Below are 56,969 nucleotides of genomic sequence, written 5' to 3'. Positions count from 1 at the left end.
GCAAGGCCTGGCTGGCAGTGACGCCGCTGACAATGCGCATCACCTGCGGCCGGCCTTCGACCTGCAAGCCGTTGGGGCAATAATCGGCGATTTTCGCACTGCCAAGGTAACGGTCGGCTTCTTCGACGAGGGTGCTGAGGGCAACGGCCATGAAAGACTCCTAAATATCCCGTTCAGAGGCACGCGCGGCCTCGTATAATGCGCGACATTATGGGCGGTCTGACCCCGCCTGCAACTTTTCCAGGACGTGCTTAATGTTCAAGGCGCTGCGTTTTATGGGCTGGCCGTTGTTGGCCGGTGTGCTTATCGCTCTGTTGATTATTCAGCGTTACCCGCAATGGGTCGGGCTGCCGAGCCTCGACGTCAACCTGCAACAGGCCCCGCAAACCACCAGCGTGCAGCAGGGCCCGGTGTCCTATGCCGACGCGGTGACCATCGCGGCGCCGTCGGTGGTCAACTTGTACACCACCAAAGTCATCAACAAGCCGAACCATCCGCTGTTTGAGGATCCGCAGTTCCGCCGCTTCTTCGGTGACAACTCGCCGAAGCAGAAGCGTATGGAATCGAGCCTCGGTTCCGGCGTGATCATGAGCCCGGAAGGCTACATCCTCACCAACAACCACGTCACCAGCGGCGCCGATCAGATCGTCGTGGCGTTGAAGGACGGTCGTGAAACCCTCGCCCGCGTCATCGGCAGCGACCCGGAAACCGACCTCGCCGTCCTCAAGATCGATTTGAAAAACCTGCCGGCGATCACCGTCGGCCGCTCTGACAACATCCGCATCGGCGATGTCGCGCTGGCCATCGGCAACCCGTTCGGCGTCGGCCAGACCGTGACCATGGGCATCATCAGCGCCACTGGCCGCAACCAGTTGGGCCTGAACAACTACGAAGACTTCATCCAGACCGACGCGGCGATCAACCCGGGCAACTCCGGCGGCGCACTGGTCGACGCCAACGGCAACCTCACCGGCATCAACACCGCGATCTTCTCCAAGTCCGGCGGCTCGCAGGGCATCGGTTTTGCAATTCCGGTGAAACTGGCGATGGAAGTGATGAAGTCGATCATCGAGCACGGCCAAGTGATCCGTGGCTGGCTGGGCATTGAAGTGCAGCCGCTGACCCAGGAACTGGCCGAGTCGTTTGGCTTGTCCGGGCGTCCGGGGATTGTCGTGGCGGGGATCTTCCGCGATGGCCCGGCACAGAAGGCCGGCCTGCAATTGGGTGACGTGATCCTGAGCATTGATGGCGAGCCGGCCGGGGATGGTCGTCGCTCGATGAACCAGGTTGCGCGGATCAAGCCGACTGACAAAGTGACGATTCAGGTGATGCGTAACGGTAAAGAGTTGAAGCTCACCGCTGAAATTGGTCTGCGTCCACCACCAGCGCCAGTGCAGGAAAAAGAAGAGTAAAACTTTTTTCGCGCCAGGCGCGCGAATAAAAGACATTCTCAAAAGGCATGTTATATTGTTTCAATTCTAGGAATTGGAACAACATAACATGTCGTCTCGAACAAAGGCCTCCCTGCTCGGCCTGAGCCTCGGTTTGCTGGTTGATCCAGCCTTCGCCGAAGAACCGCAACCCCTCGAACTCGACGCCATCAGCGTCATCTCCGATTACGAATCGCCGACCGAGCCGGTCAAGGGTTATCGCGCAACGCGTTCGTCCAGTGCGACCAAAACCGACACGGCGATTCGTGATATCCCGCAAGCAATCAGCGTAGTACCCGCCAGCGTGCTCAAGGATCTGGGCAGCAGCAGTGTTGAGCGCGCATTGGATTTTGCTGGCGGCGTGTCGAAGCAGAACAACTTCGGTGGGCTGACGCTTTACGAGTACAGCGTGCGCGGCTTCACCAGCTCTGAGTTCTACAAGGATGGTTTCAGCGCCAATCGCGGTTACCCGAGCACGCCGGATGCGGCCAACATCGAGCGCATTGAGGTGCTCAAAGGCCCGGCGGCCAGCCTGTACGGTCGAGGCGATCCGGGCGGCACGGTGAACATCGTCACCAAGAAACCGCAGCCCGAAGCCTTTACCACGCTGCAAACCAGCGCCGGCAGTTGGGATCGCTATCGCACTGCGCTGGACGTCAACACGCCGCTGGATGATCAGGGCGATGTGCTCTCGCGGATCAACCTCGCGGTCGAGGACAACAACAGTTTTCGCGACCACGTCGACAGCAAGCGCGTGTTCGTCGCGCCTTCGATCAGTTGGCAATTGAACCCGGACACGTCGCTGTTGGTGGAAAGCGAAATCGTCCGCCACAGCTCCACGTTTGATCGCGGCATCGTTGCGCCGAACAACAGATGGAGCGGCGTGTCGCGCTCGACCTTCCTCGGTGAACCCAACGACGGCAACATCGACAACCACAACAACCTGCTGCAAGCGACCCTCGAACATCACCTCAACGACAGCTGGAAGTTGCGCCTGGCCAGCCATTACAAGGACGGCAAACTCTGGGGCTTCGCTTCGGAAGCGCGTCCGCTGAACGCCGACGGCCACACCGTCAACCGCCGCTATCGCGAGCGCGACACCAACTGGCACGACAGCATCACCCAACTGGAGCTGCGTGGTCTGTTCGACCTCGGCCCTTGGCAACACGAACTGCTGATCGGCACCGAATACGAAAACTTCCGCAAGAACGAGCGCGTCACCACGATTGCTGGCGGCCCCTACGCGATCGACATCTACAACCCGATCTACGGCCAGCCGAAACCCAACGGTGCACGCTCGGGCACGGATACTTTCGAACACGTCGAAAGCCATGCGCTGAACCTGCAGGATCAAATCATCTTCACCGACAAACTGCGCGGGATGATCGGTGCGCGTTTCGAACATTTCGATCAACACATCGACGATCACAGTCGCAACGCCACAAGCAACCAACGGCATGACGCCCTCACCCAACGCGCTGGTCTGCTCTATCAACTGACGCCGCAAACCGGTCTGTTCGCCAACGCCTCGACCTCGTTCAAACCGAACAATGGCCTCGACGCGTCCGGCAAATCCTTCGACCCGGAAGAGGGCGTCGGCTACGAAGTCGGCATCAAGAACGAGCTGTTCGACGAGCACCTGAGCAGCACCCTCGCCTTCTTCCACATCGACAAGGAAAACGTCCTCGCCCTCGACCCGGCCACCGACACTAGCCGCGCGATGGGCAAGGCGCGCAGTCGCGGCTTCGATTGGCAAGTCACCGGGCAAGTCACCGATGCCGTGCGGGTGATCGGTGCCTTCGCTTTTATCGACGCCGAGGTCACTCAGGGTGACGCGGTGATTCCTACCGGCAGCCGCATCCTCGGCGTGGCCAAACGCAGCGGCAGTCTGCTCGGGGTGTATGAGTTTCAGGATGGCCGTTTGCGCGGCTCGGACGTCGGCGCGGCGTTCACTTATGTCGGCGACCGCTCCGGTGAATCCGGCAGCGATTTTGAATTGCCGGCCTATCACACCGTCGACCTGCTGGCCCACTACAAGGCCAGCGACAACGTCACCGTCGGCCTGAACCTGAACAACCTCTTCGACGAAAAATACTACGAGCGCTCGTACAGCAATTACTGGGTCAACCCAGGCGAGCCGCGCAATTTCACCGTCAGCCTGACACTCAATCTGTAAAAGGACGTCACCATGCAATACGGCAAAACCCTCATGCTCATCGCCGCCCTGTTCGCCGGCCAAGTCTCGGCTCATGGCCTGTGGACCGAACAACGGCGCGGCAATATCGAAGTGATCTACGGCCATGGCGCCGAAGACAACGCGTTCAAGGCGCAGAAAATCAGCGGCGCCTGGGCTTATGACGCGGGCGGCAAAATGATTCCGGTCAGCGTTGAACGGCTCGCTGATCACGCACGTTTGAAACCGCTGAAGTCGCCTGCGGTGATGGCCGTGGCGCTGAATAACGGCATGTGGTCGCAGACCGCTGACAAGAAGTGGGTCAATGAAGGCCGCAGCAAAGTACCGGGCGCTGTCGAGGCGACGGAGACGTTTAAATACAGTCTGGCGATTTATCAGCCGGGGGCGAAGTTGCCGAAGCTGGATCAGATCAAGCTGCTGATTGTGCCGGAGGTTGACCCGTTGACTGTAGGGCCGGGGAAATCATTGCCGGTGCGGGTATTGCTCGATGGCAAACCGGCGGCGGGGGTGAAGTTGATTGGCGACTATCGCAATGCGCCGAACACGTTGAGCGCCGAGACGGATAAGGATGGCCGGGCGCAGGTATTGGTGAGAAATGAAGGGCTGAATGTGATTGCGGCGCAGGTTGAGGTGCCGGTGAAGGACAGTGCTGATGTGAATAGTCGTGGGTTGTTTAGTTCGCTGACATTCCTTGGCGAACCGCATCACGAATAAGAGCAGACCCTCACCCCAGCCCTCTCCCGGAGGGAGAGGGAGCCGACCGAGGTGTCTTGCGGTGTACATCGACCTGAAAGACCAGGTCGATTATGGATTCAATACAAATCGTGCACGTCGGTGAAACTCTGCAATATCCCCCAATCAGTCCCCTCTCCCTTTGGGAGAGGGTTAGGGTGAGGGGCTCTTGCCTTTAAAGCTCGCCCAGACCGTCGATCAGCGCCTGATTCTGCTCCGGCGTGCCAATCGAAATCCGCAGGAACTGCGCAATCCGCTCCTGCTTGAAGTGCCGCACAATCACGCCTTGCTCGCGCAATTTAGCCGCCAGCCCCGCCGCATCATGCTGCGGATGCCGCGCAAAGATGAAGTTCGCCGCCGACGGCAACACCTCAAAACCCTTGGCCTGCAACTGAGCGATCACCCACTCGCGGCTCTCGATCACCAACCGGCAGGTCTTGTCGAAATACTCGCGATCTTCGAACGCGGCAGCAGCACCGACAATCGCCAGACGATCCAGCGGATAGGAGTTGAAGCTGTTCTTGATCCGCTCCAGCGCCTCGATCAAGTCCGGATGCCCCACCGCCAGACCCACGCGCAAACCGGCCAGCGAGCGCGATTTGGACAGGGTCTGCGTCACCAGCAGGTTCGGATAACGATCGACCAGACTGATCGCCGTCGCGCCGCCGAAGTCGATATACGCCTCATCAACAACCACCACCGAATCCGGGCTGGCCTTGAGGATTTGCTCGACCGCTTCCAGCGCCAGCAGGCAACCGGTCGGGGCGTTCGGGTTAGGGAAAATGATCCCGCCGTTCGGCTTGGCATAGTCAGCCGGGTCGATCTGGAACTGCGCGTCCAGCGGCACCGCATCAAACTTGATGCCGTATAAACCGCAGTAAACCGGATAGAAGCTGTAGCTGATGTCCGGGAACAGCAGCGGCTGATCGTGTTGCAGCAGACCGTGGAAAATGTGCGCGAGCACTTCATCCGAACCGTTGCCGAGGAACACCTGATTGCTCTGTACGCCGTAGTAGTTGGCGACAGCGGTTTTCAGCAGATCGCTGTTCGGATCCGGGTACAAGCGCAGGTTGTCATTCAGCTCGACCTGCATGGCCGCCAAGGCTTTTGGCGATGGGCCGTACGGGTTTTCGTTGGTGTTGAGCTTGACCAGTTTGGTCAGCTTCGGTTGTTCGCCCGGCACGTACGGCACCAGATCTTTAACGAACGGGCTCCAGAATTTGCTCATTTTTCAGTTTCCCTTCTGTTCGTCTTTGATGCGGTATTCGGCACTGCGCGCGTGGGCGCTCAGCGATTCGCCACGGGCCAGAATCGACGCAGTCTTGCCCAGTTCAGAGGCGCCGGCCTCGGAGCAGAAGATGATCGACGAACGTTTCTGGAAGTCATACACACCCAGTGGCGACGAAAACCGCGCAGTGCCGGAAGTCGGCAATACGTGGTTCGGGCCCGCGCAGTAATCGCCCAGCGCTTCGGAGGTGTGACGGCCCATAAAGATCGCGCCGGCGTGGCGGATCTGCGGCAACCAGGCCTGTGGGTCAGCGACCGACAACTCCAAGTGTTCCGGGGCGATGCGGTTGGCGACTTCGATGGCTTGGGCCATGTCCTTCACGTGAATCAACGCACCACGGCCATTGATCGAGGTTTCGATGATGGTCGCGCGATCCATGGTCGGCAGCAGTTTGTCGATGCTGGCGGCGACCTTGTCGAGGAACTCGGCGTCCGGGCTGACCAGAATCGCCTGCGCGTCTTCGTCGTGCTCGGCTTGCGAGAACAGGTCCATGGCGATCCAGTCCGGATCGGTCTGGCCGTCGCACACCACGAGGATTTCCGAAGGGCCGGCAATCATGTCGATACCAACCTGACCGAACACGTGGCGCTTGGCCGTGGCGACATAGATATTGCCCGGGCCAACCACCTTGTCGACTTTCGGCACGCTTTCGGTGCCGTACGCCAACGCGGCAACGGCTTGTGCGCCACCGATGGTGAACACGCGGTCGACGCCGGCGATGCAGGCGGCGGCCAACACCAACTCGTTGATCTCACCGCGCGGGGTCGGCACGACCATGACCACTTCGGTCACGCCAGCAACCTTGGCCGGAATCGCGTTCATCAATACAGAGGATGGGTACGACGCCTTGCCACCGGGAACGTACAGACCGGCGCGATCCAGCGGCGTGACCTTCTGGCCCAGCACGGTGCCGTCAGCCTCGGTGTAGCTCCAGGAATCCTGCTTCTGTTTTTCGTGGTAGCTGCGCACGCGGGCGGCGGCTTTTTCCAGTGCTTCGCGCTGCGGCACGGTGATGCGCGTCAGCGCCAGTTCCAGACGCTCGCGCGGCAGGATCAGGTCGGCCATCGACGCGACTTCGAGGCCGTCGAACTTCTGGGTGAACTCGACCAGCGCCGCGTCACCGCGCTCGCGCACAGCCTTAATGATGTCCAGCACGCGCTGATTGACCGAGTCGTCAGACACACTTTCCCAGCTCAGCAGATGATCCAGATGATGCGCGAAATCCGGGTCAGCAGCGTTGAGTCGGCGAATTGCAGTCGTTGCGGTCATAGCGAGAGCCTCATAGGAATGGCAAAAACTCAGGCGCCCTAACTTAGCAGTCGTTTCCGCTTGGGCACCTGAGATTCTGGCTATGAGGCGGATAGACGGGCGCGACTTAACGTCGCGCAGGTGAATCAGCCGCGGTGTCGAGACTCCACTGCATTGCGCAGGGTGTCGATCAACGCCTGGATTCGGGCGTGTTGCATTTTCATCGAAGCCTTGTTGACCACCAGGCGCGAGCTGATCGTGGCGATCAGTTCCTGAGGTTCCAGACCGTTGGCGCGCAGGGTGTTGCCGGTGTCGACCACGTCGATGATCTTGTCGGCGAGACCAATCAGCGGTGCCAGCTCCATCGAGCCGTAAAGCTTGATGATGTCGACCTGACGGCCCTGCTCGGCGTAGTAACGCTTGGCGACGTTGACGAACTTGGTCGCCACGCGCAGACGGCCCTTGGGTTCTGGCGCACCGATCTTGCCGGCGGTCATCAGTTTGCACTGCGCGATTTGCAGATCCAGTGGCTCGTACAGGCCCTGGCCGGTGTATTCCATCAACACGTCTTTACCGGCGACGCCGAGGTCGGCCGCGCCATGCTCGACATAGGTCGGCACGTCAGTGGCGCGCACGATCAGCAGACGTACGTCTGGCTGAGTCGTAGGAATAATCAGCTTGCGGCTCTTGTCCGGATTCTCGGTCGGCACGATGCCCGCTTCGGCGAGAAGCGGCAGGGTGTCGTCAAGGATGCGGCCCTTGGACAGTGCGATGGTCAACATGGGAAACGTCAGTCCTTATCAAGGTACTCATGCCTGGTCGCAATCGGCGCCGGACACACATCGAGCCGGAAACCGGCTCGACTCAAAACGAATTCAACGGACACGTCCCTGTGTCCACGTGCAGCAATCAGCCCGGAACGCGACGGATCTTGGCGCCCAGCATCTGCAGTTTTTCTTCGATGCACTCGTAACCACGGTCTATGTGGTAGATGCGGTCGATCAAGGTGTCGCCTTCAGCAACCAGAGCCGAGATCACCAGGCTGGCCGAAGCACGCAGGTCGGTGGCCATGACTGGCGCGCCCTTGAGGACTTCAGTACCGGTAACGATGGCAGTGTTGCCCTCGACCTGGATCTTGGCGCCCATGCGGTGCAGTTCGTATACGTGCATGAAACGGTTTTCGAAGATCGTCTCGATCACCGCACCGGTGCCTTCGGCAATGGCGTTGAGCGAGATGAACTGTGCCTGCATGTCAGTCGGGAAAGCCGGGTACGGCGCGGTGCGCACGTTCACGGCTTTCGGACGTTTGCCGTGCATGTTCAGCTCGATCCAGTCTTCACCGCAGGTGATTTCTGCGCCGGCTTCACGGAGTTTATCCAGAACGGCTTCGAGGATGGTCGGATCGGTGTCCTTGACCTTGACGCGGCCACCGGTCACGGCAGCAGCGACCAGGTAGGTGCCGGTTTCGATACGGTCAGGCATGACCTTGTAGAAGCACGAACCCAGACGCTCGACGCCATCAATGGTGATGGTGTCGGTGCCGGCGCCGGAAACCTTGGCGCCCATGGCGTTGAGGAAGTTCGCCAGGTCAACCACTTCAGGTTCGCGAGCGGCGTTCTGCAACACGCTGCGGCCCTTGGCCAGAGCAGCGGCCATCATGATGTTCTCGGTACCGGTCACACTGACGGTATCGAAGAAGAAGCTTGCACCGCGCAGGCCACCTTCAGGCGCCTTGGCCTTGATGTAGCCGCCTTCAACGTCGATGACCGCGCCCATGGCTTCAAGACCACGGATGTGCAGGTCGACCGGACGCGAACCGATGGCGCAACCGCCAGGCAGTGCGACTTCGGCTTCACCGAAACGGGCAACCATCGGGCCCAGTACCAGGATCGACGCACGCATGGTTTTCACGAGTTCGTACGGGGCGATCAGGGTCTTGATGGTGCGCGGGTCGATTTCGACGCTGAGTTTCTCGTCGATCACCGGCTCAATGCCCATGCGACCGAACAGCTCGATCATGGTGGTGATGTCGTGCAGATGCGGCAGGTTGCCAACGGTCACCGGGCCATCGCACAGCAGCGTGGCAGCCAGGATCGGCAGGGCAGAGTTCTTTGCCCCGGAAATGCGGATCTCGCCATCAAGACGAGCGCCACCGGTAATAATCAATTTATCCATAAGAATCTCGACGCCCTTAGGCTCAGGTGCGCTCGGCCCAGGCCGCGCTGCTGAAAAATTTCATAGTGACCGCATGGATGCTGCCATCGGTGATCCATGGGTTCAAATGGGCATAGATCTGCTGCTGACGCTTCACCGGGCTCAACGCCGCCAGTTCATCGCTAATCACGTTCAGCTGGAAATTGCAGCCTTCGCCCTCAACTTCTACCAACGTTCCGGGCAGCTTTCCTTCAAGGAAGCTCTTCACTTCTACGGCCTGCATGCTCAACCTCAATCGGCGCCCTGTGCGCACGGGTCGGACATCATACAAAAAAGCCCCGCGCCTGCGAACCCCGCATGGCAGGACTCTGACGGGGGGCTTCTTTATAGATGCGGGTTCAGGGATGCGCCAACAGCTCGGTCAGTTCGCTGACCTGAGCGATTTCGCGCATGTCTTCGGGCATTGCGCGGATGCTCACAGCCTTGCCGGCCGCTTGCGCATCGCGCATGAAGCACAGCAGCAACGACAGGCCGACGCTGCTGGACTTCTTCACTGCCGAACAATCGATGACCAGCGATGACGCCTTGCTGGACTTGATCAACGCCTGCCCTTCCTTTCGCAAGTCAGGGCCGGTGCGGTAATCCAGCACTCCGCTGAGCAATAGCTCGTCGACATCACTCATACGAACTGCTGCCTCATTCATTGCGCTGGGTTCTTTTCGGTGGATTCCTTGGCCTTGGCCACTTCACCCGCCCAACCGTTGATGGTCTTGTCGAGGTCGTTGCCATTGCGCTGCATCGCGTCAGCGAACTGGTCACGGAACAGTTTGCCAATGTTGATGCCGTTGATGATCACGTTGCGCAGTTTCCACTCGCCGTTGATCTTCTCCAGCGTGTATTGCACTGGATAGATCGCGCCGCTGCTGCCTTTTACAACCATGCCAACACTGGTGCGATCGCCCGACTCATCCTTGGCAGGATCGACGGTAATGCCCTGGTTGTTGTATTCAAGCAAGGCGTTGCCGTAGAACTGGAACAGACCTTTCTTGAAGTTTTCTTCGAAGGTCTTCATCTGCGCAGGGGTGGCTTTGCGCGAATACTTGACCGTCATGATGCTTTTGGAGATGCCCTCGGCGTCCACTACCGGCCCGACGATGGTGTTGAGCGCGGTGTAGAAATCGCTCGGATCCTGCTTGTACTTTTCTTTGTTGGCAGCCAGGTCGGCCAGCAACCGGGTGGTTGTGTCCTGAACCAGATCATGTGCCGAAGTCGCAGCAGCAACGGCATTACCCATCAACGGCAGGGCCGCGAGTAATACCAACAGACTGCGTCGCAAGATAGAGATCATTCAAAGCTCCTCATTTGGCATCTTTGCTAACGGTATTGAGCAGGAATTTACCGATCAGGTCTTCCAGTACCAGAGACGACTGCGTGTCGTGGATGGTTCCACCATCCGTCAGCGGCTTGTCTTCGCCACCGACGCTGATACCGATGTACTTCTCGCCCAGCAGACCCGCGGTCAGGATAGACGCTGTGGAGTCAGTCGGCAGGTTGTCGACCTTTTTATCCACTTGCAGGGTCACCCGACCGGTGAAGCTGTCGCGATCCAGATCGATCGCCGTGACCTTGCCGATGGTTACACCGGCCATGGTCACTTTGGCTCTGACCGTCAAACCGGCGATATTGTCAAAGTAGGCATAAAGTTTATACGTGTCGGTGGTCGATGTCGGAGACAGACCACTGACGCGCAGTGCAAGCAGCAGCAAAGCCAGGATCCCTGCCAGCAGGAACAGGCCGACACCGATTTCCAGGGTGCGGTTTTGCATCAGAAATCTCCAAACATCAAAGCGGTCAGAATAAAGTCCAGGCCGAGCACTGCCAGCGAGGCAAATACCACGGTCTTGGTGGTGGCACGACTGATCCCCTCGGAAGTGGGCTCGCAGTCATAGCCTTGGAATACGGCGATCCAGGTGACGACAAAGGCAAAAACTACACTCTTGATGACGCCATTGAGCACATCGCTGGTGAAGTTGACGCTGTTTTGCATGTTCGCCCAGTAGGAACCTTCATACACGCCCAACCAGTCGACAGCCACCCACGAACCACCCCAGATACCCACCACGCTGAAAATCATCGCCAGCACCGGCAGGGAAATGAAGCCGGCCCACAGGCGCGGGGCAATGATGTACTTGAGCGGGTCGACGCCGATCATTTCCAGGCTGGACAGCTGTTCGGTGGACTTCATGTTGCCGATTTCTGCAGTCAGCGCAGAACCGGCACGCCCGGCGAACAGTAGAGCAGTGACGACCGGGCCGAGTTCACGCAGCAACGTCAGCGCAACCATCTGCCCGACCGCCTGCTCCGAACCGTAGCTCGACAGAATGCTGAAGCCCTGCAGCGCCAGCACCATGCCGATGAAAATCCCGGAAACAACAATGATCACCAGCGACATCACGCCGACTGAATGCAGCTGCTTGACCAGCAGGCCGAAGCCGCCGCTGATACCGCCACGCCCCAGTAAGGCATGAAACAGGAACAACGTTGCCCGACCGAACACCGCAATGGCGTCGATCGCGGCTGCGCCGAAACGGCGTACGCGTTCTATTAATGAAAGTCTGCGCATCAACGCTTCCCCAGAAGATCTGCGCGGTAATCCGTCGCTGGAAAGTGGTACGCCACCGGGCCATCCGGGTTGCCGGTCATGAATTGACGGATACGCGGCTCGTCCGAGTTCATCAACTCGTCCGGCGTGCCCTGCCCCAACACCTGACCATCACCGACGACATAAATGTAGTCGGCGATGCTCGCGGTCTCGGCCAGATCGTGGGAAACCACGATACTGGTGATCCCCAGCGCATCGTTGAGCAGACGGATCAGGCGCACCAACACGCCCATGGCGATCGGATCCTGACCGACGAACGGTTCGTCATACATGAGAATCTGTGGGTCGAGAGCAATGGCGCGGGCCAATGCAACACGACGCTTCATGCCACCGGACAGCTCATCGGGCATCAACTCGATGGCGCCGCGCAAACCCACCGCCTGCAATTTGAGCAGGACGATGTCGCGGATCATTTCTTCCGGCAATTCGGTATGAACGCGCAGGGGGAAAGCGACGTTCTCGAAAACATCGAGATCGGTGAACAGCGCGCCGCTCTGAAACAGCACACCCATGTGCTTGCGCGCGTCGAACAGATCGCTGCGCGAAAGCTTCGGCAGGTTCTGACCGTTGACCCAGACCTCACCGCTGGTTGGACGCAATTGTGCGCCCATCAACCGCAGCAGCGTGGTCTTGCCACACCCGGAAGGCCCCATGATGCCGGTGACCTTGCCGCGCGGGATACGGATATCGACGTTATTGAAAATGCTGCGCGCACCGCGCTTGAAGGAGACTCCCTTCAGCTCGACCGCGTAGGCGTTATCGGCACTCATCTAAACTCCTTGCGATGCAGCCTCTCACTCGGACGCCAGGCTTTCCTGGAAAAGCACATACATCCCGGGCAGGCCGAACTGGCGGCGAACTATATCACTGCAAAGGGCGCGCGCCCAAGGCTTGTGCCGGGCCGTGTTCAACGATATGACAGGGTTACAGACGCTTTTTCGGGCTTTTAGTTACGGCGAATGACAAAGCACGACGAACTTGCGTGAGGCTTTGCCACATAACCGCTATAATCGCCGCCTTTTCATCGGGCTATACGATTTCTGACATGAGCCAAACCAGCGACCTGATTCAATCGGCACAACGCACCATCCGCCTCGAAGTGGAAGCCGTTCAAGGCTTGCTGCCCCATATCGACGCCGATTTCGTACGCGCTTGCGAGATGATTCTGGCCAGTAAGGGCCGTGTAGTCGTGGTCGGCATGGGCAAATCCGGGCACATCGGCAACAAGATTGCCGCGACCCTGGCCAGCACCGGCACCCCTGCATTCTTCGTACATCCGGCCGAAGCCAGCCATGGCGACATGGGCATGATCACTCGTGATGACGTGATTCTGGCCCTGTCGAACTCCGGCTCGACCAACGAAATCGTCACCCTGCTGCCGCTGATCAAACGTCTGGGCATCCAGTTGATCAGCGTCACCGGCAATCCACAATCGCCGCTGGCCAAGGCTGCCGAGGTCAATCTCAACGTCCACGTCGAGCACGAAGCCTGCCCGTTGAACCTGGCACCGACGTCGTCGACCACCGCCGCATTGGTTATGGGCGATGCCCTGGCCGTGGCGCTGCTCGAAGCACGCGGTTTTACCGCTGAAGATTTCGCGTTTTCCCATCCCGGTGGTGCATTGGGCCGTCGTCTGTTGCTGAAAGTCGAAAACGTCATGCACGCCGGCCAGGAGTTGCCGCAAGTACAACGCGGCACCCTGCTCAAAGATGCCTTGATGGAAATGACCCGCAAGGGTCTGGGCATGACCGCCATTGTTGAAGCCGACGGTAAACTCGCAGGGATCTTCACCGACGGTGATTTGCGCCGCACGCTGGATCGCAGCATCGATATCCGCAGCGCGACCATCGATCAGGTGATGACCGCTCACGGCAAAACCGCCCGGCCCGACATGCTCGCCGCCGAAGCGCTGAAAATCATGGAAGACCACCGAATCAACGCATTGGTAGTCGTCGATGAGGATGATCGCCCGATTGGCGCCTTCAACCTCTCCGATCTGCTGCGCGCAGGAGTCATGTAATGAGCAACGATCTGCTGCAACGCGGCAAAGCGATCAAACTGGCGGTGTTCGACGTCGATGGCGTCCTCACCGATGGCCGCCTGTACTTCCTTGAAGACGGCAGCGAATTCAAGACTTTCAATACACTCGACGGCCAAGGCATCAAAATGTTGATGAACGCTGGCGTGCAAACCGCCATCATCAGCGGTCGAAAGACACCAGTGGTTGAACGTCGGGCGAAAAATCTGGGCATCCCGCACCTTTTTCAGGGGCGTGAAGACAAATTGGTGGTTCTCGACGGTTTACTTGAACAACTGGGCCTAAGCTATGAACAGGTCGCCTACCTCGGTGACGACCTTCCTGACCTGCCGGTGATCCGCCGCGTAGGCCTGGGCATGGCGGTTGCCAACGCTGCTGATTTCGTCCGCGAACACGCCCATGGCGTGACCCGGGCCCGAGGCGGCGAAGGTGCTGCCCGCGAATTCTGCGAATTGATCCTGCGCGCCCAGGGCCGCCTCGATGCGGCCAACGCCGCGTACCTGTGAGCCAAACCATGTTCAGCAAAAAATTTCGCACCTTCCTGCTGTTTGGCTGCATCGCTGCGCTGTTTGCTGCGGTCGGCTACTGGAACATCAGCCCGGAACGCTTTCTCGACAAGCCGCCAGTGACGACCGAGGAAAACCCGATCGACTGGTACGCGACCAACACGCACACTCTGCAATATCTGCCGGATGGCGGCGTGCAGTATGAAATGACGTCGGACAAAGCCGAGCACGTCAAGGCAACCGACATTGTTCTGGTCACCAAACCCGACCTGAACATGTACCGCGGTACTGACTTTCCGTGGCACGTGACCAGCGAGCGCGGCGAAGTGAATCCGGGCGGTACACAAGTAGAATTGATTGACTCGGTGCGTATCAAACGCACTGACGAACAAAACCGCGACCTGCTGGTCACTTCCACGCGCATGACCGTGTTCCCTCAGGAGCAATATGCGCAGACCGAGCAACCCGTTAGAATCGACGGCGCTGGCGGTGTATCAACCGGCGTTGGCATGAAAGCGTACCTGAAGGAAAGCAGGATACACCTGCTATCGAACGTAAGAGGACAGTATGAGGCTCGTTAAAACCCTCCCTATTTTGCTCAGTCTGGGCGCAGCACTGGGAAGCGTGAGCGCCTGGGCTCTGCCGAACGATCAGCAGCAACCTATCCGTATTCAGGCCGACGACGCCCAACTGGACGACAAGAACGGCATCGCCACCTATAAAGGTGATGTGATCATCACCCAGGGTTCGATGATCGTTAAAGGCAATACGGTGACTATCACCCGCACGCCAGCCGGCGATATCGACGTTGTAACGTCGGTGGGCAACCTTGCCTACTTCGAGCAACTGCAAACCCAGGGTGACGCCAAGCCTGTACAGGGCTGGGGCGTGACGATTCAGTACCACGCCGCGCAAAACCGCGTCGTGCTGATCGACAAGGCCAAGGTCGTCGACAAGGACAACAACACGACTCAGGGCGAGAAAATCGTCTATGACACCGTGAAGAAACTGGCCAGCGCCGGTCGCGCTACCGGCAGCAAAGTCACCGAATCGCGTCCGCGTATCGACATGGTGATCCAGCCGAAGAAGAAAACCGACGAGAAGACCCAGTAATGGCAACTCTGAAAGCTCAGCACCTGGCCAAGGCCTATAAAAGCCGCCAGGTCGTGCGTGACGTCAGCCTGTCGATCGACAGCGGCCAGATTGTTGGTTTGCTCGGCCCGAACGGTGCCGGTAAAACCACCTGCTTCTACATGATCGTAGGTTTGGTACAGGCCGATCAGGGCCGCGTGCTGATCGACGATCTGGACGTCAGCCACCAGCCAATGCACGGTCGTGCCAAGGCCGGTATCGGCTATCTGCCGCAAGAAGCGTCGATCTTCCGCAAACTGTCGGTGGCCGACAACATCATGGCCATCCTCGAGACCCGTCAGGAACTCGACAAGGCCGGTCGCCGCAAAGAGCTGGAAAGCCTGTTGCAGGAATTCCACATCACGCACATCCGCGACAACCTCGGCATGAGCCTGTCCGGTGGTGAACGCCGCCGGGTGGAAATCGCTCGCGCGCTGGCCACCGCACCAAAATTCATCCTGCTCGACGAACCGTTCGCCGGTGTCGACCCGATCTCGGTCGGCGACATCAAGCAGATCATCCACCACCTCAAGGCCAAGGGCATCGGTGTTCTGATCACCGACCACAACGTCCGCGAGACGCTGGATATCTGCGAAACCGCTTACATCGTCAACGACGGTCAACTGATCGCCGAAGGTGACGCCGAAACCATCCTGGCCAACGAACTGGTCAAGGAAGTGTATCTGGGTCACGAGTTCCGCCTGTAAGCGTCACAGTGCCCGGTGCGCAGCCGGAGTGCTGTATCGATTCAAGCAGGATTTAATACGCTTAATTGTTACAGCGCTCTAGGCAAACACTTCAGTTTCAGGCATATAATTTGCTTAAGTTTGGCGCTTCGGCGCCCTGTAGTGGATGGCGCATAGCGCCGGCGAATAAGGTGTTAAGCCCCTGCCATGAAACCATCGCTAGTCTTGAGAATGGGCCAGCAGCTGACGATGACACCGCAGCTGCAACAGGCCATCCGCCTGCTCCAATTGTCGACCCTGGATCTGCAACAAGAAATCCAGGAGGCTCTGGAATCCAATCCGATGCTCGAACGCCAGGAAGAAGGCGACGACTTCGACAACTCGGATCCCATGGCCGACAACGCCGAACAGAAGCCCACCGAGATCCAGGAACCTTCCTATCAGGAAGCCGCACCGACCGTCGATAACCTCGAAGACGGCGAATGGAACGAACGCATCCCCAACGAACTTCCGGTCGACACTGCCTGGGAAGACGTTTACCAGACCAGCGCCAGCAGCCTGCCCAGCAGCGATGATGACGAGTGGGATTTCACCACCCGCACCTCCGCCGGCGAAAGCCTGCAAAGCCACTTGCTGTGGCAACTCAACCTCGCACCGATGTCCGACACCGATCGCCTGATCGCCGTGACCCTGATCGATTGCATCAACAATCAGGGCTACCTGGACGAAACCCTCGAAGAAATTCTCGAGGCGTTCGATCCGGAACTGGACATCGAACTGGACGAGATCGAAGCCGTCCTGCACCGCATTCAACAATTTGAACCGGCCGGTATCGGCGCGCGCAACCTCAGCGAATGCCTGCTGCTGCAATTGCGTCAGCTGTCGGCCAAGACGCCTTGGCTGGCGGAAGCCAAACGTCTGGTCAGCGATTACATCGATCTGCTCGGCAGCCGTGATTACAGCCAGTTGATGCGCCGTATGAAGCTCAAGGAAGACGAGCTGCGCCAGGTCATCGAACTGGTACAAAGCCTCAACCCGCGTCCGGGCTCGCAGATCGAATCGACCGAAGCCGAATACGTCGTCCCTGATGTCATCGTGCGCAAGGACAACGAACGCTGGCTGGTCGAGCTGAATCAGGAATCAATGCCACGCCTGCGCGTCAACGCGCAGTACGCCGGTTTCGTCCGTCGCGCCGACACCAGCGCCGACAACACTTTCATGCGCAATCAGTTGCAGGAAGCCCGCTGGTTCATCAAGAGCCTGCAGAGCCGCAACGAAACCCTGATGAAAGTTGCCACCCAGATCGTCGAGCATCAGCGCGGTTTTCTGGAGTACGGCGACGAAGCAATGAAGCCGTTGGTGCTGCACGACATCGCCGAAGCGGTGGGCATGCACGAATCAACGATTTCCCGAGTGACCACGCAGAAATTCATGCATACCCCGCGCGGTATTTATGAACTGAAATACTTTTTCTCCAGCCACGTCAGCACCTCCGAAGGCGGTGAATGCTCGTCCACGGCGATCCGCGCGATCATCAAAAAACTGGTTGCCGCGGAAAATCAGAAAAAGCCGTTGAGTGACAGCAAGATCGCTGGTTTACTGGAGGCACAAGGCATTCAGGTGGCTCGCCGCACCGTCGCCAAGTACCGCGAATCCCTCGGGATCGCGCCTTCGAGCGAACGCAAGCGGTTGATGTAAGCCACGTTACAGCGTTCCAGTGGCAGGCTATCCGGCCTGCCGCTTTATGCACTGGCAACGAAGGAGAAGCTGTATGCAAGTCAACATCAGTGGACACCAACTGGAAGTGACCCAACCTCTGCGTTCCTACATCGAGGAAAAACTCCAACGACTGGAGCGACATTTCGACAAGATCACCAACGTGCAAGTCACGATGTGTGTCGAAAAGCTGAAGCAGAAAATCGAAGCCACCTTGCATATTCCCGGCAGCGAAGTGGTCGCCAACGCAGAAGATACTGATATGTATGCTGCGATCGACTCACTCACCGACAAGCTGGATCGCCAACTCAAAAAGCATAAGGAAAAGACCCAGAGCCTCCTCCAGGGCGCGACCGGTCGATAACCCCCCATTCCATGATCCGACTTGAAAGTATCCTGACCCCCGGCCGTTCCCTCGTGAACGTGCCGGGCGGCAGTAAAAAGAAAGCCCTCGAACAAATTGCCAACCTGATCGCCCGCGAAGTGCCGGATCTGGAGATGCAAGATGTCTTCGAGGCTCTGATTGCCCGTGAAAAACTCGGTTCGACCGGTTTTGGCAACGGCATCGCCATTCCCCATTGCCGCCTGAAAGGTTGTGTAACGCCAATCAGCGCGTTGATGCACCTTCAAGCCCCTATCGATTTCGACGCTATCGACGGCGCGCCGGTTGACCTGCTGTTTGTACTGCTGGTGCCGGAAGCCGCCACCGATGCGCACTTGGAATTGCTGCGCCAGATCGCCAGCATGCTGGATCGCAAGGATGTGCGCGATAAGTTGCGCAGCGCTCCGAGCAACGAAGCCTTGTACCAGGTCGTACTGGACGAGCAAAACGGGCAGTAATCATGCGTTTGATCATCGTCAGCGGCCGTTCCGGCTCGGGTAAAAGCACCGCACTGGATGTCCTTGAGGACAACGGTTATTACTGCATCGACAACCTGCCGGCGGGTTTACTGCCGGAACTGGCCGAACGCGCGCTGATTCACACCGAACTGGCGCAACCGCTGGTCGCCGTATCGATTGACGCGCGCAACCTGCCAAGCCATTTGTCACGCTTTCCCGAATTGCTCGAAGTCGTCCGTAGCCGGCACATTCAATGCGATGTGTTGTACCTGGATGCCGACGAGGAAACCCTGCTCAAGCGTTTCTCGGAAACCCGCCGCCGCCACCCGCTGAGCAATGCCAATCGCTCGCTGGCCGAGGCGATTCAGGATGAAACCGCCCTGCTCGGCCCGATCGCCGACCTGGCTGATCTGAAGATCAACACCACCAGTCTGAACCTGTACCAGTTGCGCGACACCATCAAGCTGCGCCTGCTGAATCAGCCGGAGCCGGGTACGGCGTATCTGGTTGAGTCATTCGGCTTCAAGCGCGGCATGCCGGTGGATGCCGATCTGGTGTTTGATGTGCGCTGCTTGCCCAATCCTTACTGGAAGCCGGAACTGCGTGCGCAATCAGGGCTCGATGCGCCGGTGGCCGAATATCTGGCGGCACAACCTGACGTCGAAGAAATGTTTCAGGACATCTTCACCTACCTGCACAAATGGCTGCCGCGTTTCGCAGCGAGCAACCGCGCCTACGTCACGATTGCCATTGGCTGCACCGGCGGGCATCACCGCTCCGTCTACCTGACCGAACGTCTGGGTCAGGCCCTGCAGAAAACCCTGAAGAACGTCCAGGTTCGCCACCGCGACCTCACTTAAAGGATTCACACCGCGATGCCTGCTCTGGAAATCGAAATCATCAACAAACTGGGCCTGCATGCCCGCGCATCGGCCAAGTTCGTTGGCGTGGCCGGGCAGTATCCGGATTGCACGATCAGAGTGGGTCGCACGCCGGAGACCACGGTTGATGGCAAAAGCATCATGGCAATGATGATGTTGGCGGCTGGCAAGGGCACCAAGATCTATTTGAGTACTGAAGGGCATCAGGAACAGGAAGCGCTGGATGCGCTGGTGGCGTTGATCAACAACTACTTCGATGAAGGTGGCTGACCGCCAAAGTCAAAAGATCGCAGCCTTCGGCAGCTCCTACATTGGAAGGGGGCAATTACGGTTACCTGCGGCGCACATAATCCCTGTAGGAGCTGCCGCAGGCTGCGATCTTTTGATCTGCTTCAACCTAATGCGGTATCCATCACCATCATCAAACAAAACCCGCTCAACAAGCCAAGACTGGCCAGTTTGTCATGACCATTGCGTCGCGACTCGGGGATCACTTCGTGGGTCACCACCAGCAGCATCGCCCCCGCAGCCAGCGCCAAGCCTAATGGCAACAACACCTGCGCGAGACTGACCAGCCACGCGCACAACAGCGCAAACACCGGTTCAACCAGTCCAGACGCCGCGCCGATCAAAAACGCTTTGACCCGCGACATCCCCGCCCCGGCCAATACCAACGCAATCACCAGACCTTCCGGCACGTCCTGCAAAGCGATGCCCATGGCCAGGCTGTCCGCGTCCAGCATGCCGCCACCGGCAGACACACCGACGGCCATGCCTTCAGGGATGTTATGGGCAATGATGGCGAACACGAACAACCAGATCCGTGGCGGAATCACTGGGCGATCGACAGTGCCGACGAGCATTTCCGGGGACGCGCCCGAGACTTTGAGATCAACCAGATACAACCCGAACGCACCGAGCATGATGCCAAAGCAGATCAGGCCACTGGCGCCCCACGGCGTCAGGCCAAGACTCTCAGCAGCGGCGATGCCCGGCACGATCAGCGAAAACGCCGTCGCCGCCAGCATCACCCCGGCACCAAACCCCAGCAACGTATCGCTGAGTGCCTGCGGCATGCGCCGAATCACCAGCACCGGAACAGCGCCAAGCGCGGTGCCGAGCGCGCAGATCGCACCGCCCTGCAACGCCCGTAACAGTCGCGGTTCGAGATTCAGCCATGCCAGCCCGTGAGCAACCAGCAAGGTCATGCCCGCCAACAGCAATAGCGATCCCACTGCGTAACGAAACATACGCCCACTTCCGATCGCCAGTGTTTCAGTGCCCATAGTCAGCCTTGGATTGTTTTTATAGATGACTTAAACCAGTGCGGCCTGATAGCGCGCAGCAACTTCCGGCCAATTGATCACGTTGTAGAACGCGTTGATGTATTCCGGGCGACGGTTCTGATAGCGCAGGTAGTAGGCGTGCTCCCAGACGTCGAGACCGAGAATCGGCGTGTTGCCGTTCATCAACGGGCTGTCCTGGTTGCCGCTGCTTTCCACGATCAGTTTTTTCTCCGGGGTCACGCTGAGCCAGGCCCAGCCGCTGCCGAAACGGGTCAGTGCGGCTTTAGTGAAGGCTTCCTTGAAACTGTCGAGGCCTCCCAGTTGCTCATCAATCGCCTTGGCCAGCGCGCCATCCGGTTTACCGCCACCGCTTGGCACCATCACTTCCCAGAACAGTGAGTGGTTGGCGTGACCGCCGCCCTGATTGATCACCGCCGCACGGAGTTTTTCCGGCAGATCCTTAACACTGGCGACCAGTTTTTCCACCGGCCACTCGGCGTATTCAGTGCCTTCCACCGCCGCGTTGAGGTTGTTGATATAGGTCTGGTGATGCTTGGTGTAGTGAATCTCCATGGTCTGCGCATCGATGTGCGGTTCGAGGGCGTCGTAGGCGTAAGGCAAGGCAGGCAAGGTAAAAGCCATTTCAATGGACTCCATGGTGATGAGGGGCAGGCGCGCGGCGCGCATTGCCGGTATCCGGGTGCAGCAGGCGTTGGGTGCGCGGGTATTCGCCGTGTTCGCTGATGAAATTCAGCAGCTCGACGTAGGTCTTGCTGCTCTGGCGCAGCGCCGCTTCACGCAATGCCAGGCGCTGGCGTTCGTCCTGCATGGTTTGCAACAGCCGTTGATGGATGGCGCAGAGGTATTCGGCGCTCTCCTCCGGCTGATTCAGGCGCAGGTGTAAATCCGCGAGGTTGTGGTGCGAGATGACGCAAGCCGCCACCGCTTCGTCGGCGTCCGCCCAGCGTTCGAACAACACTTGCGCCAAGGCCAGGGCTTGCAGGTAAGCCTCACGGGCGTCGATCAGTTCGCCCAGCATGAAGCAGCGATTGGCCCGTTCGATCGTGCGTTTCCAGTGCTCCATGGTGAGCCTCCAAAGCGGTTGCGGGGTTTACACGCCGCCGGCGGTGAGTTTCTCGGGATTGAGTAACTCTTCCAGTTGGCTGCGTGACAGATCGGTATGTTCCAGGGCGACGTCGATCACCGGGCGGCCTTCTTTGTAGGCCTGCTTGGCGATTTCGGCGGCTTTCTGGTAACCGATGATCGGGTTGAGTGCAGTGACCAGAATCGGGTTGCGCGACAACGCTTCTTTCAAGCGCGATTCGTTGACCTTGAAGCTGGCGATGGCTTTGTCGCCGAGCAGGCGGCTGGAATTGGCCAGCAATTCGATACTGCTCAACAGGTTCTGCGCGATGATCGGCAGCATCACGTTCAGCTCGAAATTGCCCGACTGGCCGGCGATGGTGATCACCGAATCGTTGCCGATCACTTGTGCGGCGACCATGGCGGTGGCTTCCGGAATCACTGGATTGACCTTGCCCGGCATGATCGACGAGCCCGGTTGCAGGGCTTCCAGCTCGATTTCACCAAGGCCGGCGAGCGGGCCGGAGTTCATCCAGCGCAGGTCGTTGGCGACTTTCATCAAAGTGACGGCGATGGCTTTGAGTTGGCCGGAGACGGCGACAGCGGTGTCTTGCGAGCCGATCAGCGCGAACAAGTCTTTGCCCGGGGTGAATTGCACGTCGGTCAATTGGCTCAACTGACGGCTGAAACGCGCGGCGAACTCAGGATGTGCGTTGATCCCGGTGCCGACCGCTGTGCCGCCCTGCGCGAGGGATTGCAGGCTCGGCAACAGATCCTGCAGATGAGCGATGTTGGCCTTGAGCTGCTGCGCCCAGCCGTTGAGCACCTGGCTCATGCGTACCGGCATCGCGTCCATCAAATGCGTGCGACCGGTTTTAACGTGGTGATGCACTTGCCCGGCCTTGTGCTCGATCACTTGCACCAGGTGCAGCAGCGCCGGCAGCAATTGCTCGTGCAGGGCCAGGGCGGCACTGACGTGGATGGTGGTCGGAATGATGTCGTTGCTGCTCTGGCCGCAGTTGACGTGATCGTTGGCGTTGACCGGCTCGCCGAGCAGGCGACTGGCGAGGGTGGCAATCACTTCATTGGCGTTCATGTTGGAGCTGGTGCCGGAACCGGTCTGGAAAATATCCACCGGAAAATGCTGCATGAAATCGCCTTCAAGCAAACCTTGGGCGGCGTCGCTGATGGCTTTGCCTTGAGCGGCGCTGATCTGGTTCAATTCAACGTTGGCGCGGGCGGCGGCGGCTTTGGCGAGGATCAGCGCGCGGATGAATTGCGTCGGCATCGGTTTGCCGCTGATCGGGAAGTTATCCACTGCGCGCTGGGTTTGCGCGCCGTAGAGAGCGTCCACCGGCACCTGCAGTTCGCCCATGCTGTCGCGCTCAATACGTGTCTTGGTCATCTGAAAATCCTTGCACCAGTTCAATAAGAGGAATCGAGGGAAGCAACTCGCAAGTGGCGAGCTGCCAGGTGTAGCGCTGCCAGCGTTTGAGCCGGCATTTGCACAGGGACAGGCGCTCCATTTCACGCAGCGGGCGCCAGGCTTGGTCGAGACAGAGGCTGCGCCAGTGCCACGGCAGCGCGATGTCGGTGGCCGTGTCGAGCAGCAAACGGAAGGAGGTTTCGGCGACCGTCCAGGGTGAGGTCGCGGTGCAACAAGACAGGTACCGGCCCTCGGCCAGGTAATGTTCGATCAGGCGCGGTTCGTCAGGATCCATCGCGCAACGGATCTGGCGACTCATCCAGCGCCAGCTTTCGAGGTACGGCTGCTCGTGCAAGGCAGAACTCATGATCCGGGGCTCATCCGATAATGAGATTTATTATTAGATGATAATGAGAACCAAAACAAGAGCGCACGCTTTTGTAGGAGCCGAGCTTGCTCGCGAAGGCGTCGTGTCAGCCAATATTGATGTCGACTGACATGCCGCCTTCGCGAGCAAGCCCGCTCCCACAGGGGATTTGTGTCAGGCATGAAAAAGGCGCGCCACCCGGGTGGATGGCGCGCCTTTTTTGTGACGGTTGCGGTTTAGCTGCCCGCGACGGTCATCCGTTCGATCAACACCGAACCCGTGCGAATGTTGCTACGCAGTTCCAGGTCATTACCGACCGCAACGATCTGTTTGAACATGTCGCGCATGTTGCCGGCGATGGTCACTTCCTGCACCGCGAACTGGATTTCGCCGTTCTCGACCCAGAAACCCGCCGCGCCGCGTGAATAGTCGCCGGTGACCATGTTCAAACCATGGCCCATCAATTCGGTGACCAACAGCCCACGGCCCATACGCTTCAACAGCGCCGCCTGATCTTCGTCGCCATGGGTGACGAACAGGTTGTGCACGCCGCCCGCGTTAGCGGTGCTCGGCATGCCGAGTTTACGCCCGGAATACGTGCCGAGGATGTACGAGACCAATTCGCCCTTTTCGACGAACGGTTTGGCGTACGTCGCCAGACCATCGCCGTCATAGGCCGAACTGCCCATGGCGCGCATCAGGTGTGGACGCTCATCGATGGTCAGCCATTCCGGGAACAGCTTCTGCCCCAGCGTGCCTTCGAGGAACGACGATTTGCGATACAGGCTGCCGCCGGAAATCGCCGAGAGGAAACTGCCGAACAAGCCACCAGCCAGTTCTGCGGAGAACAGCACCGGCACTTCACAGGTCGGCACCGGACGCGCGCCCAGACGGCTCGCCGCCCGTTGCGCCGCACGCTGACCAATGCTCACCGGATCCGCCAGCAGACTGCCCTGACGGCTGACGTCATACCAATAATCGCGCTGCATCTGGCCGTCGGCCTCAGCAATCATTACGCAGCTCAGGCTGTGTCGGGTCGACGCGTAACCACCAATAAAACCGTGGCTGTTGCCATAAACGCGGCAGCCTTGGTGAGTGCTGAGGGTGGTGCCATCGGCATTCTTGATCCGCGCATCGGCATCGAACGCCGCCGCTTCGCAGATCAGCGCCTTCTCGATCGCCTGCTCCGGGGTGATGTCCCATTCGTGGAACAGATCAAAATCCTTCAAATCCTTGGCCATCAGCGCGGCATCGGCCAGGCCAGAGGCTTCGTCTTCAGAGGTATGCTTGGCAATCGCCAACGCCGCCGCGACAGTTTCGCGAATCGCTTCTGGCCCGGTGGCTGACGTGCTGGCCGAGCCTTTGCGCTGACCGACGTACAGCGTGATGCCAAACCCCTGATCGCGGTTGAATTCGACTGTTTCGACTTCGCGCTGACGCACGGAAGTGGACAAGCCCTGCTCCAGCGATACCGCGACTTCACAGGCGCTGGCGCCCTGACGTTTGGCTTCGGCGATGATCTGCTCGACCTGTTCCTGCAGTGCCGGCAATGCCTGCGGGCCGACGCTTTCAACTGCACTCATGCTCATCTCCACTCAAATTCTGCTTTCGGCTGGGGCCATCGAGCGACCGGGCCGGACAAGCGGCCCCCGACTGGTTATCATGGCGGCGTTTCTTTGCGGACTGCCACCATGGTTGATTCTTACGACGACTCCCTCGATACGGGAGAAAAAAGCAAATCTCAGGTCAAACGCGAGCTGCATGCTCTGGTTGACCTTGGCGAGCGCCTTACAACACTCAAGCCTGACTTGATCGCAAAACTGCCACTGACCGACGCCATGCGCCGGGCCTTGGCCGATGCGCCCAAGCACACCGCGAATATCGCGCGGAAACGGCATTTGCAGTTCATCGGCAAACTGATGCGCGACCAGGACACTGACGCGATTCTGACCTTGCTCGATCAACTCGATGCCTCCACTCGCCAATACAACGAGCGTTTCCATAACCTGGAACGCTGGCGCGATCGCCTGATCGCGGGCGACGATGCCGTGCTGGAAAAATTCGTCGTCGAGTACCCGGACGCCGATCGCCAGCAATTGCGTTCCCTGATCCGTCAGGCTCAGCACGAGGTTGCGCAAAACAAACCTCCTGCTTCCAGCCGCAAGATCTTCAAGTACATCCGTGAGCTGGACGAGACTCAACGCGGCCTGCGTTGATCTCATCCTTGTAGGAGCTGCCGAAGGCTGCGATCTTTGTTTTTAAAATCAAAAGATCGCAGCCTGCGGCAGCTCCTGCACACGTTTCTTATGCGCCCGTACCACCCACGGTGATCGCATCGATTTTCAGCGTCGGCTGACCCACGCCCACCGGCACCGACTGCCCATCCTTGCCGCACGTCCCCACACCGCTGTCCAGCGCCAGATCGTTACCGACCATCGACACCCGGCTCATCGCCTCAGGGCCGTTGCCGATCAACGTCGCGCCTTTGACCGGCGCAGTGATCTTGCCGTCTTCGATCAGGTACGCCTCGCTGGTGGAGAACACAAACTTGCCGCTGGTGATGTCGACCTGACCGCCGCCGAGGTTGGCGCAGTAGATACCCTTCTTCACCGACGCGATGATTTCCGCCGGATCGCTTTCGCCACCGAGCATGTAGGTGTTGGTCATCCGCGGCATCGGCAGGTGTGCGTAGGATTCACGACGACCATTACCGGTACGGGCCACGCCCATCAGACGCGCGTTGAGCTTGTCCTGCATGTAACCCTTGAGCACGCCGTTTTCGATCAGCGTGGTGCACTCGGTCGGCGTACCTTCATCGTCGACACTCAGCGAACCGCGACGGCCGCTCAAGGTGCCGTCATCGACGATGGTGCAAAGCTTCGAGGCAACCATTTCGCCCATGCGCCCGCTGTAGGCCGAACTGCCCTTGCGGTTGAAATCGCCTTCCAGACCGTGGCCGACGGCTTCGTGCAACAGCACGCCAGACCAACCCGAACCCAACACCACCGGAAACGTACCGGCCGGGGCAGGGATCGCTTCCAGATTCACCAGCGCCTGACGCAACGCTTCACGGGCATAGCCCATGGCGCGGTCTTCGGCGAGGAAATAACGGTAGTCGGTACGCCCGCCCCCGCCATGCCCGCCGCGCTCGCGACGACCATTCTGCTCAACGATCACGCTGACGTTGAAACGCACCAGCGGGCGCACATCCGCCGCCAGACCGCCGTCGGTGGACGCGACCAGAATCCGTTCCCAGACACCGGCCATGCTCACGCTGACTTGCTGGATACGCGGATCTAGCGCGCGAGTCGCGACATCGATGCTCTTGAGCAACTCGACTTTCTCGGCGCGGCTCAGCACTTCCAGCGGGTTATCCGGCGCGTACAACTGAGCGACGTCTTGAGTGGTGAACGCCTGCACCGTGCCGTTCTGCCCGGCACGGGAGATCGAACGTGCCGCGCGAGCCGCCGCGCCGAGGGCTTCGAGGGTGATCGCGTTGCTGTAGGCGAAACCGGTTTTCTCACCGGATTGCGCGCGCACGCCAACGCCCTGATCGAGGTTGAAGCTGCCTTCCTTGACGATGCCATCTTCCAGCGCCCAGGATTCGGAGATCTGTCCCTGGAAATACAGGTCGGCGGCATCGATGCCCGGGCCGGCCAGATCGCCGAGTACGCCTTGCAGGCTCTCGATGGTCACGCCGCCCGGTGCCAACAGGTGATCACTGACTGAGGACAACAACTCGCTCATAGGTTTACGCCTTAAATTCATGTTCTGAAGCAGGTCGCTGTGCGCCCTGCGAGAAAAACCGCCGATGACGGGTCACCGGCATCCGCGCCCTGATGGACGCTTGTTCACTGCTATCGCGTTCGGCCAACAACACCGCTTCGCCTTGATCCTGTTGCGCCAGCACGCGGCCCCACGGGTCGACAATCGCCGCATGACCAAAAGTTTCGCGCGGCCCCGGATGGGTTCCACCCTGCGCTGCCGCCAACACATAACACTGGGTTTCGATGGCCCGCGCGCGAATCAGTACGTCCCAATGCGCTGCGCCGGTCACCGCGGTAAAAGCCGACGGTGCGGTAATCAATTCAGCACCGGCCGCACGCAATTCGCTGTACAACTCCGGGAAGCGCAGGTCGTAACACACGGTCAGGCCCAATTTGCCCACCGGCGTGTCCGCCACCACCACGCCACTGCCATAAGCATAGTCATCGGATTCGCGGTAACGGCCGCGATTGTCGGCGACATCGACATCGAACAGGTGCAGCTTGTCATAGCGTGCAACGATTTCGCCGTGTTCGTTGACCAGCAGCGAGCAGGCATTGGCCTTCGCCGTCGGTTGATCCACCGGCGGCAACGGCAATGTGCCGGCCACTATCCATAACTTGAGGTCGCGGGCGGTCTGTTTCAACCATGGCAGGATCGGGCCGTCGCCCAATGCCTCGGCGCGGCCGATATCAGCGACGTCGCGACGGCCCATGGCGGCGAAGTTTTCCGGCAGCACCGCAAGCTTCGCGCCCCCGGCGGCAGCCCGTTCGAGCAGGCGCCGGGCCTGAGCCAGATTGGCCAGCACGTCACTCTGGCTGACCATTTGAATCACCGCAAAAGACATGGCCGCTCCTCGAAATCTGCACATATCGGTATAGGCGCTGCCGCAGGCTGCGATCTTTTGATCTTAAAAGATCGCAGCCTTCGGCAGCTCCTGCAGGGGGTAGTTTCTGCTAGTTAAAAAGGCTTGTCGAAAGTGATTTTCGGCTCTTTCCACGGGCCTTTGACGGTGTATTTGACGCTGGCGAAACGCGCCACCTGGTCGCCGATCAGCTTGTCGATCAGGAACAAAGCGCCGCCAATCGCCGGGGCACCGACGATCAGCGCGGCAATCGGCAGGTTGTTGGTCACCGGCAAGGTCACCATCAACTTGGCGTCGACTTGCTCCGCAACCATGTCCAGTTTGCCGTTGAGTTCGATGTTGCTCGACGGCCCGGTCAGGCGAATCGGCTCTTTGGTGTCGTAAATACCGTTGGTCGCCACCAGCAGGCCTTTGACCCGGTCGTAGCTCAGGCCTTTGCCAAACAGGTCGGAGAAGTCCAGGCGCAAGCGACGACCAATCGAGTTGAAGTTGAGCAGACCGAACACGCGCAACGCCTGCGCGCCGCCCTCCACTTCAACGAACTGACCTTTGTTCAGCGAGGCATCGAGGGTGCCGGAGAAGCGCTTGGTCGCCAGCCATGCCGGCGAGCCCGGCCAGCGGCCATCGACGTCCATGTGGAAATCTTCGCTGGTCACGCTCGGCGCATAACCCCAGCCCTTGAGCACATCGGCGAGGTTCTTGCCGCTGATCCGCCCTTTGAACCAGCTGTTGCTCGAGCCCGCCGCGCCTTCCCAGCCGCCGCTGCCCTGCAAGAGGATGCCTTTGAGGCCCATGTCGAGGCTGTTCAGGGCGATGCCTTTGGCAGTCGGGCGAATTTTCAGCGACCAGCCACCGACCAGATCCTGGCCCTGGAACAATTGATTGATGGTGATATCCAGCGCGGGAATCTTCGTCGGATCGACCGAAGCCAAAGGATCAGGGGCGTTCTCGTCGGTCTGCACATTCGGATCCGCCGCCGGCAGCTTCACGTATTGCATGTTGACCGCAATCGGCACGCCCTTGGCGTCCGGCAGGCTGGCGGTGCCTTTAGCCTGCTGACTGTCGAGGGCCAACGCCCACGCGCCAGGTTTGCGATTGAGCTGCACCGACGCCTGATCCAGCGTGGTGCCGAACGCCGTCAGCTTGCCGACTTTGATATCCGCGCTGTTGAGCAATTTGTTGGCGCTGCCGCCCGGATCCTGCCCGGCGTACTTGTTGACCAGATCCTGCCACGGCGCGACGTCCAGCTCCGACAGCACACCGCGGATGCGCAAGCCCTTGGCACCCGGCAACACCGCCTCGCCCGCCCCGAGGAACAACTCACCGCGACCGTCAGCAAAACCGCTCGATGGCGCGGCATAGGTGAAGTTGGCCAGTTGATCGTAATTGACCCAATAACGCCGCTCCGGCCCTTGCAAGGTCATGCGGAACACCGTGTCGCGTCCGACATCCGCCGCCATGCCGAACGGTGCCGGCAGATCCACCGCCACGCCCTTGAGGTTGGAGCTGACCATTAATTGGCTGTCGGCGCCGTCCAGATTCAATTGCAGTTGATACGGAATCGTCCCGGACACCGGCAACGGTTGCGTCACCGCCAGCCAGTCGGTGAGCTTCTTGACTTCGACCTGCCCGGTCGCCGCAACACGCGTTTTCAGCTTGCCCGGACTGCCGTCGGCAAAAATCTGCGCGGTCACCGGTTTGTCGAAGGCCCGTGCGCTGATGTTCTGCCCGCTGAGCCCTTTGGCGCTGTCGAAGCGGAAATCACCCTTGAGTTGGCTCAGTTCCAACTTCGGCTCGGCCAGTTTCAACTTCGCATTGGCGGTTTTGAAATCAACGAGGACTTTCGGCTCCTCGCCTTTGCCCAGCGGCACGTCGAGTTTGAGCTTGCCACGAAGATCCCCTGAGCCTTCCCAACCGGCGAAGGTTTCGCCCGTGCCGATCGGCGCATCCTGCAGAATCTTCAAGCCATCGCCAAGACCACCGGCGAATGCACCATCCAGCAGCAAGTGCGAGTTCTGCCCGGACGGCACATGCGGAATATTGACCGAGACATCGCTGACCTGGGTGTCGAGCAACTGACCCTTTTTCGCCAGAATGCGTACGCCGCTGTCCTCGATAAACACATCACCGCTGACCTTGCTGACATGCGGCCAGCCCGGCTGGAATGCGAGTTCAGCGTCATGCACCTTGAAGAACAGACTGATGCTGCGATCGGCTTCTTTGGCGTCCTTGCTCAGCGAGCCCTGATACTGGAAGAAACCTTCATCCACCGCGCCTTTGAGGATCGCCGTGCGCAGCCATTCGTCGAGCGCCGGGCTCAAGACTTCTGGCAGGTATTTGGCGGTGTAACGACCGTCGCCGTCGACCAGACCGACACGCAAGTCCATGTAGTCTTCCTGGCTGTGATCGAAATGCAGACGAATCAGGAAGTCGCCGGCAATCTTGCCCTCTTCGCCGAGCACCTTGAGGTACGGCGCGATCAGGGTGAAACCGTCTTTATCGAGTTTCCAGGTCAGGCGCGCATTGGCCTGAATGTATTGCCACGGCTTGGCAAAAATCGGATCGAGGTGCAGGACAAAATCCTTGCTGTCCATGCGCAGTTCGCCGCCGTCGAGGTTGCCGCTGAGGCTGCCGCTGACATTTCGTGCAGCCGGGGCGCCGTGATAGGCATCGAAGCCGACCTTGTCGAGGTTGGCGGCGAAGCTGAATTTTGTGCCGTCAGTGGCCGCCGGACGGAAATCCAGCAGCACGTTGCGCAGGCCACCGGTCACTTTCAGGTGATCGACCACTTCGGCGAAACCTTTCGGTAACGGCCCGAGCGCGTTGAGCAGTGGCGTGATCGGCGTCAGATCCAGACGATCAGCCTGCAGATGCCAGAGCTCTTCCACTTTGTCGGTGGCGCGGGTCTGTTGCAGTTGAACGCGGGATTCCCAGCGGGTTTCGCCGAAATTCATCGCCAGCGAATCAAACGTCACCGCCGCGCCGTCGCCACCGTCGCGGTAGTACGCGTTGATGGCGAGGTTGTTGATCTGGATAGGCTTGCGCTCGCCATAGGCGCCGGTGACTTGCGGCGCGTTCAAGCGAACAGAGGCGCTTTGCAGCGTGCCCTTGGCCCAATCGATCCAGACCTCACCACCAGCCTTGATCTCGGAGAAATTCCACTGCTGGGTCAGGCGCTCGGGCAACCATTTCGCCCAATCGCTTTGCGGCAGACTGGCGTAGCCCTCGACCGTGCTGTCCTGCCATTGCTCCGGACGCAGGCGCGTGCGCAGGTTGATCGCCACGGGCTGGCCGTCCGGCAGAGTCAAACGGGCATCGAGACGTTGGCGACTGGCGCCGGTTTTCAGGTTGAGGCCGACATAGGTGAGGGTCATCGGCGCGTGATCCAGCGGCTGCAGGGTCACTTGGCTGTCGAGCACCGAGAGTTGCTGAATCATTTGCGAACGATTGAACAACTGCTGCGCATCCAACGGTTGATCGTTCTGCACAGGCAGACCTTCCAGCGCCCAACTGCCGTCCTCGGCTTCCTTGAGGCTGATCTTCAGGCCATTGAGTTCCAGATGGGCAATGCGCACTTCGCGGGCCAACAGGCTGGCCCAGAGATCAGGCACGGCGCGCACTTGATCCAGACGCAACGCATTGGCGCCGCTGCCGACCATCACATCGCGTGCCAGCAGGATCGGGGCGAAGCCGCTCCAGTTACCTTCCAGCTCGCCGATCTGCAACGGCATGCCAAGGGCGGCGCTGGCCTTGTCTTCGATGTCGGTGCGGTATTCGGCGACCAGCGGGGTCAGCTCGCGGCCGAGGCTGACGTACAACGCCATCAACACCAGAACCAACGCGCACAGGCCCAGCCCCCAACGGGTGAGTGCGGCCAGAATGCGTGTCAGACGCTCCATGTCAGATGGCTCCCATGGCAATAAAACTGCGAAAAGCTGAGGCCAGCCGCGGTAGAAAAAATGTGACGCAGGGGATCAGAGCAGCACCACGTCGTATTGTTCCTGGGAATACATGGTTTCCACCTGGAAGCGAATGGTGCGACCGATAAACCCTTCAAGTTCGGCGACGTTACCCGATTCTTCATCGAGCAGTCGATCAACCACTTTCTGGTTCGCCAGTACGCGATAACCCTCGGCCTGATAGGCACGGGCCTCACGCAGAATCTCGCGGAAAATCTCGTAACAGATGGTTTCCGGAGTCTTCAATTTGCCACGGCCCTGACAACTGCTGCACGGCTCGCACAGCACTTGCTCAAGACTTTCGCGGGTGCGCTTGCGGGTCATCTGCACCAGGCCCAACTCGGTGATGCCGATAATGTTGGTCTTGGCGTGATCGCGCTCCAGCTGTTTCTCCAGCGTGCGCAGCACCTGACGCTGATGCTCTTCATCTTCCATGTCGATGAAGTCGATGATGATGATCCCGCCCAGATTACGCAGGCGCATCTGCCGGGCAATCGCGGTGGCGGCTTCGAGGTTGGTCTTGAAAATGGTTTCTTCAAGGTTGCGATGACCGACGAACGCGCCAGTGTTGACGTCGATGGTGGTCATGGCTTCCGCCGGATCGATCACCAGATAGCCGCCGGATTTCAACGGGACTTTGCGCTCAAGGGCGCGCTGGATCTCATCTTCGACGCCATACAGATCGAAAATCGGCCGCTCGCCCGGGTAATGTTCCAGACGATCGGCGATCTCCGGCATCAGCTCGGCGACGAACTGCGTGGTTTTCTGGAAGGTTTCCCGTGAGTCGATGCGGATCTTCTCGATCTTCGGGCTGACCAGATCGCGCAGGGTGCGCAAGGCCAGACCGAGGTCTTCGTAAATCACGCTCGGCGCGCCGATGGTTTTGATTTGTTCGTTGATCTGATCCCACAAACGGCGCAGATAACGAATGTCCATGAGGATTTCTTCAGCGCCGGCACCTTCGGCCGCGGTGCGCAGAATGAAGCCGCCCGCTTCCTGAATGCCTTCTTTGGCCACGCAATCACTGACCACCTTTTTCAGGCGTTCGCGCTCGGCTTCGTCTTCGATTTTCAGGGAAATGCCGACGTGAGCGGTGCGCGGCATGTACACCAGATAGCGCGACGGGATCGACAGTTGTGTGGTCAGGCGGGCGCCTTTCGAGCCGATCGGGTCTTTGGTGACTTGCACCACCAGGCTCTGGCCTTCGTGCACCAGCGCGCTGATGCTTTCAACGGAGGAGCCTTCGCGCAGGGAGATTTCCGAGGCATGAATGAACGCGGCGCGATCCAGACCGATGTCGACGAATGCCGCCTGCATGCCCGGCAGTACCCGGACGATCTTGCCTTTATAGATGTTGCCGACGATCCCGCGTTTTTGCGTGCGCTCGACATGGACTTCTTGCAGCACACCGTTTTCGACCACCGCCACGCGCGATTCCATCGGCGTGATGTTGATCAGAATCTCTTCACTCATGGCAGGATCTCGTTCAGACATTTTCACGATAATGGCCGCATCTGGTTTCGTACGACGCTCATTGCGCGCTTAGGTTTTGCCAACAGGGTATGCCGAAATGGCCCAGCAGTTCTGCGGTTTCGCAAATGGGCAACCCGACCACCGCCGAGTAACTGCCATTGAGCCCGGCGACAAACACTGCGCCGAGGCCCTGAATGCCATAGCCACCGGCCTTGTCCCGGGGTTCACCGCTGGCCCAGTAGGCCGCGGCTTCTTCACGACTGATCGGGCGGAACCGCACCAGACTGCGCACCACGCGCGACTCGCAACGCTCGTCGTCGAGCACGGCGATTGCCGTCAGCACTTCATGCTCCTTGCCGGACAACATCATCAGCATGGCGCATGCGTCGGCTTCGTCCACCGGTTTGCCGAGAATTTTACCGTCGAGCACCACAGCGGTATCCGCGCCCAGCACACAATGCTGTTCGGCGGACACAAGCGTGCGTCGCCCGGCCTCGGCTTTGCCGCGCGCCAGACGCTCGACGTAGGCCGAAGGGGATTCGTTGGTTAAAGGGGTTTCATCGATGTCCGCGCTGATGGCGGTGAACGGCACGCCGATCTGCGTGAGCAATTCACGCCGACGCGGCGAACCTGAGGCAAGGTAAAGCGACTTCATCACGACATCTCCCTGTTTAGTGCCCTGCCTCACAAATACTCTTCCCTGTTGGCGGCGTCACCGGTGCGGGCACATGCCTGATCGACTCAATTGATCTTGTAGCGGCGGCGCAATCCACGCAGAGCGAAGCTGATCCACGGCCAGAGCAAGGCGCTGACCAGTGCCGGCAATACCAGCGCCAGCGTCGGTTGACGGTTGCCGGTCAACGCGCTGAGCCACAGCTGCACGAGCTGGGCGAGGCCGAAGATCACCAGAATCACCAGGCACTGCTGCCACATCGGGAACATGCGCAAGCGCTGCTGCAACGAGAGGACGAGGAAAGTAATCAGCGTCAGGATCAAAGCGTTCTGCCCCAGCAGCGTGCCGTAGAGCACGTCTTCAGCCAGACCCAGACAAAACGCGGTGACCATCCCGACCGTTTGCGGCATGTACAGCGCCCAGAATGTCAGGAGCAGCGCCAGCCACAGCGGGCGGAGGATTTCCATGAATTGCGGCAACGGCGAAACACTGAGCAGCAGGCCGATGGCAAAGGTCAGCCAGACGATCCAGCCGTTACGCGAGGCAGTCGCTCCGACCATTATTCTTGTCTCCCGGTGGTGGCGGGCGCAGTCACCGGCGGTTTCGCCGCTGGCCGTGCAGCCGGCTGAGCGGCCGGAGGTTTACTGGCGGCGGGCGGTTTTGACGCCGCTGGCGGTTTGCTCGCAGCCGGCTTGGCCGGGGTCGCAGCGGCAGCGGCCGGTGCGGCGGGCGTTGCTGCTGGAGTCGCCGCAGCGGCGGCAGGTGGCGTGACGGTTTTCGGCACAGTGGCCGGGATCACCGGGCCACCGCCCTGCGCGTCGAGATTTTCCTGGGCTTGCGCGGCGTCATTGGCGCGCTCTTCCGGCGTGCGGGTGTCGCTGAACACCAGCAGCATGTAGCGGCTGCGATTCAGGGCTGCCGTCGGCACAGCGCGGACGATGGCGAAGGGCTGACCGGAATCGTGGATCACTTCCTTGACCGTCGCCACCGGGTAACCGGCCGGGAAACGCTGGCCGAGACCGGAGCTGACCAGCAGATCGCCTTCTTTGATGTCGGCGGTGTCGGCAACGTGGCGCAATTCCAGACGTTCCGGGTTACCGGTGCCGCTGGCAATCGCACGCAGACCGTTACGGTTCACCTGCACAGGAATGCTGTGAGTGGTGTCGGTCAACAGCAATACACGTGAGGTGTAAGGCATCAACTCGACCACCTGGCCCATCAAGCCGCGCGCATCGAGCACCGGTTGACCGAGCACCACGCCGTCGCGCTCACCTTTATTGATGATGATGCGATGGGTGAAAGGATTGGGATCCATGCCGATCAACTCGGCCACTTCGACCTTTTCGTTGACCAGTGCGGAAGAATTCAGCAACTCGCGCAGCCGAACGTTCTGCTCGGTGAGGGCGGCAAGCTTTTGCATGCGACCCTGCAGCAGCAGGTTTTCGGTCTTGAGTTTTTCATTTTCGGCGACAAGCTCGGTACGGCTGCCGAATTGACTGGCCACGCCTTCCCATAAACGTCCGGGCAGGTCAGTGATCCAGTAGGCATCCATCAGCACCAGCGACATCTGGCTGCGTGCAGGCTTGAGCAGACTGAAGCGGGCATCGACGACCATCAGCGCGACCGACAGCACGGCCAGCACCAACAGGCGCACACCCAACGAAGGGCCTTTGGCGAAAAGCGGTTTAATAAGCCGCTCCTCCCAGGCAAATGTTCTGTTTATTCATACGGCATCAAACCGGCCTGGATGAAGACTGACAGAAGATAAACGCCAACAGGCAGCACTGCAAAGTGCTGCCTGCGCGCGCTCACCCACGTATTGCAACCCAGCACTTATTCGCTGGAGAGCAGATCCATGGTGTGCTTATCCATCATTTCCAATGCACGGCCACCGCCGCGAGCAACACAGGTCAGCGGATCTTCGGCAACGATCACCGGCAGACCGGTTTCCTGCGCCAGCAACTTGTCGAGGTCACGCAGCAACGCGCCACCACCGGTCAGCACCAGGCCACGCTCGGCGATGTCGGACGCCAGTTCCGGCGGCGATTGCTCCAGCGCGCTTTTCACGGCCTGAACGATGGTGGCCAGGGACTCTTGCAGAGCTTCCAGCACTTCGTTGGAGTTCAGGGTGAATGCGCGTGGAACGCCTTCGGCCAGGTTGCGACCGCGAACATCGACTTCGCGAACTTCGCCGCCCGGGTAGGCAGTACCGATTTCCTGTTTGATGCGCTCAGCGGTGGATTCACCGATCAGGCTGCCGTAGTTACGGCGCACGTAGGTGATGATCGCTTCGTCGAAGCGGTCGCCGCCAACGCGTACGGATTCGGCATAGACCACACCGTTCAGCGAGATCAGTGCGATTTCAGTGGTACCACCACCGATATCCACGACCATCGAACCGCGCGCTTCTTCGACCGGCAGGCCGGCACCGATCGCAGCGGCCATTGGCTCTTCGATCAGGAATACTTCACGGGCACCGGCACCAAGAGCCGATTCACGGATGGCGCGACGCTCAACCTGGGTGGATTTGCATGGAACGCAGATCAGCACACGAGGGCTAGGCTGCAGAAAGCTGTTTTCGTGAACTTTGTTAATAAAGTATTGCAGCATCTTTTCGCAGACGCTGAAGTCGGCGATCACGCCGTCTTTCATCGGACGAATGGCAGCAATGTTGCCCGGCGTACGACCGAGCATGCGCTTGGCTTCGGTGCCGACAGCGACGACACTTTTCTGATTACCGTGTGTCCGAATAGCCACAACCGATGGCTCATTCAGGACGATACCGCGCTCGCGCACGTAAATAAGGGTGTTGGCAGTGCCCAGGTCAATGGAAAGATCGCTGGAAAACATGCCACGCAGTTTCTTGAACATGGGAAAGGGACCCTAGGCAACGCGTGGGTAAAAAAGTGCGGCAAACTCTAACAACGACAGGGATTTTGGGCAAGGCGCCAATATGTTAAATTGGCCGCTTTTCTGTGCACCAAGCCCCACAATCGCGGCCTTATGACCGTAGAAGTGCGGTAGTGTTCCGAACAATCTAACACACGGACGCCGTGTGTTCTGTTTTCCACTGGAGAATCCCGATGGCGCTAGAACGCTCCGACGTGGAAAAGATTGCTCATCTGGCCTGCCTTGGCCTCAATGATGCTGATCTTCCACACATTACTTCCGCCCTCAACAGCATTCTCGGGCTGGTCGACGAAATGCAGGCTGTTAATACCGACGGTATCGAGCCTCTGGCCCACCCGCTGGAAGCCAGTCAGCGCCTGCGTGCCGACGTCGTGACCGAGACTAATCACCGCGAGGCCTACCAGTCCATCGCACCAGCGGTCGAAAACGGCCTGTATCTGGTTCCGAAAGTCATCGACTAAAGGGAATGAGCCTGCAATGCATCAAATGACTCTGGCCGAGATCGCCCGCGGTCTCGCCGATAAAAAGTTTTCCTCCGAAGAGCTGACCAAAGTCCTGCTGGCGCGTATCACCCAGCTCGATCCGCAGCTCAACAGTTTCATCAGCCTCACCGAAGAGCTGGCCCTCGAGCAGGCGAAAGCCGCCGATGGCCGCCGCGCCAACGGTGAGAGCGGCGCCCTGCTCGGCGCGCCGATCGCCCACAAAGACTTGTTCTGCACCCAAGGCATTCGCACCAGCTGCGGCTCGAAGATGCTCGACAACTTCAAGGCCCCGTACGACGCCACCGTGGTCGCGAAACTGGCCGCTGCCGGCGCCGTGACCCTGGGCAAGACCAACATGGACGAATTCGCCATGGGTTCGGCCAACGAGTCGAGCTGGTACGGCGCGGTGAAAAACCCGTGGAATCTGGAACACGTACCGGGCGGTTCGTCCGGCGGTTCGGCGGCCGCAGTTGCCGCTCGTCTGTTGCCTGCGGCGACGGCCACCGATACCGGCGGTTCGATTCGTCAGCCAGCAGCGTTCACCAACCTCACCGGCCTGAAACCGACGTACGGTCGTGTTTCGCGCTGGGGCATGATCGCTTACGCCTCCAGTCTCGATCAGGGCGGCCCGTTGGCGCGCACGGCCGAAGACTGCGCAATTTTGTTGCAAGGTATGGCTGGCTTCGATCAGAACGACTCCACCAGCATCGATGAGCCGGTTCCGGATTACTCCGCAAGCCTCGGCGATTCGCTGCAAGGCCTGCGCATCGGCGTGCCGAAGGAATACTTCAGCGCCGGTCTCGACCCACGCATCGCCGAGCTGATCCAGAACAGCATTAAAGAGCTGCAGAAGCTCGGTGCCGTGATCAAGGAAATCAGCCTGCCGAACATGCAGCACGCGATTCCTGCGTACTACGTGATCGCGCCAGCAGAGGCCTCCTCGAACCTGTCGCGTTTCGACGGCGTGCGTTTCGGCCATCGCTGCGAGCAACCGAAAGACCTGATCGACCTGTACAAGCGCTCGCGTGGCGAAGGTTTCGGCCCGGAAGTCCAGCGCCGGATCATGGTCGGTGCCTACGCGCTGTCCGCCGGTTACTACGACGCCTACTACCTGAAAGCGCAGAAGATCCGTCGTCTGGTGAAGAACGACTTCATGGCTGCGTTTAATGAAGTCGACATCATCCTCGGCCCAACCACGCCGAACCCGGCCTGGAAGCTCGGCGCGAAGAACAGCGACCCGGTCGCTGCCTATCTGGAAGACGTCTACACCATCACCGCCAACCTCGCGGGCCTGCCGGGCCTGTCGATGCCGGCCGGTTTTGTCGACGGTCTGCCGGTGGGCGTGCAGTTGCTTGCGCCGTATTTCCAGGAAGGTCGCCTGTTGAACGTTGCCCACCAGTATCAGCTCAACACTGACTGGCACACCCGCACCCCAACCGGCTTCTGAGGAGACACACATGCAATGGGAAGTCGTGATCGGGCTGGAGATTCACACTCAGCTCACTACCCGGTCGAAAATCTTTTCCGGTAGTTCCACCACATTCGGTTCCGAGCCGAACACCCAGGCCAGCCTGATCGATCTGGGCATGCCTGGCGTGTTGCCGGTGCTGAACCAGGAAGCGGTGCGCATGGCGGTGATGTTCGGTCTGGCGATTGACGCCGAGATCGGTCAGCACAACGTGTTCGCCCGTAAAAACTACTTCTATCCGGACTTGCCGAAGGGCTACCAGATCAGCCAGATGGAATTGCCGATCGTTGGCAAGGGCCACCTGGACATCGCGCTGGAAGACGGCACGGTCAAACGTGTCGGCATCACCCGCGCGCACCTGGAAGAAGACGCCGGCAAGAGCCTGCACGAAGAATTCAACGGTGCCACCGGCATCGACCTGAACCGTGCCGGCACGCCGCTGCTGGAAATCGTTTCCGAGCCGGACATGCGCAGCGCCAAGGAAGCCGTGGCTTACGTCAAGGCGATCCACGCGCTGGTGCGTTATCTGGGCATCTGCGACGGCAACATGGCCGAAGGCTCGCTGCGTTGCGACTGCAACGTGTCGATCCGTCCGAAAGGTCAGGTTGAGTTCGGCACGCGTTGCGAGATCAAAAACGTCAACTCGTTCCGCTTCATCGAGAAGGCGATCAACTCCGAGATCCAGCGTCAGATCGAGCTGATCGAAGACGGCGGCAAAGTGATCCAGCAGACCCGTCTGTACGATCCGAACAAGGACGAGACCCGTCCGATGCGTTCGAAAGAGGAAGCCAACGACTACCGTTACTTCCCCGATCCGGATCTGCTGCCGGTGGTCATCGAAGAGTCGTTCCTCGGCGAGGTGCGCGCCACCCTGCCGGAACTGCCACCGCAAAAACGCGAGCGTTTCCAGGAGCAATTCGGTCTGTCGGTCTACGACGCCAGCGTGCTGGCCACCAGCCGCGAGCAAGCCGATTACTTCGAGAAAGTCGCGAGCATCGGCGGCGACGCCAAACTGGCGGCGAACTGGGTGATGGTCGAGTTGGGCAGCCTGCTCAACAAGCAAGGCCTGGACATCGACGAGTCGCCGGTGTCGGCGGAACTGTTGGGCGGCATGCTGCTGCGCATCAAGGACAACACCATCTCCGGCAAGATCGCCAAGGTGGTGTTTGAAGCGATGGCCAACGGTGAAGGCAGCGCAGACGAGATCATCGAAAAACGCGGCCTGAAACAAGTGACCGACAGCGGCGCAATCTCGGCGGTGCTCGACGAAATGCTTGCGGCCAACGCCGAGCAAGTTGAACAGTATCGTGCGGCGGATGAAGCCAAACGCGGCAAGATGTTCGGCTTCTTTGTCGGTCAGGCGATGAAAGCGTCGAAAGGCAAAGCCAACCCGCAGCAAGTGAACGAACTGCTGAAAAGCAAGCTCGAAGGCTGATTCTGGCCCCGCGCTCGGGGATCGTTCCCACGCTCTGCGTGGGAATGCCGCCCCGGACGCTCCGCGTCCATTGCGGTGTGACGCAGAGCGTCACGGGATGCATTCCCACGCTGGAGCGTGGGAACGATCACTTTGGAGTATCTGAATGAAACGTCTGCTCGGCGCCTGCGCCCTGCTCTCTTTGCTGGCCGGCTGTGCCAGTACCGACACCATCGACCCGCACGGTTACGACCAGACCGGCGTCGCTTCTTATTACGGTGCCAAGCACCACGGTAAACGCACCGCCAGTGGCGAAGCGTTCAACCAGAATTCCCTGACCGCCGCCCACCGCCAGCTACCCTTTGGCACGCGGGTGAAGGTCACCAACCTGAAAAACGATGAGTCCGTTGTGGTGCGCATCAACGATCGTGGCCCGCATACGCGTGGACGCCTGATTGATGTTTCACGCGAAGCCGCCAAACAACTCGGTATGCTCAGCAGCGGTACCGCGCGGGTTCGCGTGCAGGCCCTCGACTGATGGAGCGCTGACCATTTTTGGACTGACCGATTTACCGCTGATCAGCGTGATCGAATTGCTCGCCGGCCTGTGCCTGCTGATCTTCGGCGCAGAACTGATGGTGCGCGCGGCGGTGCGGCTGGCCGAGCGTCTGCATGTGCGTCCATTAATCATCGGCCTGACCATTGTCGCCCTCGGCAGCAGTGCGCCGCAGATGGCCGTCAGCGTGCAAGCCGCGCTGGGGCACAACCCCGACATCGCCGTCAGCAGTGTGGTCGGCAGCAGCATCTTCAACATCCTTGTAACTCTCGGCCTGTCGGCGCTGATCATTCCGCTGCGCGTGTCACGGCAACTGGTGCGTCTCGACATTCCGCTGATGATCGGCGCCAGTCTGCTGGTATTCGTGTTGGCGTGGAATGAAGAGATCAGCCGCTTCGACGGCATTCTCTTGCTCGGCGCTTTGGCGTTGTATCTCGGCTTGCTGTTGCGTCAGTCACGGCACTCGGCGCGACCGCGTTCCGCGCAACCCGGCGCGGCAAAAACCTCATGGCTTGCCAGCGTTTTGATGATCATCTTCGGGCTGGCGATGTTGGTTTTTGCCGGTCATTTGCTGCTCGGCGCTGCCGTGGTGGTGGCGACGGATCTGGGCTTCTCGGAACGGGTGATCGGTCTGACCGTGGTCGCCGTCGGCACGTCGCTGCCGGAACTGGCGACCTCGCTGATCGCCGCCCTGCGCGGCCAACGCGACATCGCCGTGGGCAACGTGATCGGCGCCAATCTGTTCAACCTGCTCGGCGTGTTGGGCCTCACCGCTTTGATCGCGCCGACACCATTGTCGGTATCGCCGAACGCACTGGATTTCGATCTGCCGGTGATGCTCGGCGTCGCCGCGCTGTGCCTGCCGGTGTTCTATTCCGGCTACCGCGTGACCCGCGCCGAAGGTTTGTTGCTGCTCGGTTTGTATCTGGTCTACGGGCTGCACGTGGTGTCGTTCACCACCGGCATGCCGCTGGCCGGCAAGCTCGAGCGCTTGATGCTGTTTTACGTTCTGCCGCCGCTGCTGGGGTATTTGTTGTTTACGTCCATCCGCGCCTGGCGCCGCCAACACCACAAGAGTGATATGCCATGACCGAATCGAAGAAGTCCGGGGTAGAAGTTCGCCGCCAGGTAATGGGCGATGCGTTTGTTGATCGCGCGCTGGGCAACGCCAGCGAGTTCACCCAGCCGTTGCAGGATTTCGTTAATGAACATGCATGGGGCGGTGTGTGGAATCGCGAAGGTTTGCCGCTGAAGACGCGCAGCTTGATTACCCTGGCCGCGCTGACGGCGCTGAAGTGTCCGCAGGAGTTGAAGGGGCATGTACGTGGGGCGTTGAATAACGGCTGCACAGTGGACGAGATTCGTGAGGCGCTGCTGCATTGCGCGGTGTATGCCGGCGTGCCGGCGGCGATAGATGCGTTTCGCGCGGCGCAGGAAGTGATCGATACCTATCAGAAACCTGAGTGATTGAACCGACGCCTTCGCGAGCAAGCCCGCTCCCACATTTGGAATGCATTCCCCTGTGGGAGCGGGCTTGCTCGCGAAAAGGCCCTCAGCAACAACACAAACTCAAAATCAGATCCACCCACCCCACTGCAAAACGAAGATCCCGACATTGGTGGTAATCGCCGCCATCAACGTGGTCAGCACAATAATCGCCGCCGCCAACTCATGATTGCCCTGCGCCGCCCGCGCCATAACGAAACTCGCCGCCGCCGTCGGGCTGCCGAAGTACAGAAACAGAATCCCCAACTCCGCCCCACGAAAGCCGCACAACCACGCCCCGAGCGTCGCCAGCACCGGCAAACCGATCATCTTCACCAGACTCGAACTCAGCGCCATGTTGCCGCTCTTGCGCAACGCCGCCAGCGATAGGGTGCCGCCGATGCAGATCAGCGCCAGCGGCAACGTGGTCTGCGCCAGATACTGCCCGGAAGTCTCCAGCCACCCCGGCAAACCGATCTTGAAATAGGCAAACGGCGCCGCCGCAATCACGCTGATGATCAGCGGATTGCTGAACACGCTTTTGCAGATGCTCCACGGATCGGACTTGATCACCGGGCTGTACACCGCCAGCACAATCGTCGATAGCGTGTTGTAAAACAGGATCACCAACGCCGCGAGAATCGCCCCGAGGGAAATCCCGTAATCGCCGTACATGCTCGCCGCCAGCGCCAGACCGATCACGCCGTTATTACCGCGAAACGCGCCTTGGGTGTAGATGCCGCGATCTTCACGCGGGCACTTGAAAATCGCCCAGCCCCAGGCAATGGCAAAACAGACGAGTGTGGCGACGGAGAAGTAGATCAGCAACGCTGGTTGCAACGCGGCGTGCAGGTCGGCGTGCAGAATGCCGAGGAACAACAGCGCCGGCATGGTCACGTTGAACACCAGCGCCGAGGCGGTGTGGATGAAGTTGTCGTTGATCCAGTCGATGCGCTTGAGCAGCACACCAAGAAACAGCATGGCAAACACCGGCGCGGTGATGTTCAGGGTTTCGAGGAAAATTGCCAGCATGCCGAGGGAGCCTTGGGTGAGCGTCGTTAGGTGGCTAATGATAAGCCAAAAGCCTTAAAAGCCCCTCCTAACCCTCTCCCGGAGGGAGAGGGGACTGACCGACGTGTCTTGCGTAAGACATCGACCTGCAAGACCGATTCGATTATGGATTCGGCAAAGCACTTTCAGGTCGATGTACTTCTCAAATATCCCCGGATCGGCCCCCTCTCCCTCTGGGAGAGGGCTGGGGTGAGGGGCAAGCCGATCACACATCAGGTAATCGGCGCCGGGTTAAACAACGTAATGTCGTTATGCAGCTTGTGCTTCTCCGCCCACGTCTGCTGCTTGCCGCTCGCCACATCCAGATAGTAGTGAAACAACTCCCAACCCAATTCCTCAATCGTCGCGCGCCCGGTGGCAATCCGCCCGGCGTCGATATCAATCAGATCCGGCCAACGCTGCGCCAACTCCGTGCGCGTCGACACCTTCACCACAGGCGCCATCGCCAAACCGTACGGCGTACCCCGCCCAGTAGTGAACACATGCAAATTCATCCCGGCCGCCAGCTGCAACGTCCCGCAGACAAAATCACTCGCCGGCGTCGCACAGAAAATCAGCCCCTTCTGCTTGAAACGTTCACCCGGGCCGAGCACGCCATTGATCGCGCTGCTGCCGGATTTGACGATCGACCCCAGTGACTTCTCGACGATGTTCGACAACCCGCCCTTCTTGTTGCCCGGCGTGGTGTTGGCGCTGCGATCCGCCTCGCCCTTGGCCAGGTAACGGTCGTACCAGTCCATCTCGCGCACCAGTTCTTCGGCGACGGTCTTGGTCTCGGCGCGAGAGGTCAGCAGGTAAATCGCATCACGCACTTCGGTGACTTCGGAAAACATCACCGTAGCCCCCGCGCGCAACAACAAGTCGGAGGCATAGCCCAGCGCCGGGTTGGCGGTGATCCCGGAAAACGCATCGCTGCCGCCGCATTGCATGCCAAGAATCAGCTCGGACGCCGGCACGGTTTCGCGGCGGCGCTGGTCGAGTTTCTTCAAACGGACTTCGGCCAGTTGCATGATCTGCTCGATCATCTCGGTGAAACCGTGACTGGAATCCTGCAAGCGATACAGCCACGGATCACTGAGATCGACCGACGCATCGTCCTCGTGCATCACCTGCCCGGCCTGCAATTTCTCGCAGCCCAGACTGATCACCAACGCCTCGCCACCGAGGTTCGGGTTGCGCGCCAGATTGCGCACGGTGCGAATCGGGATGTAGGCGTCGGTGGCGGTGATCGCCACGCCGCAGCCGTAACTGTGCGTCAGCGCCACCACGTCATCGACGTGCGGGTACTTCGGCAGCAGCTCATCCTTGATGCGTTTCACCGCGTGATCGAGCACGCCGGTGACGCACTGCACGGTCGTAGTAATGCCGAGAATATTGCGCGTGCCGACGGTGCCGTCAGCGTTGCGATAGCCTTCGAAGGTGAAGCCTTCCAGCGGTGCCTGCGCGTCCGGCACGTCGGTGGACAGCGGCAAGCTGTCCAGTGGCGGCGCGGTCGGCATGCGCAGTTGATCTTCCTTGACCCAACTGCCCCGGCGGATCGGCTGCAACGCGTAGCCAATGACCTGACCGTAGCGAATCACCTGACCGCCCTCGGCAATGTCTTCGAGGGTGATCTTGTGGCTCTGCGGCACGAATTCCACGGTCACCAGACCATCGGCAAATTCAGTGCCGGCCGGTGCGCCCTGGTCATTGACCACGACCACCACATTGTCCCGCTCGTGCAGGCGGATGTGGCGCGGCGAGTCGGAATGTTCAATCAACTGCATGACGCCGCTCCTCAGGAATGCGCTTGAGACAATTTACCGCTGGCTTCAACACCGCCGTTGGTTGGCGGCTCTTTGAGTACCACACGTTTGATCGGGCCAACGATGACCAGATAGCTGAACACCGCCACCAGTGCGTTGGCACCGACGAACACCAGCGCCCATTTGAACGAACCGGTGGAGCTGATGATGTAGCCAATCACGATCGGTGTGGTAATCGAAGCAATGTTGCCGAAGGTGTTGAACAGGCCGCCGCTCAGACCGGCGATCTGTTTTGGTGAGGTGTCGGAGACCACCGCCCAGCCCAGTGCGCCAACGCCTTTGCCGAAGAAGGCCAGGGCCATGAAGCCAACGACCATCCATTCCACATCAACATAATTGCAGGCAACGATGCTGCTGGACACCAGCAGACCAGCGATGATCGGTGCTTTACGGGCGAAGGTCAGCGAGTGGCCCTTGCGCAGCAGGTAATCAGAAATCACCCCGCCAAGCACGCCGCCAATGAAGCCGCAGATCGCCGGCAACGAAGCGATGAAACCGGCCTTGAGAATGGTCATGCCACGCTCTTGCACCAGGTACACCGGGAACCAGGTCAGGAAGAAATAGGTGATGCCGTTGATGCAGTATTGACCCAGATACACGCCGAGCATCATGCGATTGGTCAGCAACTGACGGATGTAATCCCATTTCGGGCCGTCGGACTTTTTGCCCGTCTGATCCATGTCGACCATGCCGCCGTTTTCAGCGATGTGCTTGAACTCGGCTTCGTTGATGCGTGGGTGCTCACGCGGGCTGTAGATCACTTTCAGCCAGACCAGCGAAAACACAATCCCGAGAATACCCATGACGATAAACACGTGCTCCCAACCGAAGGAGTACACGATCCAGCCCATCAGCGGCGCGAACAACACGGTGGCAAAATATTGTGCCGAGTTGAAGATCGCCGACGCGGTGCCGCGTTCAGCGGTCGGGAACCACGCAGCAACAATACGTGCGTTGCCCGGGAACGATGGCGCCTCAGCCAGACCAACGAGGAAGCGCAGCATAAACAGCGCAACGATCGCCGTGGACATGCCGAATTCACCGACAAAGCCTTGCAGCACGGTGAACAGCGACCAGGTGAAAATGCTCAGGGCGTAAACTTTTTTCGAGCCGAAACGATCGAGCAGCCAGCCACCGGGAATTTGCCCGGCCACGTAGGCCCAACCGAATGCAGAGAAGATGTAGCCGAGGGTGACCGCGTCGATGCCCAGATCTTTTTGCAGGCTGGAGCCGGCAATGGCGATCGTGGCACGGTCGGCGTAGTTGATCGTGGTCACCAGAAACAGCATGAGCAAGATCAAATAGCGGACGTGAGTCGGCTTGGACGATTGCATGTAGATGTACTCCCACTGATTATTTTTATGCGCGGGTGAATCTTCTTTGGCGTTGCTTTTATTCCCTGTAGGAGCTGCCGAAGGCTGCGATCTTTTGATCTTGTTTTTAAGATCAGGATCAAAAGATCGCAGCCTGCGGCAGCTCCTACAGGGATTGCGGTGTCAGGGTCGACACCGCGTGCTGCATTCAGGAGCCGATGTAGCTGGTTTTCACCACGGTGTAGAACTCCTGGGCATAGCGGCCTTGCTCACGTGAGCCATAGGATGAACCTTTACGGCCACCGAACGGAACGTGGTAATCGACGCCGGCGGTCGGCAAGTTGACCATCACCATCCCGGCCTGCGAGTGGCGTTTGAAGTGGTTGGCGTACTTCAGCGAGGTCGTCGCGATACCCGCCGACAAACCGAACTCGGTGTCGTTGGCCATCGCCAGCGCCGCGTCGTAATCGGCCACGCGAACGATGTTGGCCACCGGGCCGAAGATCTCTTCGCGGCTGATGCGCATCGACGCTTCGCTGTCGGCAAACAGCGTTGGCGCGAGGAAGTAACCTTCGGTGTCGCAGGTCACCAGACCACCGCCGCTGACCAGACGCGCACCTTCGGACTGACCGATGTCGATGTACTTCATGTCCTGTTCAAGCTGTGCTTGCGAAACCACTGGGCCGATGTCGGTGCCGGATTTCAGCGCGTGGCCGACCTTGATCGACTTCATGCGCTCGGCCATCGCTTCGACAAATTTGTCGTGAATCCCGGCGGTGACGATCAAGCGGCTCGACGCGGTGCAACGCTGACCGGTGGAGTAAAACGCGCTCTGTACCGACAGCTCGACCGCTTGTTTGAGGTCAGCGTCGTCGAGAATGATCTGCGGGTTTTTGCCGCCCATTTCCAGCTGCACTTTCGCCTGACGCGACACGCAGTTAACGGCGATCTGACGACCCACGCCCACCGAACCGGTGAAGCTGATGCCGTCGACTTTCGGGCTCTGCACCAGCGCGTCGCCAACCACTCGACCGCTGCCCATCACCAGGTTGAACACGCCGGCCGGGAAGCCCGCGCGGGAGATGATTTCGGCCAGTGCCCAAGCGCAACCCGGCACCAGATCGGCCGGTTTCAGCACCACGCAGTTGCCGTAGGCCAGCGCCGGAGCAATCTTCCATGCCGGAATCGCGATCGGGAAGTTCCACGGGGTGATCAGACCGACCACGCCCAGCGCTTCGCGGGTGACTTCGACGTTGACGCCCGGGCGCACCGACGGCACGTAGTCGCCAGAAAGACGCAGGCATTCACCGGCGAAAAATTTGAAAATGTTGCCGGCGCGCGTTACTTCGCCGATGGCTTCGGGCAGGGTCTTGCCCTCTTCCCGCGCCAGCAAGGTGCCGAGTTCTTCGCGACGAGCGAGGATTTCCGTGCCGACTTTATCCAGCGAATCGTGACGGGCCTGAATGCCCGATGTCGACCAGTTCGGGAACGCAGCGCGCGCCGCGTCGATGGCCGCGTGAACCTGAGTCAGATCAGCCTTGGCGTAGTCGCCGATGGTGTCGCTCAATTCGGACGGGTTGATGTTAGCCGAGTAATCGGCACCGGCAACCCATTCACCGTTGATGTAATTGTCGTAACGCTTGGAATCAGTCACAGCCTTTTCTCCTCTCGACGCAAAAGCCGCTGATTGCTCAGCGGCCTCGGTTTGTTCGGGGGTTATTGCGCACCTTGCTTGTCGATCAGCGCGGCGAGCATTTCGTACTCTTCGCCGGTCAGGTCGGTCAGCGGTGCGCGCACCGGGCCGGCGTCATAGCCAGCGATTTTGGCGCCGGCCTTGACGATGCTCACGGCGTAACCGGCCTTGCGGTTGCGGATGTCGAGGTACGGCAGGAAGAAGTCGTCGATGATCTTGCCGACGGTGGCGTGATCTTCGCGAGCGATCGCGTGGTAGAAATCCATCGCGGTTTTCGGAATGAAGTTGAACACCGCCGAGGAGTAAACCGGCACGCCCAGCGCCTTGTAGGCAGCGGCGTAGACTTCGGCGGTCGGCAAGCCACCGAGGTAGCTGAAGCGATCACCGAGGCGGCGTCGGATCGACACCATCAACTCGATATCGCCCAGACCGTCCTTGTAACCGATCAGGTTCGGGCAGCGCTCGGCCAGACGTTCCAGCAGCGGCGCGTTGAGGCGGCAAACGTTGCGGTTGTAGACGACCACACCGATGTTGACCGATTTGCACACCGCTTCAACGTGTGCGGCAACGCCGTCCTGACTGGCTTCGGTCAGGTAGTGCGGCAGCAACAGCAAGCCTTTGGCGCCCAGACGCTCGGCTTCCTGTGCGTATTCGATGGCCTGACGGGTCGAACCGCCGACACCGGCGAGAATCGGCACGCTGGTTTCGCAAGTGTCGACGGCAGTCTTGATGATTTCCGAATATTCGCTGGCGGCCAGGGAGAAGAACTCACCGGTGCCGCCCGCTGCGAACAGAGCCGAAGCGCCGTACGGGGCCAGCCATTCTAGACGCTTGATGTAGCCCGCACGGTTGAAATCACCCTGCGCATTGAAATCGGTAACCGGGAAGGACAGCAGGCCGGCAGAGAGGATGGACTTCAGTTCTTGTGGATTCATTATTCGAACACCCTGGGTAGCAATATTGTTGTGATTGTCACGTTCAGCCTTCGCTGAAGTTGTAGGTCATCGTACAACTTAAAAGATAACCGTCAACTGCATTTCATCGTTGTGGGTGGTTTTTTGTCGGACAGGATTGCTTTTATCGTTATTGAAGGCCGTGGCAGAGCCCTCGAGCAACCATGGAGAAAAGTTAATAGAGCGGAGGTAAGGAGAGATGTTGTCCTAAGACTGAAAAATCTATGACGGCGGCTGGCCCCATCGCGAGCAGGCTCACTCCCACATTGGAACGCATTTCAAGGTAGGAGTGAGCCTGCTCGCGATGGCGATTTCAGGACGATACAAAGGCGTCAGAAAGCATGACCATTCGTCGAAACTGGTTTTCTTACAGGTGCCGGCTTCTGAAAAAGCAGGCCGAATCGGAGAAATTTCCAGCCCAGAAATCCCCCGACATGAAGGCCATGCATCGCTTCAACTTCTCTCCCGATTCACGAGTTGCTCCGCTGGAGATCCCCCGAGAATTCGACCTGCACGTTCAGATCAACGACTTTGTCGAATTCGAAGCTCTGCCCGATCAACGCTTTGTCATTGTCGAAAAAACCTTCAAATTACTGTTCGACGGACAAATCGATTACATCGACTATGAAGTCGATGAGCTTTGATCTTTCCCTTTATCCCCGCTGCGCCTGCGCCTCTTCATGAGCCTGGCGCAGCCTTTCGCGGCTATTCGTCAAATGCAGCCGCATCGCCGCTCTTGCCGCATCGGAATCCTGCCGGGCAATCGCCTGATAAATCTCTTCATGCTCGCGGCTGACGCGATTCATGTAGTGCTGCTGATCGTCATGGGCCAGACGTGCTGAGTTCAGCCGCGTGCGCGGAATGATGCTGGTGCCGAGGTGGGTCATGATGTCGGTAAAGTAGCGGTTGCCGGTCGACAGCGCGATTTCCAAGTGGAAGGCGAAGTCAGACGCGACGGCATCGCTGGCGTGGGCGACGCTGTCGTTTAGCGCATCGAGGGCGGCGCGCATGGTTGCCAGTTGCTCGGGGCTGCGGCGTTGCGCGGCGAGGCCGGCGGACTCGACTTCGAGGCTGATGCGCAATTCGAGAATGGCCAAAACATCACGCAAGGTGACGACGGTGGCCGGATCGATGCGAAAGCCGCTCGGGCTCGGTGTGTCGAGCACAAACGTGCCGATGCCGTGGCGGGTTTCCACTTGCCCGGCGGCTTGCAGACGGGAGATCGCCTCGCGCACCACGGTGCGACTGACGCCGTGCTCCTGCATGATCGCCGACTCGGTGGGCAGCTTATCGCCCCGTTTGAGCAGGCCGTCACGGATCTGCTCGGTCAGCACCGTCACCAGTTCCTGTGCCAGGCTGCGGCGCTTGCGCGGGAGGCGTGGGGTGTCGATCAGGTTTTCCATGGTCTGCATTTTGTCTCGAAAATTCGGCTTGAGGCCATCATAGCTCAAGCGGGTTGTACGATCACTGTCAACGCGACCTCCTTGTAGGAGCTGCCGAAGGCTGCGATCTTTTGATTTTATGGATCAAGATCAAAAGATCGCAGCCTCCGGCAGCTCCTACAAGGGCTCCGGGGGGTCAGGCGGTGACGGGTTGCTCGACGAGATGGCCGCTGTCGATGCGTACATGTCTAGGGTGGAAGCGTTTCAAACTGCTGCGGTGTCCGACGCTGACGATGCTCAACCCCGGCAATTGATCGATCAACGCCTGATACAACGTCGCCTCATCCTCTTCATCCATCGCCGATGTGGCTTCGTCCATGTACAGCCAATGCGGTGCGTAAAGCAGCGCGCGGGCGAAGGCCAGTCGTTGCTGCTCACCCGGCGACAGCATGCGCTGCCAGTGATTGGCTTCATCCAGTCGCGCCACCAGATGTGGCAAGCGGCAGGTTTCCAGCACCTCGGCATAACGTTCAGGCGCGTAGGTCTCGCTCGGTTGTGGATAACTCAATGCTTCGCGCAACGTGCCGATTGGCAGATAGGGTTTTTGCGGCAGGAACAGATAACGCGCCGCCGGCAGACGAATGTTGCCGTGCCCCGCTGGCCACAAATGCCCCATCGCCCGCAGCAGTGTCGATTTACCACTGCCGGAACGCCCGCTGAGCATCACTCGATCACCCGGTTCAACGGTCATGTCGGCGCTGGTCAGCAGATGACGACCGTCGGCCAGATCCAGACCGAGGTTGTGCACCTTCAATTCGCTGCCCTGATTCTGCACATCGATCGCAGGCTTGCGCTCTTCGTTATCGGTCATCGCCTGACGGAAACTCAGCAGACGATCACACGTGGCGCGCCACGACGCGAGGCTCTGATAGGCACTGATGAACCAGCTGAAACTCTCTTGAACGTTGCCGAACGCCGAGCTGATCTGCATCAGCTCACCGAGCTCGATCTTGCCGGCAAGGTAACGCGGCGAAGCGACAATAAACGGGAAAATAATCGCCGCCTGGCTGTAACCGGCGGTGAAAAAGGTCAGGCGCTTGGACACTTTCATGATGTCCCAGAAGTTATGCCAGACATTGCCGAAGCGCCCGCTCAAGCGACGATTTTCATTCGGTTCGCCGTTGTACAACGCGATGCTTTCAGCATTCTCACGAATCCGCACCATGGAAAAACGCAGGTCGGCTTCGAAGCGTTGTTGTTGGTTGTTCAGGCCGATCAAGCGACGCCCGATCAAATGCGTCAGCCAACTGCCGACGATCGCGTAAACCAGCACGCACCAGAACATGTAGCCGGGAATGGTCACGCCATAGACTTCGATACTGCCCGACACGCCCCACAAAATGATCGAGAACGACACCAGACTGACAATATTGCGCAGCAGGCCGATGCCCAGCTCGAGGGTGTTGGAAGTGAAGTTATTGAGGTCTTCGGAAATCCGCTGATCCGGGTTATCGGTATAACCGCCCTGCTCCAGCTGGTAGTAATTCTTGTCGGAAAGCCAACGGGAGAAATGCTTTTCGGTGAGCCAGGCCCGCCAGCGAATCGTCAGCATCTGCGTCAGATACAGCCGATACACCGCGCCGATAATCGCCACGGCGGCAATCCCGCAGAAATACAGAATCAACTGCCAAAACGCTGCCTCGTCTTTCTTTTGCAGCGCGTTGTAAAAGTCTTTGTACCAAGTGTTGAACCACACCGAAATGCCCACGCTGAGCAGCGAGAGCGCGATCACGGCAATCAACAGCGTCCAGGCCTTGCCCTTCTCTTCACTGCGCCAATACGGCGTGATGATCGCCCACACCTTGCGAAAAAACTGCCCGCGCACAGCATCGTTGACCGCGGAATATTCAGCGTTCTGATTCATGGAAAAGGCTCGATATAGAAAAGAACAGACACGCACCGATCATAGTTGATCGGTGCGTTTTATCGCGAGGGCTGGCGATAGTCGTTCAGCGCAGGTTCAGCGACGAACCGGACGCTTCTGCAGTTTGCGCTGCAGGGTGCGGCGGTGCATGCCCAGGGCGCGGGCAGTGGCGGAGATGTTGCCTTCGTGTTCGGTGAGCACGCGCTGGATGTGTTCCCACTGCAGGCGGTCAACCGACATCGGGTTTTCCGGCACCAGACTGTCGAGGTCGGCGTGCTCGGAGAGCAGCGCGGCCAATACGTCGTCGGCGTCGGCCGGTTTGCACAGGTAGTTGCAGGCGCCGCGCTTGATCGCTTCGACCGCGGTGGCAATGCTCGAATAACCGGTGAGGATCACCACGCGCATTTCCGGATCCAGCTCCAGCAGCTTGGGCAGCAGCACCAGACCGGAATCGCCGTCCATTTTCAGGTCGAGCGCGGCGTAGTCCGGCAGATCGGCCTGGGCGATGGTCAGGCCTTCTTCGGCGGAACCGGCGGTGCTGACGCGAAAGCCACGGCGAGCCATGGCGCGGGCCATGACGCGGGTGAATGTTGCGTCGTCATCGACCAGCAGCAAATGCGGCAGTTCTTCGCCTTCGACTTGGATTTCGTCACTCATGTTGGTCTCCTCGGGCGCCGTGGGGCAGGCGCAGCTCGGTGAGCGTGCCGCCTTCCTCATGACTATAGAGTTTCACTGAGCCGCCGGCGCGTGTCACGCTGGCCTTGCTCAAAAACAGGCCCAGGCCGAAACCTTTGCCCTTGGTGGTAAAAAACGGTTTGCCGATCTGCTCGGCGATGGCCAGCGGCACACCGGCGCCGTGATCACGAATGCTGATGGTGACGTCTTCGGCATCCCAATCCAGGGTTACCTGAAGGTTTTCCGGGCAGGCGTCGGCGGCGTTGTTCAGCAGATTGAGCAGCGCCTGGGTCAGATCCGGCGGCGGCGCCATGCGCGGCACCGTGCCTTGGCCGAGACGATGGAAACGGTAACTTGCCTCGGGACGCATCAGGTGCCAGCGATTGAGTGCCTCATCGAGCCAGTCGGTGACGTCCTGCATATCGATCGCCAGACGACGATTGGCTTCGGCGGCGCGCACCAGTTGCTGCAGGGTTTCCTTGCAGAGTTTGACCTGATCCTGCAGCACTTTCAGATCGTCCTGCAGCAGCGGATCGGGGTGATCCTGCTGCATCTCTTTGAGCAGCACGCTCATGGTCGCCAGCGGCGTGCCGAGTTCATGGGCAGCGCCGGCGGCTTGCGTCGCAACAGCGAGCAGCTGTTGATCGCGCAGACCTTCTTCACGGCGAATCGCCCGCAACTCTTCCTGACGACGCAGCTCTTCGGCCATGCGCGCAGCGAAGAAGGTGATGACGGCGGCAGCAAGCGCGAAGCTCAGCCACATGCCGTAGACCTGCAGGTTTTCACGGGCGATCGGCAAGGTTTCCAGCGGATAGAACCGCGTCAGCATCACCGTGTACAAGGCCAGCGCGATACCCGACAGCACCACCGAATAACGCCATGGCAGCGTCACCGCAGCGATGGTCAGCGGCACCAGATAATAGGAAACGAACGGGTTGGTCGAACCGCCGGAGAAATACAGCAAGGCACTGTGGATAACCAGATCACAGGCCAGTTGCAGCGCGTATTCGAGCTCGGTCACCGGCCACGAGGTGCGCAGGCGCACGGCGGTGAACACGCAAAGTAGCGTCGAGCAGCCGAGGGTCATCGCCAGTTGCACCCACGGCAACGGCAACAGCTGCAGCCAGTAGGCCAAGCCTACGGAGCCAGCCTGCGCGGCGAGCACCAAGGTGCGGATGAACGTCAACCGCCAGAGGTTCTGGCGAGTGGCGGAAGTCAGTTGTACGGGGGCGAGCATGAGCTCTCCTGATGAGCGCTCCAGGCGGATCGCACGGAGTATAACCAAGCCACGGGCTTGAGAGGCGAAAGTGCGGCAAACGACCACACCGCAAAAGCTGCAAGTTTCGAGCTGCAAGCGGCAAGTAAAAGCTTTTGGCTTGCAGCTTGAGGCTTGCAACTTGAAGCTGCTTTCTGGAGTCTGATGGTTTCACGCAGGCCCCCGAACCATCACCTGCGCCCTCATCAAGGAGCTTTCATGCACACATTTCGCCGCAGCGCCGCCCTTCTCGCCCTGACCGTCGGCAGCGTCGCCAGCCTCCCGGCCCTGGCCGCCGATGAGCTGCACTACAACCAGATTTCCCTGCGCGCCGAAGTCAGCACGGAAGTCGCCCGCGACCTGATGATCGTCACCCTCTACACCGAAGAACAAAACACCGACCCGGCCAAACTCGCCGCCGACATCAGCACCGCCATGAACAAGGCCCTCGGCCAGGCCAAACAAGTCAAAGACATCACCCTGCGCCAAGGCAGCCGCAACAGCTACCCGATCTACGACACCAAAGGCCAAAAGATCACCGGCTGGCGTGAACGCGCCGAACTGCGCCTGGAAAGCTCCGACTTCGCCGCCCTCTCCAAACTCACCGGCGAACTGCTCGGCGACCTGAAAATGGGCGGCATGGACTTCGCCATCGCCGACCCGACCCGCAAGGCCAGCGAAGACAAACTCCTCAAAGAAGCCGTCACCGCGTTCAAAAACCGCGCCCAACTGGCCACCGACGCACTCGGCGGCAAGGGCTACAAAATCGTCAACCTGAACCTCAACAGCAACGGTTATCCACAACCATACCTGCGCGCACCGATGATGATGAAAGCGGCGGCAATGGATGCAGCGCCGGTGACGCCTGAAGTTGAAGCGGGTACAAGCCAGGTCAGCATGACGGCGGATGGCTCGATTGAAGTATTGATGCAGTGATTTGATTTTGGCTGAATGAAAAACCGGCGATCAGCAGTGATTGCCGGTTTTTTATCGTTGAGACATTGAGCAACCCGTCGCGATTGAAAGGACACTCAGTTAGTGGCTTAAACCAACAAAGAGATAAACTCTGTCTGCGCAAGCTACCTTTTACCAAGCGACGATCGACGATCGATTTGCGCTTTCGCGTCACGTAATGTCTTATCCAACCCTCCTAAGGGTTCCCCGTTCGGGTGGCACGCTTGAAAAGAGTTCGCTTGGTATTGCGGGTCATACTCTCTAATCAAGTAACCCTTGTATTCGATATCTTTCGGATAAGCCATCACCATTCCTCTCTCTATTAATAAAATTCCAATACAAAACCTCATATCCAATCTTAATCACCCTGCATTAACTGCTGGGCTACCTGACAACAAAGTCGCCATCCGGACGACCGCTGTACGCGCGGCTAGCATCAATCAGGTGCTCGACCTCGACTTTAGATTTGCAAAGACCTGTAAATGGCCGGCCGTCCGAATAAAACCCTTGAAAATGATCACCGGCATCGCTTGGATTATTTTCATGAATGTTAAAGCCTTTGTATTCAGTAATAATTGGGTAAGTCATATCATCTCTTCCTGTAGATGCTCTGCAATCGCAATGGCATTCAACCCAACATCAGGAAATCCGTCTACTGTCAGAAGTAACAGGTAGCCGTCGAAATACGTAAAGTTCGGAGAACCATTCGAAATAAATATCTTCCGTTTTATATTTAAAAACAGTGAGCGAAAGTTAGTCCTGCCAGTGCAATAGAGTCTGAAGTCCCCCGGAAGCGCGGATACAAATTTAAAAGAGCCAAAAGCAAACCCTCACCCTAGCCCTCTCCCAGAGGGAGAGGGGACTGATCGGGGTGTTTGGGTGAGATACGCCGACGTGAGATATCGAGCCGAACACAGATTTTGAGAAGCCCACCATCGGCCCCCTCTCCCTCGGGAGAGGGCTGGGGTGAGGGGCGAAATCAACGAAGATCAAAAGATCGCAGCCTTCGGCAGCTCCTACACAGGATGAGCGCAAGCTCGACAAGCTTTTGATCTTGATCTCAAGGCCCGTCGGGAGGCTGAGCGGAGGGATTCATACGGGGAAAGCATCGAGAGGAGGTGCAGCGAAGCAAACCGTAGGCGATGCCCCCGGATGAACCCGGAGCGAAGGAACCCGAGCCTTAGCGAGGGCCGGACGTCAGGGCACAGACCTTTGGTTCCTTTGGG

General features: G+C 59.4%; 56 protein-coding genes and 1 pseudogene (1 of these 57 running past the window's edge). 22 read left to right on the top strand and 35 right to left on the bottom strand.

Annotation, left to right across the window (positions count from 1 at the left end):
- Positions 1-151 carry the beginning of a Nif3-like dinuclear metal center hexameric protein gene (locus GVL50_RS06430; protein WP_159812162.1) on the bottom strand. The gene continues 608 nt to the left of window position 1, outside the view, so only the first 151 of its 759 coding nucleotides appear in the window; its start codon is at positions 149-151; its stop codon lies off the left edge, out of view.
- 103 nt (positions 152-254) lie between these two features.
- Between GVL50_RS06430 and algW the strand changes: the two genes are divergently transcribed.
- The 3 genes from algW (at position 255) to GVL50_RS06415 (ending at position 4,338) form a co-directional block, all read left to right on the top strand.
- The gene (gene algW / locus GVL50_RS06425) at positions 255-1,412 is read left to right on the top strand and encodes a Do family serine endopeptidase AlgW (RefSeq protein ID WP_159812161.1); all 1,158 of its coding nucleotides are present in this window, start codon (positions 255-257) and stop codon (positions 1,410-1,412) included.
- Positions 1,413-1,500: 88 nt separating this feature from the next.
- Positions 1,501-3,606 (top strand): TonB-dependent siderophore receptor, encoded by a 2,106-nt coding sequence (locus tag GVL50_RS06420; RefSeq protein WP_159812160.1) that lies wholly within the window; start codon positions 1,501-1,503, stop codon positions 3,604-3,606.
- Between the two features lie 12 nt (positions 3,607-3,618).
- A complete protein-coding gene (locus tag GVL50_RS06415) occupies positions 3,619-4,338 on the top strand; it encodes a DUF4198 domain-containing protein (protein WP_159812159.1) in 720 nt (239 codons plus the stop codon).
- A 193-nt stretch (positions 4,339-4,531) separates the two neighbouring features.
- Here the strand turns inward: GVL50_RS06415 and hisC are convergent, their stop codons facing one another.
- The 10 genes from hisC to GVL50_RS06365 form a co-directional block, all read right to left on the bottom strand.
- Positions 4,532-5,584, bottom strand: coding sequence for a histidinol-phosphate transaminase (hisC, locus tag GVL50_RS06410; RefSeq protein WP_159812158.1), 1,053 nt, complete (start codon positions 5,582-5,584; stop codon positions 4,532-4,534).
- A gap of 3 nt (positions 5,585-5,587) precedes the next feature.
- Complete coding sequence (gene hisD, locus GVL50_RS06405) at positions 5,588-6,913, bottom strand: histidinol dehydrogenase (protein WP_159812157.1); 1,326 nt, start codon at positions 6,911-6,913, stop codon at positions 5,588-5,590.
- A gap of 125 nt (positions 6,914-7,038) precedes the next feature.
- A complete protein-coding gene (gene hisG / locus GVL50_RS06400; RefSeq protein ID WP_053117119.1) occupies positions 7,039-7,674 on the bottom strand; it encodes an ATP phosphoribosyltransferase in 636 nt (211 codons plus the stop codon).
- 127 nt (positions 7,675-7,801) lie between these two features.
- Positions 7,802-9,067 carry a UDP-N-acetylglucosamine 1-carboxyvinyltransferase gene (murA, locus tag GVL50_RS06395; protein ID WP_053117117.1) on the bottom strand — a complete coding sequence of 422 codons (1,266 nt, stop codon included), beginning with the start codon at positions 9,065-9,067 and terminating at the stop codon, positions 7,802-7,804.
- A gap of 22 nt (positions 9,068-9,089) precedes the next feature.
- Positions 9,090-9,329, bottom strand: coding sequence for a BolA family protein (locus GVL50_RS06390; protein WP_007912386.1), 240 nt, complete (start codon positions 9,327-9,329; stop codon positions 9,090-9,092).
- 115 nt (positions 9,330-9,444) lie between these two features.
- A complete protein-coding gene (locus tag GVL50_RS06385; RefSeq protein WP_053117115.1) occupies positions 9,445-9,750 on the bottom strand; it encodes a lipid asymmetry maintenance protein MlaB in 306 nt (101 codons plus the stop codon).
- Positions 9,747-10,394 carry a phospholipid-binding protein MlaC gene (locus GVL50_RS06380; protein WP_053117113.1) on the bottom strand — a complete coding sequence of 216 codons (648 nt, stop codon included), beginning with the start codon at positions 10,392-10,394 and terminating at the stop codon, positions 9,747-9,749. Before GVL50_RS06380 ends, GVL50_RS06385 begins: the two co-directional genes overlap by 4 nt.
- Before the next feature lie 10 nt (positions 10,395-10,404).
- On the bottom strand, positions 10,405-10,872 hold the full coding sequence (mlaD, locus tag GVL50_RS06375; RefSeq protein ID WP_053117111.1) for an outer membrane lipid asymmetry maintenance protein MlaD: 468 nt from the start codon (positions 10,870-10,872) through the stop codon (positions 10,405-10,407).
- A complete protein-coding gene (gene mlaE / locus GVL50_RS06370; RefSeq protein WP_053117109.1) occupies positions 10,872-11,669 on the bottom strand; it encodes a lipid asymmetry maintenance ABC transporter permease subunit MlaE in 798 nt (265 codons plus the stop codon). The genes mlaD and mlaE overlap by 1 nt, the downstream gene beginning before the upstream one ends.
- Complete coding sequence (locus GVL50_RS06365; RefSeq protein ID WP_159812156.1) at positions 11,669-12,478, bottom strand: ATP-binding cassette domain-containing protein; 810 nt, start codon at positions 12,476-12,478, stop codon at positions 11,669-11,671. The genes mlaE and GVL50_RS06365 overlap by 1 nt, the downstream gene beginning before the upstream one ends.
- A 275-nt stretch (positions 12,479-12,753) precedes the next feature.
- Between GVL50_RS06365 and GVL50_RS06360 the strand changes: the two genes are divergently transcribed.
- From GVL50_RS06360 to GVL50_RS06315, 10 genes are all read left to right on the top strand, one after another.
- Positions 12,754-13,728 carry a KpsF/GutQ family sugar-phosphate isomerase gene (locus GVL50_RS06360; RefSeq protein ID WP_053117105.1) on the top strand — a complete coding sequence of 325 codons (975 nt, stop codon included), beginning with the start codon at positions 12,754-12,756 and terminating at the stop codon, positions 13,726-13,728.
- Entirely contained in the window at positions 13,728-14,252 is a 525-nt protein-coding gene (locus GVL50_RS06355; RefSeq protein WP_095119477.1) for an HAD family hydrolase, read from the top strand. Before GVL50_RS06360 ends, GVL50_RS06355 begins: the two co-directional genes overlap by 1 nt.
- A gap of 8 nt (positions 14,253-14,260) precedes the next feature.
- On the top strand, positions 14,261-14,833 hold the full coding sequence (gene lptC / locus GVL50_RS06350; RefSeq protein WP_053117101.1) for an LPS export ABC transporter periplasmic protein LptC: 573 nt from the start codon (positions 14,261-14,263) through the stop codon (positions 14,831-14,833).
- Entirely contained in the window at positions 14,820-15,365 is a 546-nt protein-coding gene (gene lptA / locus GVL50_RS06345; RefSeq protein WP_053117099.1) for a lipopolysaccharide transport periplasmic protein LptA, read from the top strand. Before lptC ends, lptA begins: the two co-directional genes overlap by 14 nt.
- On the top strand, positions 15,365-16,090 hold the full coding sequence (gene lptB / locus GVL50_RS06340; RefSeq protein WP_053117097.1) for an LPS export ABC transporter ATP-binding protein: 726 nt from the start codon (positions 15,365-15,367) through the stop codon (positions 16,088-16,090). Before lptA ends, lptB begins: the two co-directional genes overlap by 1 nt.
- A 186-nt stretch (positions 16,091-16,276) precedes the next feature.
- Positions 16,277-17,767 carry an RNA polymerase factor sigma-54 gene (locus tag GVL50_RS06335; RefSeq protein WP_053117096.1) on the top strand — a complete coding sequence of 497 codons (1,491 nt, stop codon included), beginning with the start codon at positions 16,277-16,279 and terminating at the stop codon, positions 17,765-17,767.
- Between the two features lie 73 nt (positions 17,768-17,840).
- Complete coding sequence (gene hpf / locus GVL50_RS06330) at positions 17,841-18,149, top strand: ribosome hibernation-promoting factor, HPF/YfiA family (RefSeq protein ID WP_007912419.1); 309 nt, start codon at positions 17,841-17,843, stop codon at positions 18,147-18,149.
- 11 nt (positions 18,150-18,160) lie between these two features.
- A complete protein-coding gene (gene ptsN, locus GVL50_RS06325) occupies positions 18,161-18,625 on the top strand; it encodes a PTS IIA-like nitrogen regulatory protein PtsN (RefSeq protein ID WP_053117095.1) in 465 nt (154 codons plus the stop codon).
- 2 nt (positions 18,626-18,627) lie between these two features.
- On the top strand, positions 18,628-19,485 hold the full coding sequence (gene rapZ, locus GVL50_RS06320) for an RNase adapter RapZ (protein ID WP_053117094.1): 858 nt from the start codon (positions 18,628-18,630) through the stop codon (positions 19,483-19,485).
- A 15-nt stretch (positions 19,486-19,500) separates the two neighbouring features.
- A complete protein-coding gene (locus GVL50_RS06315; protein ID WP_008085079.1) occupies positions 19,501-19,776 on the top strand; it encodes an HPr family phosphocarrier protein in 276 nt (91 codons plus the stop codon).
- Between the two features lie 122 nt (positions 19,777-19,898).
- Here the strand turns inward: GVL50_RS06315 and GVL50_RS06310 are convergent, their stop codons facing one another.
- The 6 genes from GVL50_RS06310 to pmbA form a co-directional block, all read right to left on the bottom strand.
- Positions 19,899-20,792 carry a ZIP family metal transporter gene (locus GVL50_RS06310; protein WP_159812155.1) on the bottom strand — a complete coding sequence of 298 codons (894 nt, stop codon included), beginning with the start codon at positions 20,790-20,792 and terminating at the stop codon, positions 19,899-19,901.
- Between the two features lie 30 nt (positions 20,793-20,822).
- Positions 20,823-21,434, bottom strand: coding sequence for a superoxide dismutase (locus tag GVL50_RS06305; protein ID WP_053117092.1), 612 nt, complete (start codon positions 21,432-21,434; stop codon positions 20,823-20,825).
- Position 21,435: 1 nt separating this feature from the next.
- The gene (locus GVL50_RS06300) at positions 21,436-21,876 is read right to left on the bottom strand and encodes a hypothetical protein (protein ID WP_016984162.1); all 441 of its coding nucleotides are present in this window, start codon (positions 21,874-21,876) and stop codon (positions 21,436-21,438) included.
- A gap of 27 nt (positions 21,877-21,903) precedes the next feature.
- A complete protein-coding gene (locus GVL50_RS06295) occupies positions 21,904-23,280 on the bottom strand; it encodes an aspartate ammonia-lyase (RefSeq protein ID WP_159812154.1) in 1,377 nt (458 codons plus the stop codon).
- Positions 23,261-23,668 carry a FagA protein gene (locus GVL50_RS06290; protein ID WP_159812153.1) on the bottom strand — a complete coding sequence of 136 codons (408 nt, stop codon included), beginning with the start codon at positions 23,666-23,668 and terminating at the stop codon, positions 23,261-23,263. Before GVL50_RS06290 ends, GVL50_RS06295 begins: the two co-directional genes overlap by 20 nt.
- 236 nt (positions 23,669-23,904) lie before the next feature.
- Positions 23,905-25,251, bottom strand: coding sequence for a metalloprotease PmbA (gene pmbA / locus GVL50_RS06285; protein ID WP_053117090.1), 1,347 nt, complete (start codon positions 25,249-25,251; stop codon positions 23,905-23,907).
- Positions 25,252-25,359: 108 nt separating this feature from the next.
- On the opposite strand from pmbA, the gene yjgA reads away from it, so the two are divergent.
- Entirely contained in the window at positions 25,360-25,884 is a 525-nt protein-coding gene (yjgA, locus tag GVL50_RS06280; protein WP_007915377.1) for a ribosome biogenesis factor YjgA, read from the top strand.
- An 88-nt stretch (positions 25,885-25,972) separates the two neighbouring features.
- On the opposite strand, the gene tldD is transcribed toward yjgA, so the two are convergent.
- The 8 genes from tldD to mreB form a co-directional block, all read right to left on the bottom strand.
- The gene (tldD, locus tag GVL50_RS06275; RefSeq protein ID WP_159812152.1) at positions 25,973-27,415 is read right to left on the bottom strand and encodes a metalloprotease TldD; all 1,443 of its coding nucleotides are present in this window, start codon (positions 27,413-27,415) and stop codon (positions 25,973-25,975) included.
- 4 nt (positions 27,416-27,419) lie between these two features.
- The gene (locus GVL50_RS06270) at positions 27,420-28,280 is read right to left on the bottom strand and encodes a carbon-nitrogen hydrolase family protein (protein ID WP_159812151.1); all 861 of its coding nucleotides are present in this window, start codon (positions 28,278-28,280) and stop codon (positions 27,420-27,422) included.
- A gap of 113 nt (positions 28,281-28,393) precedes the next feature.
- Positions 28,394-32,197: a YhdP family protein gene (locus GVL50_RS06265; protein ID WP_159812150.1), complete on the bottom strand. Its 3,804-nt coding sequence runs from the start codon at positions 32,195-32,197 to the stop codon at positions 28,394-28,396.
- Between the two features lie 75 nt (positions 32,198-32,272).
- The gene (gene rng, locus GVL50_RS06260; RefSeq protein WP_053117087.1) at positions 32,273-33,730 is read right to left on the bottom strand and encodes a ribonuclease G; all 1,458 of its coding nucleotides are present in this window, start codon (positions 33,728-33,730) and stop codon (positions 32,273-32,275) included.
- 58 nt (positions 33,731-33,788) lie between these two features.
- The gene (locus GVL50_RS06255) at positions 33,789-34,385 is read right to left on the bottom strand and encodes a nucleoside triphosphate pyrophosphatase (protein WP_159812149.1); all 597 of its coding nucleotides are present in this window, start codon (positions 34,383-34,385) and stop codon (positions 33,789-33,791) included.
- An 86-nt stretch (positions 34,386-34,471) separates the two neighbouring features.
- Positions 34,472-34,963, bottom strand: a complete 492-nt coding sequence (mreD, locus tag GVL50_RS06250) for a rod shape-determining protein MreD (RefSeq protein WP_053117085.1) — start codon at positions 34,961-34,963, stop codon at positions 34,472-34,474.
- A complete protein-coding gene (gene mreC / locus GVL50_RS06245; protein WP_082341383.1) occupies positions 34,963-36,093 on the bottom strand; it encodes a rod shape-determining protein MreC in 1,131 nt (376 codons plus the stop codon). The genes mreD and mreC overlap by 1 nt, the downstream gene beginning before the upstream one ends.
- A 143-nt stretch (positions 36,094-36,236) precedes the next feature.
- Positions 36,237-37,274, bottom strand: coding sequence for a rod shape-determining protein MreB (mreB, locus tag GVL50_RS06240; protein WP_002555108.1), 1,038 nt, complete (start codon positions 37,272-37,274; stop codon positions 36,237-36,239).
- A 212-nt stretch (positions 37,275-37,486) separates the two neighbouring features.
- Here mreB and gatC point away from each other — a divergent pair, with 212 nt between their 5' ends.
- The 6 genes from gatC to GVL50_RS06210 all read left to right on the top strand — a co-directional run bounded on the left by gatC (position 37,487) and on the right by GVL50_RS06210 (position 42,700).
- Positions 37,487-37,774, top strand: coding sequence for an Asp-tRNA(Asn)/Glu-tRNA(Gln) amidotransferase subunit GatC (gene gatC, locus GVL50_RS06235; protein ID WP_007901429.1), 288 nt, complete (start codon positions 37,487-37,489; stop codon positions 37,772-37,774).
- Positions 37,775-37,790: 16 nt separating this feature from the next.
- Positions 37,791-39,242 (top strand): Asp-tRNA(Asn)/Glu-tRNA(Gln) amidotransferase subunit GatA, encoded by a 1,452-nt coding sequence (gene gatA, locus GVL50_RS06230; protein WP_159812148.1) that lies wholly within the window; start codon positions 37,791-37,793, stop codon positions 39,240-39,242.
- A gap of 10 nt (positions 39,243-39,252) precedes the next feature.
- Entirely contained in the window at positions 39,253-40,698 is a 1,446-nt protein-coding gene (gene gatB, locus GVL50_RS06225; RefSeq protein WP_008085412.1) for an Asp-tRNA(Asn)/Glu-tRNA(Gln) amidotransferase subunit GatB, read from the top strand.
- A 145-nt stretch (positions 40,699-40,843) separates the two neighbouring features.
- Positions 40,844-41,215, top strand: a complete 372-nt coding sequence (locus GVL50_RS06220; RefSeq protein ID WP_053117082.1) for a septal ring lytic transglycosylase RlpA family protein — start codon at positions 40,844-40,846, stop codon at positions 41,213-41,215.
- A 46-nt stretch (positions 41,216-41,261) separates the two neighbouring features.
- On the top strand, positions 41,262-42,323 hold the full coding sequence (locus GVL50_RS06215) for a calcium/sodium antiporter (RefSeq protein ID WP_159812147.1): 1,062 nt from the start codon (positions 41,262-41,264) through the stop codon (positions 42,321-42,323).
- Positions 42,320-42,700: a carboxymuconolactone decarboxylase family protein gene (locus GVL50_RS06210; protein ID WP_159812146.1), complete on the top strand. Its 381-nt coding sequence runs from the start codon at positions 42,320-42,322 to the stop codon at positions 42,698-42,700. The genes GVL50_RS06215 and GVL50_RS06210 overlap by 4 nt, the downstream gene beginning before the upstream one ends.
- A gap of 108 nt (positions 42,701-42,808) precedes the next feature.
- Here the strand turns inward: GVL50_RS06210 and GVL50_RS06205 are convergent, their stop codons facing one another.
- The 5 genes and pseudogenes from GVL50_RS06205 to kdgD all read right to left on the bottom strand — a co-directional run bounded on the left by GVL50_RS06205 (position 42,809) and on the right by kdgD (position 49,535).
- The gene (locus GVL50_RS06205) at positions 42,809-43,750 is read right to left on the bottom strand and encodes an AEC family transporter (protein WP_159812145.1); all 942 of its coding nucleotides are present in this window, start codon (positions 43,748-43,750) and stop codon (positions 42,809-42,811) included.
- Between the two features lie 251 nt (positions 43,751-44,001).
- Positions 44,002-45,555 (bottom strand): galactarate dehydratase, encoded by a 1,554-nt coding sequence (gene garD / locus GVL50_RS06200; RefSeq protein WP_053117079.1) that lies wholly within the window; start codon positions 45,553-45,555, stop codon positions 44,002-44,004.
- Positions 45,556-45,566: 11 nt separating this feature from the next.
- A pseudogene (locus GVL50_RS06195) lies at positions 45,567-46,958 on the bottom strand (MFS transporter); the annotation flags it as partial.
- Between the two features lie 157 nt (positions 46,959-47,115).
- Positions 47,116-48,561, bottom strand: a complete 1,446-nt coding sequence (locus tag GVL50_RS06190) for an aldehyde dehydrogenase family protein (protein WP_159812144.1) — start codon at positions 48,559-48,561, stop codon at positions 47,116-47,118.
- Positions 48,562-48,623: 62 nt separating this feature from the next.
- Positions 48,624-49,535 (bottom strand): 5-dehydro-4-deoxyglucarate dehydratase, encoded by a 912-nt coding sequence (gene kdgD / locus GVL50_RS06185; protein ID WP_093435890.1) that lies wholly within the window; start codon positions 49,533-49,535, stop codon positions 48,624-48,626.
- Positions 49,536-49,894: 359 nt separating this feature from the next.
- Between kdgD and GVL50_RS06180 the strand changes: the two genes are divergently transcribed.
- A complete protein-coding gene (locus GVL50_RS06180) occupies positions 49,895-50,197 on the top strand; it encodes a hypothetical protein (protein WP_159812143.1) in 303 nt (100 codons plus the stop codon).
- 9 nt (positions 50,198-50,206) lie between these two features.
- On the opposite strand, the gene GVL50_RS06175 is transcribed toward GVL50_RS06180, so the two are convergent.
- From GVL50_RS06175 to GVL50_RS06160, 4 genes are all read right to left on the bottom strand, one after another.
- Positions 50,207-50,956 carry a FadR/GntR family transcriptional regulator gene (locus GVL50_RS06175; protein WP_178124161.1) on the bottom strand — a complete coding sequence of 250 codons (750 nt, stop codon included), beginning with the start codon at positions 50,954-50,956 and terminating at the stop codon, positions 50,207-50,209.
- 175 nt (positions 50,957-51,131) lie between these two features.
- Positions 51,132-52,859, bottom strand: a complete 1,728-nt coding sequence (locus tag GVL50_RS06170; RefSeq protein WP_053117074.1) for an ABC transporter ATP-binding protein/permease — start codon at positions 52,857-52,859, stop codon at positions 51,132-51,134.
- Positions 52,860-52,955: 96 nt separating this feature from the next.
- Positions 52,956-53,516, bottom strand: a complete 561-nt coding sequence (locus GVL50_RS06165) for a response regulator transcription factor (RefSeq protein ID WP_003221630.1) — start codon at positions 53,514-53,516, stop codon at positions 52,956-52,958.
- Complete coding sequence (locus tag GVL50_RS06160) at positions 53,509-54,771, bottom strand: ATP-binding protein (RefSeq protein WP_053117073.1); 1,263 nt, start codon at positions 54,769-54,771, stop codon at positions 53,509-53,511. The genes GVL50_RS06165 and GVL50_RS06160 overlap by 8 nt, the downstream gene beginning before the upstream one ends.
- 237 nt (positions 54,772-55,008) lie before the next feature.
- Here GVL50_RS06160 and GVL50_RS06155 point away from each other — a divergent pair, with 237 nt between their 5' ends.
- Entirely contained in the window at positions 55,009-55,725 is a 717-nt protein-coding gene (locus GVL50_RS06155; RefSeq protein ID WP_053117072.1) for an SIMPL domain-containing protein, read from the top strand.
- Positions 55,726-56,127: 402 nt separating this feature from the next.
- On the opposite strand, the gene GVL50_RS06150 is transcribed toward GVL50_RS06155, so the two are convergent.
- Entirely contained in the window at positions 56,128-56,331 is a 204-nt protein-coding gene (locus tag GVL50_RS06150) for a hypothetical protein (RefSeq protein WP_159812141.1), read from the bottom strand.
- Between the last annotated feature and the right edge of the window lie 638 nt (positions 56,332-56,969).

It is taken from the genome of Pseudomonas sp. 18058 (assembly GCF_902706155.1).
Lineage (GTDB): Bacteria > Pseudomonadota > Gammaproteobacteria > Pseudomonadales > Pseudomonadaceae > Aquipseudomonas > Aquipseudomonas rustica.
This window is presented reverse-complemented; position numbering and strand designations above follow the sequence as displayed.

Coding starts and splice junctions, on each gene's coding strand:
- GVL50_RS06150 (WP_159812141.1), bottom strand. CDS start 56,331: ATGACTTACCCAATTATTACTGAATACAAAGGCTTTAACATTCATGAA.
- GVL50_RS06180 (WP_159812143.1), top strand. CDS start 49,895: ATGACCATTCGTCGAAACTGGTTTTCTTACAGGTGCCGGCTTCTGAAA.
- GVL50_RS06380 (WP_053117113.1), bottom strand. CDS start 10,394: ATGATCTCTATCTTGCGACGCAGTCTGTTGGTATTACTCGCGGCCCTG.
- tldD (WP_159812152.1), bottom strand. CDS start 27,415: ATGAGCGAGTTGTTGTCCTCAGTCAGTGATCACCTGTTGGCACCGGGC.
- GVL50_RS06220 (WP_053117082.1), top strand. CDS start 40,844: ATGAAACGTCTGCTCGGCGCCTGCGCCCTGCTCTCTTTGCTGGCCGGC.
- murA (WP_053117117.1), bottom strand. CDS start 9,067: ATGGATAAATTGATTATTACCGGTGGCGCTCGTCTTGATGGCGAGATC.
- rapZ (WP_053117094.1), top strand. CDS start 18,628: ATGCGTTTGATCATCGTCAGCGGCCGTTCCGGCTCGGGTAAAAGCACC.
- gatA (WP_159812148.1), top strand. CDS start 37,791: ATGCATCAAATGACTCTGGCCGAGATCGCCCGCGGTCTCGCCGATAAA.
- mreB (WP_002555108.1), bottom strand. CDS start 37,274: ATGTTCAAGAAACTGCGTGGCATGTTTTCCAGCGATCTTTCCATTGAC.
- rng (WP_053117087.1), bottom strand. CDS start 33,730: ATGAGTGAAGAGATTCTGATCAACATCACGCCGATGGAATCGCGCGTG.
- lptB (WP_053117097.1), top strand. CDS start 15,365: ATGGCAACTCTGAAAGCTCAGCACCTGGCCAAGGCCTATAAAAGCCGC.
- mlaE (WP_053117109.1), bottom strand. CDS start 11,669: ATGCGCAGACTTTCATTAATAGAACGCGTACGCCGTTTCGGCGCAGCC.
- GVL50_RS06310 (WP_159812155.1), bottom strand. CDS start 20,792: ATGGGCACTGAAACACTGGCGATCGGAAGTGGGCGTATGTTTCGTTAC.
- GVL50_RS06360 (WP_053117105.1), top strand. CDS start 12,754: ATGAGCCAAACCAGCGACCTGATTCAATCGGCACAACGCACCATCCGC.
- mreD (WP_053117085.1), bottom strand. CDS start 34,963: ATGGTCGGAGCGACTGCCTCGCGTAACGGCTGGATCGTCTGGCTGACC.
- GVL50_RS06305 (WP_053117092.1), bottom strand. CDS start 21,434: ATGGCTTTTACCTTGCCTGCCTTGCCTTACGCCTACGACGCCCTCGAA.
- GVL50_RS06300 (WP_016984162.1), bottom strand. CDS start 21,876: ATGGAGCACTGGAAACGCACGATCGAACGGGCCAATCGCTGCTTCATG.
- GVL50_RS06385 (WP_053117115.1), bottom strand. CDS start 9,750: ATGAATGAGGCAGCAGTTCGTATGAGTGATGTCGACGAGCTATTGCTC.
- GVL50_RS06295 (WP_159812154.1), bottom strand. CDS start 23,280: ATGACCAAGACACGTATTGAGCGCGACAGCATGGGCGAACTGCAGGTG.
- GVL50_RS06290 (WP_159812153.1), bottom strand. CDS start 23,668: ATGAGTTCTGCCTTGCACGAGCAGCCGTACCTCGAAAGCTGGCGCTGG.
- gatC (WP_007901429.1), top strand. CDS start 37,487: ATGGCGCTAGAACGCTCCGACGTGGAAAAGATTGCTCATCTGGCCTGC.
- GVL50_RS06335 (WP_053117096.1), top strand. CDS start 16,277: ATGAAACCATCGCTAGTCTTGAGAATGGGCCAGCAGCTGACGATGACA.
- GVL50_RS06205 (WP_159812145.1), bottom strand. CDS start 43,750: ATGCTGGCAATTTTCCTCGAAACCCTGAACATCACCGCGCCGGTGTTT.
- GVL50_RS06210 (WP_159812146.1), top strand. CDS start 42,320: ATGACCGAATCGAAGAAGTCCGGGGTAGAAGTTCGCCGCCAGGTAATG.
- pmbA (WP_053117090.1), bottom strand. CDS start 25,251: ATGAGTGCAGTTGAAAGCGTCGGCCCGCAGGCATTGCCGGCACTGCAG.
- kdgD (WP_093435890.1), bottom strand. CDS start 49,535: ATGAATCCACAAGAACTGAAGTCCATCCTCTCTGCCGGCCTGCTGTCC.
- algW (WP_159812161.1), top strand. CDS start 255: ATGTTCAAGGCGCTGCGTTTTATGGGCTGGCCGTTGTTGGCCGGTGTG.
- GVL50_RS06265 (WP_159812150.1), bottom strand. CDS start 32,197: ATGGAGCGTCTGACACGCATTCTGGCCGCACTCACCCGTTGGGGGCTG.
- hisD (WP_159812157.1), bottom strand. CDS start 6,913: ATGACCGCAACGACTGCAATTCGCCGACTCAACGCTGCTGACCCGGAT.
- GVL50_RS06390 (WP_007912386.1), bottom strand. CDS start 9,329: ATGCAGGCCGTAGAAGTGAAGAGCTTCCTTGAAGGAAAGCTGCCCGGA.
- GVL50_RS06270 (WP_159812151.1), bottom strand. CDS start 28,280: ATGTCTTTTGCGGTGATTCAAATGGTCAGCCAGAGTGACGTGCTGGCC.
- GVL50_RS06355 (WP_095119477.1), top strand. CDS start 13,728: ATGAGCAACGATCTGCTGCAACGCGGCAAAGCGATCAAACTGGCGGTG.
- ptsN (WP_053117095.1), top strand. CDS start 18,161: ATGATCCGACTTGAAAGTATCCTGACCCCCGGCCGTTCCCTCGTGAAC.
- GVL50_RS06155 (WP_053117072.1), top strand. CDS start 55,009: ATGCACACATTTCGCCGCAGCGCCGCCCTTCTCGCCCTGACCGTCGGC.
- lptC (WP_053117101.1), top strand. CDS start 14,261: ATGTTCAGCAAAAAATTTCGCACCTTCCTGCTGTTTGGCTGCATCGCT.
- mlaD (WP_053117111.1), bottom strand. CDS start 10,872: ATGCAAAACCGCACCCTGGAAATCGGTGTCGGCCTGTTCCTGCTGGCA.
- GVL50_RS06420 (WP_159812160.1), top strand. CDS start 1,501: ATGTCGTCTCGAACAAAGGCCTCCCTGCTCGGCCTGAGCCTCGGTTTG.
- GVL50_RS06255 (WP_159812149.1), bottom strand. CDS start 34,385: ATGAAGTCGCTTTACCTTGCCTCAGGTTCGCCGCGTCGGCGTGAATTG.
- GVL50_RS06175 (WP_178124161.1), bottom strand. CDS start 50,956: ATGGAAAACCTGATCGACACCCCACGCCTCCCGCGCAAGCGCCGCAGC.
- GVL50_RS06415 (WP_159812159.1), top strand. CDS start 3,619: ATGCAATACGGCAAAACCCTCATGCTCATCGCCGCCCTGTTCGCCGGC.
- GVL50_RS06315 (WP_008085079.1), top strand. CDS start 19,501: ATGCCTGCTCTGGAAATCGAAATCATCAACAAACTGGGCCTGCATGCC.
- GVL50_RS06365 (WP_159812156.1), bottom strand. CDS start 12,478: ATGAGTGCCGATAACGCCTACGCGGTCGAGCTGAAGGGAGTCTCCTTC.
- garD (WP_053117079.1), bottom strand. CDS start 45,555: ATGCAGTTGATTGAACATTCCGACTCGCCGCGCCACATCCGCCTGCAC.
- hpf (WP_007912419.1), top strand. CDS start 17,841: ATGCAAGTCAACATCAGTGGACACCAACTGGAAGTGACCCAACCTCTG.
- yjgA (WP_007915377.1), top strand. CDS start 25,360: ATGGTTGATTCTTACGACGACTCCCTCGATACGGGAGAAAAAAGCAAA.
- GVL50_RS06165 (WP_003221630.1), bottom strand. CDS start 53,516: ATGAGTGACGAAATCCAAGTCGAAGGCGAAGAACTGCCGCATTTGCTG.
- gatB (WP_008085412.1), top strand. CDS start 39,253: ATGCAATGGGAAGTCGTGATCGGGCTGGAGATTCACACTCAGCTCACT.
- hisC (WP_159812158.1), bottom strand. CDS start 5,584: ATGAGCAAATTCTGGAGCCCGTTCGTTAAAGATCTGGTGCCGTACGTG.
- GVL50_RS06160 (WP_053117073.1), bottom strand. CDS start 54,771: ATGCTCGCCCCCGTACAACTGACTTCCGCCACTCGCCAGAACCTCTGG.
- lptA (WP_053117099.1), top strand. CDS start 14,820: ATGAGGCTCGTTAAAACCCTCCCTATTTTGCTCAGTCTGGGCGCAGCA.
- hisG (WP_053117119.1), bottom strand. CDS start 7,674: ATGTTGACCATCGCACTGTCCAAGGGCCGCATCCTTGACGACACCCTG.
- GVL50_RS06170 (WP_053117074.1), bottom strand. CDS start 52,859: ATGAATCAGAACGCTGAATATTCCGCGGTCAACGATGCTGTGCGCGGG.